At 69.1% G+C, this 55,118-nt stretch carries 60 protein-coding genes (1 of these 60 running past the window's edge); 17 read left to right on the forward strand and 43 right to left on the reverse strand.

The features are described from left to right. The 7 genes from NLX83_RS21745 to NLX83_RS21775 all read right to left on the reverse strand — a co-directional run. Positions 1 to 272, reverse strand: a 272-nt coding sequence (locus NLX83_RS21745) for a sigma-70 factor domain-containing protein (RefSeq protein ID WP_305884190.1), incomplete at its 3' end; no start/stop codon positions are given. Further along, positions 269 to 817: an RNA polymerase sigma factor gene (locus NLX83_RS21750; protein ID WP_254236966.1), complete on the reverse strand. Its 549-nt coding sequence runs from the start codon at positions 815 to 817 to the stop codon at positions 269 to 271. The genes NLX83_RS21745 and NLX83_RS21750, both read right to left, overlap by 4 nt. A 123-nt stretch (positions 818 to 940) precedes the next feature. After that, a complete protein-coding gene (locus NLX83_RS21755; protein WP_254236967.1) occupies positions 941 to 4,042 on the reverse strand; it encodes a type 2 lanthipeptide synthetase LanM family protein in 3,102 nt (1,033 codons plus the stop codon). Positions 4,043 to 4,112: 70 nt separating this feature from the next. Then, positions 4,113 to 4,334 carry a mersacidin/lichenicidin family type 2 lantibiotic gene (locus NLX83_RS21760; RefSeq protein WP_254236968.1) on the reverse strand — a complete coding sequence of 74 codons (222 nt, stop codon included), beginning with the start codon at positions 4,332 to 4,334 and terminating at the stop codon, positions 4,113 to 4,115. A gap of 63 nt (positions 4,335 to 4,397) precedes the next feature. Beyond that, a complete protein-coding gene (locus tag NLX83_RS21765) occupies positions 4,398 to 6,737 on the reverse strand; it encodes a M14 family zinc carboxypeptidase (RefSeq protein WP_254236969.1) in 2,340 nt (779 codons plus the stop codon). A gap of 351 nt (positions 6,738 to 7,088) precedes the next feature. After that, positions 7,089 to 7,544 (reverse strand): RICIN domain-containing protein, encoded by a 456-nt coding sequence (locus NLX83_RS21770; protein WP_254236970.1) that lies wholly within the window; start codon positions 7,542 to 7,544, stop codon positions 7,089 to 7,091. Beyond that, on the reverse strand, positions 7,535 to 7,936 hold the full coding sequence (locus NLX83_RS21775; protein ID WP_254236971.1) for a hypothetical protein: 402 nt from the start codon (positions 7,934 to 7,936) through the stop codon (positions 7,535 to 7,537). The genes NLX83_RS21770 and NLX83_RS21775 overlap by 10 nt, the downstream gene beginning before the upstream one ends. Before the next feature lie 200 nt (positions 7,937 to 8,136). On the opposite strand from NLX83_RS21775, the gene NLX83_RS21780 reads away from it, so the two are divergent. Next, positions 8,137 to 9,180 (forward strand): methyltransferase domain-containing protein, encoded by a 1,044-nt coding sequence (locus tag NLX83_RS21780; RefSeq protein WP_254236972.1) that lies wholly within the window; start codon positions 8,137 to 8,139, stop codon positions 9,178 to 9,180. 40 nt (positions 9,181 to 9,220) lie between these two features. Here NLX83_RS21780 and NLX83_RS21785 read toward each other — a convergent pair whose 3' ends face one another. Continuing rightward, the gene (locus NLX83_RS21785; protein WP_254236973.1) at positions 9,221 to 9,928 is read right to left on the reverse strand and encodes an NUDIX domain-containing protein; all 708 of its coding nucleotides are present in this window, start codon (positions 9,926 to 9,928) and stop codon (positions 9,221 to 9,223) included. A gap of 144 nt (positions 9,929 to 10,072) precedes the next feature. On the opposite strand from NLX83_RS21785, the gene NLX83_RS21790 reads away from it, so the two are divergent. From NLX83_RS21790 to NLX83_RS21800, 3 genes are read left to right on the forward strand one after another with little or no spacing between them, the layout of a single operon-like run. Continuing rightward, entirely contained in the window at positions 10,073 to 11,896 is a 1,824-nt protein-coding gene (locus tag NLX83_RS21790) for a gamma-glutamyltransferase family protein (protein WP_254236974.1), read from the forward strand. Between the two features lie 22 nt (positions 11,897 to 11,918). Then, positions 11,919 to 12,377 (forward strand): VOC family protein, encoded by a 459-nt coding sequence (locus NLX83_RS21795; RefSeq protein ID WP_254236975.1) that lies wholly within the window; start codon positions 11,919 to 11,921, stop codon positions 12,375 to 12,377. Further along, the gene (locus tag NLX83_RS21800; protein WP_254236976.1) at positions 12,374 to 13,282 is read left to right on the forward strand and encodes a hypothetical protein; all 909 of its coding nucleotides are present in this window, start codon (positions 12,374 to 12,376) and stop codon (positions 13,280 to 13,282) included. Before NLX83_RS21795 ends, NLX83_RS21800 begins: the two co-directional genes overlap by 4 nt. Before the next feature lie 18 nt (positions 13,283 to 13,300). Here NLX83_RS21800 and NLX83_RS21805 read toward each other — a convergent pair whose 3' ends face one another. Beyond that, positions 13,301 to 14,806 (reverse strand): amino acid adenylation domain-containing protein, encoded by a 1,506-nt coding sequence (locus tag NLX83_RS21805; protein ID WP_254236977.1) that lies wholly within the window; start codon positions 14,804 to 14,806, stop codon positions 13,301 to 13,303. Here NLX83_RS21805 and NLX83_RS21810 point away from each other — a divergent pair. After that, a complete protein-coding gene (locus tag NLX83_RS21810) occupies positions 14,805 to 15,860 on the forward strand; it encodes a hypothetical protein (protein WP_254236978.1) in 1,056 nt (351 codons plus the stop codon). The two genes, NLX83_RS21805 and NLX83_RS21810, sit on opposite strands and share 2 nt — an antisense overlap. Positions 15,861 to 15,862: 2 nt before the next feature. Here NLX83_RS21810 and NLX83_RS21815 read toward each other — a convergent pair whose 3' ends face one another. From NLX83_RS21815 to NLX83_RS21835, 5 genes are all read right to left on the reverse strand, one after another. After that, positions 15,863 to 16,660 (reverse strand): PIG-L family deacetylase, encoded by a 798-nt coding sequence (locus NLX83_RS21815; protein ID WP_254236979.1) that lies wholly within the window; start codon positions 16,658 to 16,660, stop codon positions 15,863 to 15,865. A gap of 370 nt (positions 16,661 to 17,030) precedes the next feature. Then, complete coding sequence (locus NLX83_RS21820; protein WP_254236980.1) at positions 17,031 to 18,290, reverse strand: pyridoxal phosphate-dependent aminotransferase; 1,260 nt, start codon at positions 18,288 to 18,290, stop codon at positions 17,031 to 17,033. Further along, positions 18,287 to 19,060: a class I SAM-dependent methyltransferase gene (locus NLX83_RS21825; RefSeq protein WP_254236981.1), complete on the reverse strand. Its 774-nt coding sequence runs from the start codon at positions 19,058 to 19,060 to the stop codon at positions 18,287 to 18,289. The genes NLX83_RS21820 and NLX83_RS21825 overlap by 4 nt, the downstream gene beginning before the upstream one ends. Before the next feature lie 8 nt (positions 19,061 to 19,068). Continuing rightward, positions 19,069 to 20,496, reverse strand: coding sequence for a TldD/PmbA family protein (locus NLX83_RS21830; RefSeq protein WP_254236982.1), 1,428 nt, complete (start codon positions 20,494 to 20,496; stop codon positions 19,069 to 19,071). Next, positions 20,489 to 21,244, reverse strand: a complete 756-nt coding sequence (locus tag NLX83_RS21835; protein ID WP_254236983.1) for a class I SAM-dependent DNA methyltransferase — start codon at positions 21,242 to 21,244, stop codon at positions 20,489 to 20,491. Before NLX83_RS21835 ends, NLX83_RS21830 begins: the two co-directional genes overlap by 8 nt. Positions 21,245 to 21,284: 40 nt before the next feature. Between NLX83_RS21835 and NLX83_RS21840 the strand changes: the two genes are divergently transcribed. Next, entirely contained in the window at positions 21,285 to 21,830 is a 546-nt protein-coding gene (locus NLX83_RS21840) for an HAD family hydrolase (RefSeq protein WP_254236984.1), read from the forward strand. A gap of 2 nt (positions 21,831 to 21,832) precedes the next feature. On the opposite strand, the gene NLX83_RS21845 is transcribed toward NLX83_RS21840, so the two are convergent. From NLX83_RS21845 to NLX83_RS21900, 12 genes are read right to left on the reverse strand one after another with little or no spacing between them, the layout of a single operon-like run. Continuing rightward, positions 21,833 to 23,116: a nucleotide sugar dehydrogenase gene (locus NLX83_RS21845; protein WP_254236985.1), complete on the reverse strand. Its 1,284-nt coding sequence runs from the start codon at positions 23,114 to 23,116 to the stop codon at positions 21,833 to 21,835. After that, positions 23,107 to 24,075 (reverse strand): NAD-dependent epimerase/dehydratase family protein, encoded by a 969-nt coding sequence (locus NLX83_RS21850; RefSeq protein ID WP_254236986.1) that lies wholly within the window; start codon positions 24,073 to 24,075, stop codon positions 23,107 to 23,109. Before NLX83_RS21850 ends, NLX83_RS21845 begins: the two co-directional genes overlap by 10 nt. Beyond that, a complete protein-coding gene (locus NLX83_RS21855; RefSeq protein WP_254237450.1) occupies positions 24,072 to 24,662 on the reverse strand; it encodes an SIS domain-containing protein in 591 nt (196 codons plus the stop codon). Before NLX83_RS21855 ends, NLX83_RS21850 begins: the two co-directional genes overlap by 4 nt. An 18-nt stretch (positions 24,663 to 24,680) precedes the next feature. Further along, entirely contained in the window at positions 24,681 to 24,920 is a 240-nt protein-coding gene (locus NLX83_RS21860; protein WP_254236987.1) for a phosphopantetheine-binding protein, read from the reverse strand. Further along, positions 24,917 to 25,918, reverse strand: a complete 1,002-nt coding sequence (locus NLX83_RS21865) for a Gfo/Idh/MocA family protein (RefSeq protein ID WP_254236988.1) — start codon at positions 25,916 to 25,918, stop codon at positions 24,917 to 24,919. Before NLX83_RS21865 ends, NLX83_RS21860 begins: the two co-directional genes overlap by 4 nt. Then, positions 25,918 to 26,901 (reverse strand): GHMP family kinase ATP-binding protein, encoded by a 984-nt coding sequence (locus tag NLX83_RS21870; RefSeq protein ID WP_254236989.1) that lies wholly within the window; start codon positions 26,899 to 26,901, stop codon positions 25,918 to 25,920. The genes NLX83_RS21865 and NLX83_RS21870 overlap by 1 nt, the downstream gene beginning before the upstream one ends. Then, positions 26,898 to 27,584 carry a nucleotidyltransferase family protein gene (locus tag NLX83_RS21875; RefSeq protein WP_254236990.1) on the reverse strand — a complete coding sequence of 229 codons (687 nt, stop codon included), beginning with the start codon at positions 27,582 to 27,584 and terminating at the stop codon, positions 26,898 to 26,900. The genes NLX83_RS21870 and NLX83_RS21875 overlap by 4 nt, the downstream gene beginning before the upstream one ends. Next, entirely contained in the window at positions 27,581 to 28,714 is a 1,134-nt protein-coding gene (locus NLX83_RS21880; protein ID WP_254236991.1) for a DegT/DnrJ/EryC1/StrS family aminotransferase, read from the reverse strand. The genes NLX83_RS21875 and NLX83_RS21880 overlap by 4 nt, the downstream gene beginning before the upstream one ends. Further along, a complete protein-coding gene (locus tag NLX83_RS21885) occupies positions 28,711 to 29,373 on the reverse strand; it encodes a transaldolase family protein (protein WP_254236992.1) in 663 nt (220 codons plus the stop codon). Before NLX83_RS21885 ends, NLX83_RS21880 begins: the two co-directional genes overlap by 4 nt. After that, on the reverse strand, positions 29,370 to 30,413 hold the full coding sequence (locus tag NLX83_RS21890) for a metallopeptidase TldD-related protein (protein ID WP_254236993.1): 1,044 nt from the start codon (positions 30,411 to 30,413) through the stop codon (positions 29,370 to 29,372). Before NLX83_RS21890 ends, NLX83_RS21885 begins: the two co-directional genes overlap by 4 nt. 20 nt (positions 30,414 to 30,433) lie before the next feature. Beyond that, positions 30,434 to 31,732 carry a hypothetical protein gene (locus NLX83_RS21895; protein ID WP_254236994.1) on the reverse strand — a complete coding sequence of 433 codons (1,299 nt, stop codon included), beginning with the start codon at positions 31,730 to 31,732 and terminating at the stop codon, positions 30,434 to 30,436. Beyond that, positions 31,729 to 32,454: a maleylpyruvate isomerase N-terminal domain-containing protein gene (locus tag NLX83_RS21900; RefSeq protein WP_308209366.1), complete on the reverse strand. Its 726-nt coding sequence runs from the start codon at positions 32,452 to 32,454 to the stop codon at positions 31,729 to 31,731. Before NLX83_RS21900 ends, NLX83_RS21895 begins: the two co-directional genes overlap by 4 nt. A 426-nt stretch (positions 32,455 to 32,880) precedes the next feature. Here NLX83_RS21900 and NLX83_RS21905 point away from each other — a divergent pair, with 426 nt between their 5' ends. Further along, the gene (locus NLX83_RS21905; RefSeq protein ID WP_254236995.1) at positions 32,881 to 33,408 is read left to right on the forward strand and encodes an LmbU family transcriptional regulator; all 528 of its coding nucleotides are present in this window, start codon (positions 32,881 to 32,883) and stop codon (positions 33,406 to 33,408) included. Between the two features lie 44 nt (positions 33,409 to 33,452). Here NLX83_RS21905 and NLX83_RS21910 read toward each other — a convergent pair whose 3' ends face one another. The 3 genes from NLX83_RS21910 to NLX83_RS21920 all read right to left on the reverse strand — a co-directional run bounded on the left by NLX83_RS21910 (position 33,453) and on the right by NLX83_RS21920 (position 36,129). Then, the gene (locus NLX83_RS21910) at positions 33,453 to 34,334 is read right to left on the reverse strand and encodes a PhzF family phenazine biosynthesis protein (RefSeq protein ID WP_254236996.1); all 882 of its coding nucleotides are present in this window, start codon (positions 34,332 to 34,334) and stop codon (positions 33,453 to 33,455) included. Continuing rightward, a complete protein-coding gene (locus NLX83_RS21915) occupies positions 34,331 to 35,218 on the reverse strand; it encodes an LLM class flavin-dependent oxidoreductase (RefSeq protein WP_254236997.1) in 888 nt (295 codons plus the stop codon). Before NLX83_RS21915 ends, NLX83_RS21910 begins: the two co-directional genes overlap by 4 nt. A 173-nt stretch (positions 35,219 to 35,391) precedes the next feature. Then, complete coding sequence (locus NLX83_RS21920; RefSeq protein ID WP_254236998.1) at positions 35,392 to 36,129, reverse strand: phosphotransferase; 738 nt, start codon at positions 36,127 to 36,129, stop codon at positions 35,392 to 35,394. A 201-nt stretch (positions 36,130 to 36,330) separates the two neighbouring features. On the opposite strand from NLX83_RS21920, the gene NLX83_RS21925 reads away from it, so the two are divergent. Beyond that, positions 36,331 to 37,206: an alpha/beta fold hydrolase gene (locus tag NLX83_RS21925; protein ID WP_254236999.1), complete on the forward strand. Its 876-nt coding sequence runs from the start codon at positions 36,331 to 36,333 to the stop codon at positions 37,204 to 37,206. A gap of 5 nt (positions 37,207 to 37,211) precedes the next feature. On the opposite strand, the gene NLX83_RS21930 is transcribed toward NLX83_RS21925, so the two are convergent. The 6 genes from NLX83_RS21930 to NLX83_RS21955 form a co-directional block, all read right to left on the reverse strand. Next, the gene (locus NLX83_RS21930; RefSeq protein WP_254237000.1) at positions 37,212 to 37,988 is read right to left on the reverse strand and encodes an RNA ligase family protein; all 777 of its coding nucleotides are present in this window, start codon (positions 37,986 to 37,988) and stop codon (positions 37,212 to 37,214) included. Positions 37,989 to 38,085: 97 nt separating this feature from the next. After that, the gene (locus NLX83_RS21935) at positions 38,086 to 39,489 is read right to left on the reverse strand and encodes an MFS transporter (protein ID WP_254237001.1); all 1,404 of its coding nucleotides are present in this window, start codon (positions 39,487 to 39,489) and stop codon (positions 38,086 to 38,088) included. 30 nt (positions 39,490 to 39,519) lie between these two features. Further along, positions 39,520 to 40,014 carry an SRPBCC family protein gene (locus tag NLX83_RS21940; RefSeq protein ID WP_254237002.1) on the reverse strand — a complete coding sequence of 165 codons (495 nt, stop codon included), beginning with the start codon at positions 40,012 to 40,014 and terminating at the stop codon, positions 39,520 to 39,522. A 104-nt stretch (positions 40,015 to 40,118) separates the two neighbouring features. Further along, entirely contained in the window at positions 40,119 to 41,333 is a 1,215-nt protein-coding gene (locus NLX83_RS21945) for an RNA polymerase sigma factor (protein WP_254237003.1), read from the reverse strand. Further along, positions 41,330 to 41,665 carry a YciI family protein gene (locus tag NLX83_RS21950; RefSeq protein ID WP_254237004.1) on the reverse strand — a complete coding sequence of 112 codons (336 nt, stop codon included), beginning with the start codon at positions 41,663 to 41,665 and terminating at the stop codon, positions 41,330 to 41,332. Before NLX83_RS21950 ends, NLX83_RS21945 begins: the two co-directional genes overlap by 4 nt. A gap of 382 nt (positions 41,666 to 42,047) precedes the next feature. Beyond that, positions 42,048 to 42,599, reverse strand: coding sequence for a TetR/AcrR family transcriptional regulator (locus tag NLX83_RS21955; RefSeq protein WP_254237005.1), 552 nt, complete (start codon positions 42,597 to 42,599; stop codon positions 42,048 to 42,050). A 91-nt stretch (positions 42,600 to 42,690) separates the two neighbouring features. Between NLX83_RS21955 and NLX83_RS21960 the strand changes: the two genes are divergently transcribed. Next, entirely contained in the window at positions 42,691 to 43,134 is a 444-nt protein-coding gene (locus NLX83_RS21960; RefSeq protein WP_254237006.1) for a nuclear transport factor 2 family protein, read from the forward strand. Positions 43,135 to 43,500: 366 nt separating this feature from the next. Here NLX83_RS21960 and NLX83_RS21965 read toward each other — a convergent pair whose 3' ends face one another. Beyond that, a complete protein-coding gene (locus NLX83_RS21965; RefSeq protein WP_254237007.1) occupies positions 43,501 to 44,010 on the reverse strand; it encodes a hypothetical protein in 510 nt (169 codons plus the stop codon). A gap of 363 nt (positions 44,011 to 44,373) precedes the next feature. On the opposite strand from NLX83_RS21965, the gene NLX83_RS21970 reads away from it, so the two are divergent. Genes NLX83_RS21970 through NLX83_RS21980 form a run of 3 tightly spaced genes read left to right on the forward strand, consistent with a single transcriptional unit; the run spans position 44,374 to position 45,299 of the window. Beyond that, entirely contained in the window at positions 44,374 to 44,619 is a 246-nt protein-coding gene (locus tag NLX83_RS21970) for a hypothetical protein (protein ID WP_254237008.1), read from the forward strand. After that, positions 44,620 to 45,102, forward strand: a complete 483-nt coding sequence (locus tag NLX83_RS21975; RefSeq protein WP_254237009.1) for a CAP domain-containing protein — start codon at positions 44,620 to 44,622, stop codon at positions 45,100 to 45,102. Between the two features lie 23 nt (positions 45,103 to 45,125). Continuing rightward, positions 45,126 to 45,299 (forward strand): CsbD family protein, encoded by a 174-nt coding sequence (locus NLX83_RS21980; protein ID WP_254237010.1) that lies wholly within the window; start codon positions 45,126 to 45,128, stop codon positions 45,297 to 45,299. A 116-nt stretch (positions 45,300 to 45,415) separates the two neighbouring features. Here NLX83_RS21980 and NLX83_RS21985 read toward each other — a convergent pair whose 3' ends face one another. Beyond that, positions 45,416 to 46,075 (reverse strand): C39 family peptidase, encoded by a 660-nt coding sequence (locus tag NLX83_RS21985; protein WP_254237011.1) that lies wholly within the window; start codon positions 46,073 to 46,075, stop codon positions 45,416 to 45,418. Between the two features lie 259 nt (positions 46,076 to 46,334). Here NLX83_RS21985 and NLX83_RS21990 point away from each other — a divergent pair, with 259 nt between their 5' ends. Next, positions 46,335 to 47,378 (forward strand): ArsR/SmtB family transcription factor, encoded by a 1,044-nt coding sequence (locus NLX83_RS21990; protein ID WP_254237012.1) that lies wholly within the window; start codon positions 46,335 to 46,337, stop codon positions 47,376 to 47,378. Here NLX83_RS21990 and NLX83_RS21995 read toward each other — a convergent pair. After that, positions 47,363 to 47,752, reverse strand: a complete 390-nt coding sequence (locus NLX83_RS21995) for a hypothetical protein (protein WP_254237013.1) — start codon at positions 47,750 to 47,752, stop codon at positions 47,363 to 47,365. The genes NLX83_RS21990 and NLX83_RS21995 overlap by 16 nt on opposite strands. A gap of 129 nt (positions 47,753 to 47,881) precedes the next feature. Beyond that, a complete protein-coding gene (locus NLX83_RS41105; RefSeq protein ID WP_256564237.1) occupies positions 47,882 to 48,364 on the reverse strand; it encodes a polyprenyl synthetase family protein in 483 nt (160 codons plus the stop codon). Positions 48,365 to 48,436: 72 nt separating this feature from the next. Between NLX83_RS41105 and NLX83_RS22010 the strand changes: the two genes are divergently transcribed. Continuing rightward, positions 48,437 to 49,579 carry an oxygenase MpaB family protein gene (locus NLX83_RS22010; RefSeq protein ID WP_254237014.1) on the forward strand — a complete coding sequence of 381 codons (1,143 nt, stop codon included), beginning with the start codon at positions 48,437 to 48,439 and terminating at the stop codon, positions 49,577 to 49,579. A gap of 370 nt (positions 49,580 to 49,949) precedes the next feature. On the opposite strand, the gene NLX83_RS22015 is transcribed toward NLX83_RS22010, so the two are convergent. The 3 genes from NLX83_RS22015 to NLX83_RS22025 all read right to left on the reverse strand — a co-directional run bounded on the left by NLX83_RS22015 (position 49,950) and on the right by NLX83_RS22025 (position 51,669). Beyond that, on the reverse strand, positions 49,950 to 50,333 hold the full coding sequence (locus NLX83_RS22015; protein ID WP_374118790.1) for a type I-E CRISPR-associated protein Cas6/Cse3/CasE: 384 nt from the start codon (positions 50,331 to 50,333) through the stop codon (positions 49,950 to 49,952). Between the two features lie 134 nt (positions 50,334 to 50,467). Continuing rightward, complete coding sequence (locus tag NLX83_RS22020) at positions 50,468 to 51,211, reverse strand: SDR family NAD(P)-dependent oxidoreductase (RefSeq protein WP_254237016.1); 744 nt, start codon at positions 51,209 to 51,211, stop codon at positions 50,468 to 50,470. Further along, positions 51,211 to 51,669 (reverse strand): DUF6545 domain-containing protein, encoded by a 459-nt coding sequence (locus tag NLX83_RS22025; RefSeq protein ID WP_254237017.1) that lies wholly within the window; start codon positions 51,667 to 51,669, stop codon positions 51,211 to 51,213. The genes NLX83_RS22020 and NLX83_RS22025 overlap by 1 nt, the downstream gene beginning before the upstream one ends. A gap of 718 nt (positions 51,670 to 52,387) precedes the next feature. On the opposite strand from NLX83_RS22025, the gene NLX83_RS22030 reads away from it, so the two are divergent. Beyond that, entirely contained in the window at positions 52,388 to 52,855 is a 468-nt protein-coding gene (locus tag NLX83_RS22030; protein ID WP_254237018.1) for a hypothetical protein, read from the forward strand. Between the two features lie 148 nt (positions 52,856 to 53,003). Here NLX83_RS22030 and NLX83_RS22035 read toward each other — a convergent pair whose 3' ends face one another. Continuing rightward, positions 53,004 to 53,351: an MFS transporter gene (locus NLX83_RS22035; protein WP_254237019.1), complete on the reverse strand. Its 348-nt coding sequence runs from the start codon at positions 53,349 to 53,351 to the stop codon at positions 53,004 to 53,006. A gap of 164 nt (positions 53,352 to 53,515) precedes the next feature. Between NLX83_RS22035 and NLX83_RS22040 the strand changes: the two genes are divergently transcribed. Then, positions 53,516 to 54,412: an SDR family oxidoreductase gene (locus NLX83_RS22040; protein WP_374118791.1), complete on the forward strand. Its 897-nt coding sequence runs from the start codon at positions 53,516 to 53,518 to the stop codon at positions 54,410 to 54,412. A gap of 317 nt (positions 54,413 to 54,729) precedes the next feature. Continuing rightward, positions 54,730 to 55,118, forward strand: partial view of a HAMP domain-containing protein gene (locus NLX83_RS22045; RefSeq protein WP_254237020.1) — the 5' end (the start) only. The gene runs 4,174 nt beyond the window's last position; only the first 389 of its 4,563 coding nucleotides appear in the window; it begins with the start codon at positions 54,730 to 54,732; its stop codon lies beyond the right edge, outside the window.

The raw sequence follows: 55,118 nt of genomic DNA on the forward strand, positions 1-55,118 counted from the left end.
AGGGAGACCACGAGGCGGAGGTTGGCCTCCAGCAGGTGGTTCTTGGCCCGCTCACCGTCGCGCACGATCCACCGCAGATCACGTCGAACCCGGTCGTCGAGTTCGCCGTCGAGCTTCTCGGCCGCGTAGAGACCGGCCTCGATGCGTTTGGCCAGCTCGACCTCCTCCTCGGCGTTGAGGAGGGCGACCTTGCCGATCTGCTTGATGAAGGCACGAACCGAGTCGGTCGACGCGGACCGGTCGAACCCGTCGTTGGCCACAGCCGCCGTCATCGAAACTCCTTGTCCACTTTGGCCTGTGCTCGGAACAGGTGCACCGACACCGTCGCCGTGCCGCAGCCCAGCACCTCGGCGATGGTGTCGCGGTCCATGCCGAAGTAGTGGCGCAGCAGGTACGCGGTGCGCTGCTTCCCGGGCAGCGTGTCGATGAATTCGAAGGCCAGCCGCAGGGCCGGGTAGTCCTCGACGGGCAGCACCCGCAGCGTGTTCCGGCCCGCCTCCAACCCGTCGGCCAGCTGGTCCAGCGACGACGTGGCCGTGCGCTGGTGCTGACGCGCCCGTTGCCGCCACCGGTCGAGCGCCTGCCTGCTCACGATCGACAGGTACCAACTGCGTGCCCTCGCCGAGTCCCGCAACGTGTGAATGCGTTGCGCGGCCTTGACTGTGGCGTCCTGGATGATGTCCTCCACATCGTGTGCGGGGCCGAGGATCGACGCCGCCGCCGCACGAGCAGCGGGTCGATGTGCCGTGTACAGGGGCTCGACCAGCGCCCAGCTCGGTTGCCCACCGGCCAGATCGCTGATTCCGGGATGCAGCATGCGCGACCCCCTCCGTGCGACAGCCTTCCCACCATGAAGGCCCCCGGCGCAACGGCGACACCGCCGCGGCTATTCCCTCCGGCCGACCTTCACCTCTTCAGACGTCGCACCGTCCGGATCGCTTTACAAGAGCGGCGGGCACAGGGTGAGCACGGCGGGCACCTGCTTAGGGGCGCCGAGCCGGAGCAGGCCGAGCCCGATCCCGGCCAGCCCGTTCATCAGCCCCGGTGTCTCCGCCCCGCCGGGCACACCGCAGGCCCACCCGTTGTCGGCGAGGTCGTCGAGCACCCCGCCCGCGATCCGGTACGCGCGCTCCAGCAGCGCGTTGTCACCGAGGACATGAGCAGTGTGCAACAGCAGTTCGAGGTTGCCGAGCGAGCCGTGGCACAGCGAGTGGTTCAGGTCGAGCCCACCGGCGATCGTGGTGGCCACGGCGACGTCCAGCTCCGCGCGGACCTCGGGGGTGCTCAGCACGTCGAGTGCGTGCGCCCTGGCCAGGCCGATCCCGGGTGCTCCGTGGCACCACGCGGTCATGAACGACGCCTCGGCGGCAGCACGCAGATCGGGCCAGTTGGCTTCGCTGGGCGAAAACACGGCCCGCTCGTAGGCGAACGCCTGCTCGGCCGCGTGCAGGTAACGATCGTCACCGGTGGCCCGGAACAGGCGCAGCAGGGCGTGTGCGACGCCGGACGCGCCGTGGGAGAAACCGGCGAGCGGAGCGCGGTCCCGCTCATCGCGCCAGCCGATCCCGACCTCCTGCGGCTCGGCCAGCTCCAGGAGCCGGTCACCGGCGCGGACGGCGGCGTCGAGTAGGCTCGGGCGCACCTCGTGCAAGCCCAGCAGGACGCACAGAAGCCCGGCGAGGCCGTTGATGATGTCGAAGCCCGTTGCCCGCTCGGCGAGGCGCAGCGCCAGCGCCTCGGCCTCGTCGAGAAGGTCGGCGCGCTGCCAGAGCGCGCCGAGGTGGGTCAGCAGGTAGACCGTCCCCGCTTCACCGTCGAACGCGCCGACTCCCGGTGCTCCATGTTCGCGCCGGACAGCGTCGAGAACGGACTCGGCGGTCTTGGTGTGCGACTGCTCTCCGGTGACGTGGCCCAGGTAGGCGAAGAACAACGCCAGCCCGGCCAATCCGTCGTACAGCTCGCCAGTGAGTTCTCGCAAAGACCACCCGCGCTCATCTGCTGTCAGCCCCAGCCAAGTGGTGTCGCCCAGCTTCAGGTCCGAGAGGTGCTCGCCCACCCGCGCCGCCGCGGCCACCAGCTCGGCACGGCTCGCCGGACGGGGACGTTCCCGGGGCGCGCGCCGCGGCCAGTCCTCCTTTCCTTCGCCGAGGGTCATCGCGGCGAAGGAAGCCCTGATGATCCACGTCTGCCGCCGTACCTGGCTGACGTCCAGCGAACGCACCCGGCCGAGCGCCAGGTCCAGAACGGGAGCGGCCAGCAACCCGGCGTGCCGGTGACCGTCCGCGCACCACAGGTCCCGTGATCCCGGCCGGGTCACGAACACCGGGACGTCACCGCGTTCGAGGTCGCGGCGCTCGCAGTGGAAGACGGCGTGCAGCGCCGGGTTGTCGGCGGCCGATGTCCACAGGTTGTCCAGGAAGCGGTCCCTGGCGAGGCCGTCGCGCAGCAGGTCCGGGTGAGTGGTCTCGATCAGCATCGACCCGTAGGTCTGGGTGGCGCGCAGAACGCAGCGCACCTCGTCGCCGCCGAACCTGGCGAGCGGGCCGTCCTCGGCGAGCAGTTCGGCGCGGTGGGCGGTGATCACCTCGCACATCCGCGTGAAGCCGTCCACGACCTGCTCGACGTGGTCGGCCGCGTCGGCCGTGGCGCCGCCGAGTCTCGCCACGTTGTCACCGGCCGGAATCTCCACGCTCCTGTGCACGATGCGCATCTGATCGGTGCCCGCCGCCTCGACAGTGGGCACGGCACCCGTGCTGCGCCTGCCCTCGCCCGAGGAGAGCCCGGAGAAGTCGCCTGTCTCGTCGTGCCGCCGTTGTGGCAGCAGCCCGGTGGCCAGAACCGAGGCCCGCGAGTCACGTGGCTCGGTGGTACCGGACAGGAGTTCGCCGGTGGGGTGGAACAACGCCTCGATGTCGACGAGGACGGGGTGCTCGCCGTCCGCGATGATGTTCTCGTAGTGGAAGTCGGTGGCGCACAAGCAATGCAGGATCGCGAGGAATGCGCCCTGCCGGTGGAAGAAGCGTTCGACCTGGTCGCGCGAGCCGCACGGTCGTGACGGCACGAACTCCACCCAGCCGTAGTTCTTCTTGTCCACCACGGTGAGGACGCGGAACGGGTGGGCCGCACCCCGGTCGTTGCACCACGCGAGAAGCTGCTGGAAGTGCACATCGATGGCCAGCGAACGGGGTTTGTACACGAGCCGCGCGCCGTGCTCGAACCCGAGCATGGCGACTGACCTGCCGCGCCGGTGCACATCGCCCGCGCCCGAGTCCACGATCGTCAGCGGACCGGGGTCGGCTCCGGCGAAGAACGTCGCCACGAGTTCCGCGCGGTCGGCCGCGAACCTGCCGAGCAGTTCGATCGCGGCGTCGGCCCAGTGCCGTGCCGCGGTCATCACATCCCTTGCCAGGACAGGATATTCACGCATCAGCGCGATCGAGCGGTCTCGTTCGCGGAGGCCCTCGGCGAACGCGCGGAACCGCTGCTCCGCGGGCAGCCTGCCCTCGACGCTCGCCACGTGCAGTTCCAGGATCACGGTCCGGGTCAGCCGCGCCATGAGCTGGCCGCACAGCCCGCGGAGCAGGGATTCCTCGACGGCGTCCGGGTCGAGCACGTCGCCGAGCGCGTCGAGCAGGGGTCGCAGCCGAGCGGCGGCGGCCTCGATGACCGGCTCCACCGCGTACAGCATCAGGGAGGCGTCGTCCTGGACGAGCCGGTCGAGCAGCCGCCGGTTCCCGGCGGGGCGGTCGTAGGCGTCGGCGAGATCGGCCAGCCACTCCGGGCACCGGGGGTGCCGGTCCCGCAGCGCGTGCGGCGGCTCGGCGAGCAGCGACCGAATGTCCACTTCGGACAGATCATCCCGGGCGAGCCGCTCGGCGAACCGCCCGTCGTCCCCGCCGAACACCGGTTCGGCCAGCCACCTGCCCACCCGGCGGGTCAAGACCTCGTCCTCCGCCGGGACCCCGGCGGGGGCGGGCAGGCGCTCGCGGAGCGTGCACGCCCGGTACCAGGCCGGATCGCTGCGGTCGAGCACCGCGGACATGGTCATCCCTCCGGGTCGGGGCCGAGCGGCGCCGGCGGGCCGAAACCCACCGGCGCCGTCGCAGGCATTGTCAGCAGAAACCGCCGATGACACCGGGCGTGCGCCGGGTGGTGACCGTGCAGCACCAGATGGTGTCGTTGGTGCGCATGCCCGCGAACCCCTCCGCGCCGAGCAGCGCCGAGTCCGGGACCCGCACGTCGCCCGCGGGGTTCGCCAGCGCCAGACCGGCCTCACCCAGGCTCGCCCGGTAGTCCTCGTCCTTCCAGGCGCGGACCATGTCAACCTGTCCCATACCTGCCTCCTTTGTCCACAATGGAGTTACGTTCCGGTCACCGGACCGGCTTAGGGGTGGGCGTCACCGCGGCAGCACCACGGCGAGCGGGCTCACTCCGGCCTCGCTCAGCCGTTTCGGCAACCTGGACGCCCACGGGTGGCGACAGCGCGTGCTGTCGTTGTCGATGACGAACGTCGTCCGCTCGGCGGGTCCTCGTTCGATCCACCGCGCGCCGAATGCGGACAGCACGGCGCGGGTGGCGGGAGCGCCTGCCGCGGGCACCGTGACCCGGAACCCGGTCCGCGTCTCGGGCAGCCGTCTCGCCGCTCGTTCCGCGGCTGCGGTGTCACTACCGGCCGCGCGCTGATCGGCGGAACTCCGCAGCGCCGCGTTGCGCAGCAGCTTGGCCATGCCGTCGGTGAAGGCGCGGAGGTTCGGTTCCCCGCTGAACAGCGTCACCCGCCCCGAGCCGTGCGGTTCGTCCGTGACCACCGCGGTGCCGCCCAGCTCATCGGCACCGACCGCGTGCCCGGAGACGAACCAGTCCGGAGATCCGTACGGCGGGTAGGACGCGACGGCGTACGAGGGATTTCCCGCTCGCAGCACCAGATCACCGTCGTTCAGGTGCCAGACGGTGCCGGGAAGTCCTTTGCCCAGTGGGTGATCGGTGTCCACACGCACGCGGACCAACGCGCCGGGGACCTCGCCCGCCGGAGTGGACAGGGTGGTGGAGGTGATCCCGAGCAGCCCGGCGAGCTGAGCGGTGCCACCCCAGCCGACGTAGCGGCCACCCGCGCGCACCCACTCCCGCAGAGCGGCCCGGCCACCTTCGCCCAGCAGGTCGTAGGACACCTGGGCGGGCGCGTCGGGAACCAGCAGCACGTCGATCCCGCGCAGGCTCTCCTTTGTGACGCCCTGCCCAGGCACCGTGCGGAACGGCAGCCGCCAGACGCGCTCCAGCCGGTGGTTCAGCCAGCCCACCGATCCGAGCACCGGGTAGTCCGGGGGAAGGAAGCGCAGCACCCCGAGTGCGAGCGACCGCGCGGGAGGCCGTGGTGGCGCCGGTTCCGGCAGCGGTGGGCAGGGGAGCGCGGCGGGTCGCAGCACGGCGCCGGAGAACGCGGCGTCCACCCCCGCCAGGAGCGGAAGGCCCCACGCGGACAGGTCGGAGAAAATCGGTGGTGTGGCGTGGTTCTGCTCGCCCAGCATGGTCTGCACCCAGTGCTTTGCGTGCTGTGCCAACGGAATCCAGTAACTCCCGGCTGGGACCGTCTCCGCTCGGGCGGGCCTGCCGTGGTGGCGCAGGTCGGGCACCCGCAGCGGCGCGGCGAGCTTGTGGATCTCCACCCCGCGCTGCTGCAACCGCCACAGCACCAGGTCGCGTTCGTACGCCGTGGAGTTGTCTCCGGCGAAGAGGAAGTAGTGCCGCACCGGACCGCGCTTGCCCTGCTCGAAAGCGGTCCGGTGCGCGGAGTTCCACGCGCGCAACAGCTCCGCTGAGTGACCGGCCACTGTGGACAGTGCCATCCAGGACGCCAGGTAGTGCTCGCCGACGCGGTCCGGCACCGGGCTGCCGATCCCTTTCTCCAGCGTGATGCCGGCCGCGAGCCCGGCGATGCTGTTGGCCGCGTCCGCCGTGCCGGGGTAGAGCAGGTCGAACTCGCGTCCGGAGAACAGGTCGATGCCCTGTCTGTCGAACTCCGCGGTGACGGCCGGGCCGAGGTGTTTCGCCGTCGACTCCAGCGCGAACGCCGGGACCTCGTGGTGCACCGGAGCGGCGTAGGGCGGGGCGAAGTAGCTGTCGCCCTCCATCTCGTGCAGGTCAAGCGCGGCGACCGGGGGGAGCTTCGCCATCGCGGCGGTCACGGCGCGCGTTTCTGGCTGGGTGAGGGCGAACCAGTCCCGGTTGAGGTCGAAGCCGTAGCCGTTCCAGCGGTCGCCGGTTTCGTAGCCTTCCGGGTTCTGGACGGGCACGATGACGACCACCGTGGTGTCGACGATCGCTCTGGCCGCGCAGTCGTCGCGGTCGGCCAGGTCACGCAGAACCCGCAGTACGGCGTTGGTGCCTGCCGGTTCGCTGCCGTGGACACCGGCGGTCAGCCACACAACGGCGGGCGTCTCCGCGATGATCCGGTCGACGGCGGCAGGCGGCGTGGCGGGATCGCGGAGCAACCGCAACCGTTCACCGATCTCGGCGAGCCCGTGCGGGGTCACCCGGTCCGGCGCACCCACCACCGCATACCGCAGCGGCTTCCCACGGGGCGAGATTCCCAGCGTCCCGGCCCACACGCGTGAGCTGGCCGCTGCGACCGCGTCGAGATAGCGGTCGGCTTCCGCCAAGGTGAACGGACGGTCTTTGAAGTCGACGCCGAGCACGGCAGTTGGCGTGGGCACCTCACCGCGATAACGGGGCGCTGTCATGACCGGATGGCAGGGGGCGCCCGGCTGCGCTCGCGCCCTAGAGGTGCCCAGCGAGATCGTCAGCAGTCCCGCGCCCACGAGCACGGCCCGCCGTCGGACTGTCCGTTCGTGTTCGCCTTTCAGCACCGAGCCCCCCATCGATCTCCGCGACGCTACCGATTCGGCGGCGACCTGGTCAGGGGATTTGGTCAATTCGAACTGACCCCCGGCTTCACACGAACGAATCCGAGCAGTTCTCGCATCGCCAATTGGTTCCACCACCGCAACCGACAGTGGCGGCCGTGGGAATCCCGTTTCGTACTCATAGCGGAGTAAAAGCCCGCTATGAGTACGAAACGGGGAAAGGGGAGGCTACGCGCGCTGCCAGTGCTGGCCGGGGGAGCCGTCGCAGGGCTTCATCCCGACCGTGGCGGAGCTGGTTCGGCTGAGGCAGTGGCCGGTGTCGGCCGCCGTGATCAGCAGGTTGGCGGGCGTGCCGGTCACCTTCCAGCGCTGCGGCACCGCGCCGCCGCAGTCGGACAGTCCGACCTCGGTGCGGACGCGGTGGGCGCAGGTGCCCGTCCCGACGTGGTACAGCGGCGTCTGGAGGCTGGGGCTCGACCAGCGCCACAGCTGCCGATTGCCGGGCCCGCAGGTGGCGAGCCGGACGCCCCCCGGACCGCCGCCGATGCCCGCGTCGAGGCACGCGCTCGTGCCCGCCAGCTTGAACCGGTGGGTCAGCACCGCCGCCGACGCCGGTTGGGCGAGCGCCCCCAGCAGTCCCGCCGCGAGCGCGACGGGCAACACCGCGCGGGCGATCATCCGCACGACACCGTGATGCTGTTGGACGTCTTGATCCACGCCCTGGTCCCGATCCCGCTCTTGATGAGGGCGCGCCACTTCTTCGACTTCGTGCCGTTGCAGGTGTACGTGGTGACCGCGTACTCGTTGGTCCGCCACACCCCCGACCTCACCACGTGATCCTTCCAGGCGAGGGTCTTCCATTCCTGGAGCTTGATCGTGTAGCCGGTGGTCGCCTGGTCGCAGTTGAAGAACCCGCCGAGCCCGTCGATGAAGTTGCCGCGCTTCTGCACGTGGATGCGGACGTGCTTGTCCGGATCGCACGTCGCGGCCGCCTCCTGTGCCGACGCGCTTCCCGGCAAGAGCAGCGCAGTGGCAGCGATCGCGGCGGCCATGGCCGTCGCAAGCGTCTTTCTCATGACTTCCTCCCCTTCTGTGCAAGTGCGGGGCCACCTTGCCGGGGAGGGCGTGCGGGTTTCTTGCAGATTTCTGCATTGCCCAGGTCAGGGCATGTGAGACGAATGAGAGATCAGTGCTTTTCATCGCGATTCACCGACGCGTCGCGGACTAGCATTCGGCGGTAGAGAACATTGTCCTTTATCGCGATGGAGAATTCTTCATGGTACCCGAGGTAGTGGAGTTCCGGACCGGCGAACAGCTTGCCGTCTGGCAGGATTTCCGGCTGTCGACGATGCCGGACATCATCAGCTCGATGCATCTCTGCCACGCCGTGTTCGCACTGGTCGAGAGCGGGATGCTGGGCAACCTGCGCGACGGGAGGCGGCTGCCCGAGGACGGGCTGCTGGCGGGAACGGTCGAACGGATCGGCACGGACTTCCTGAGGTACCTCGTGATGCGCGAGGTCCTGGAGCTGCGCGACACCGGCTACTTCCTCACGCGCAAGGGCGAACTGCTCACCTCGGACGTCTCGCTCGCGCGGCTCGGCGTCTATCTGGAGGCGTACGGGTCGGTGACCAGCCGGATGAGCGACCTGCTGACCGGGAAGGCCACCTACGGCGACGACGTCCGGCGCGACGGCGGCCCGCTCGGCAAGCACAGCGCGACCCTTTTCTCGATCTTCCACACGCCGGTGCTGGTCGAGGCGATGCGCGGGCGCGGAGTGCGGCGGTTGCTCGACATCGGCTGCGGTGGGGGCAGCCTGCTGGTCAACGCCTGCCTGCGCGATCCGGAGCTGACCGGGATCGGCCTGGACGTGGACGCGGACGCGATCGAGGAGGCGAAGCGGCTCGCGGAGCGCGAGGGGATCGCCGACCGGCTGGAGTTCGTCGTCGGTGACGCCTTCGCCCCGCAGGAGTGGCCGGAGGTCTGCCTCGACGCGGACGGGCTGTGCATCGTCAGCGCCCTGCACGAGCTGTTCCGGGACGGCGAGCAGGCCGTGATCGACATGCTCAACGCCTATGCCGCTGTACTGCCGGAGCAGAAGATCCTGCTGGTCGGCGAGCCGGAGCTGCGCTACGACGCGCGGGACAACGACGACGACTTCTTCCTGATCCACGTGCTGACCGACCAGGGACTGCCCAGGGACCGCGCGGCCTGGCTGGAGGTGTTCGGCAAGACCGACCTGGAGTGCAGGCGGATCTACCGCCGCCCCGATGCCGGACCGCGGGTCTGCTTCTACGACCTGGCGCCGCGCAGGCGCTGAACACACGCGATGTGCCTCCGGCCGGGGGCACATCGCGTTCTCACAGGCGCTGGAGCAGATCCGGTAGGTAGTCCACGCAACGGCGCGGGTCATCCGCATTTGGAACGTCCACGAAGGCCAGTGATTCGAATTCTGAGAATTCCTTTTTCGCTGACAGCTCAGCCCGGTGCCTGGTGAACGCTTCTTGGATTTCGGCGGTTGCCAGGCTTGGGACCCGATAAAACAGGCCGACGTCGCCGTAGTCGCCGTCTTCTTTGACCATCCACAGTTCCGCGGTGTCGCGAGATAACGTCACGCCGGTTTCCTCGGCGAGTTCACGCACCGCTTCCTCGGCCACGACTTCGGAGGTCAGCGGTCGGCCGGACGCGGGCGGCTCGACATTGCCTCCCGAGAGCTGGAGCCGACCCGGTTCGCTGGTGCCGGGCGCCGTGACGCCGAGCAACAACTTCCCGTCGAGCGTGGTCAGCACCGCGGATGCGAACAGGATGCGGGCAAACCTGTGCTCGCCCGGAACGTAGCGCCACAAGTAGTGCGCGTAGGTTCCCGGCGACCAGCGGACCAGGCACGTGTCCCGCTGCCAGGTCACTGAGCGCACCACGACGACGGGACCGTCGAAGAGCCGTGGATTCGCGTCGAGCGCAGCCGCCCAGTATGCCGCGATTTCCGATTCCTCATCGGCGGTGTGCCGTTGCGGTTCGATTCGCTCGAACACCACCGCTGATGCTCTGGTCAGCTTGACGGGGGACACCGGGGCGAATCTAGTCGCAGCCGCTGTGCTGTCTCGCCGGCGAGACAGCACAGCAGTCGGAGCGCCAATCGGGGCATTTAGGCGAGCTATGCTGCACGTGAATCCCGCGACCACTTCTAGTAGAACGGTTACGGTGGTAGAAGTATGCTCCCGTCAAGGCCGGAACTCACCGGAACCACAGGTGCCGTTTCCTCCACGCACTGGCTGGCGTCCCAGGCCGGAATGGAAATTCTGAACAATGGCGGCAACGCGTTCGACGCCGCCGTTGCCGCCGGATTCGTCCTTCAGGTGGTGGAGCCGCATTTCAACGGTCCCGGCGGGGACGTCTCCATTGTCGCGCACCGTGCCGAGAACGACGCGGCCGAGGAGATCTGCGGTCAGGGGCCCATGCCGCGCGGCGCCGCGCTCGACACCTTCGCCGACCTCGGGCTGACGCACATTCCCGGTTCCGGGCTGTTGCCCGCCTGTGTGCCCGGCGCCTTCGGCGGTTGGCTGCGGCTGCTGCTGGAATTCGGGACCATGCGCCTGGCCGACGTCCTGGGGCCAGCCATCCGCTACGCCGAGCACGGTTTCCCACTGCTCCCGGAAACCGCGCGCGCCATCGACGTCCTCGCTCCTCTGTTCCGGAGCGAGTGGACCGGTTCGGCGCAGACGTACCTTTCGAACGGAACGGCGCCGAAGGCCGGATCGCGTTTCCGGAATCCCACCCTTGCGAGTACCTACAAACGAATTCTGGCGGAAGCGGAATCCGCCTCCGCCGACCGGGAAGCGCAGATCCAGGCGGCGCACGACGCCTTCTACCGGGGGTTCGTCGCCGAGGAGATTCACGACTTCTTCGCGAAGAGCGAGGTGCTGGACGCGACCGGACGACGGCACAGCGGGCTGCTGACCGGAGACGACCTGGCCGACTGGCAGCCGTCCGTCGAGAAGGCGACGAGCCACTCGTACGGGAGCTACGAGGTGTTCAAGCCCGGCCCGTGGTCCCAGGGCCCCACGTTCCTCCAGCAACTCGCGTTGCTCGACGGGTTCGACCTCGCGGGCATGGGCCTTGGCAGCGCCGACTACCTGCACACGGTGGCCGAGTGCTCGAAGCTCGCCTTCGCCGATCGTGAGGCGTGGTACGGCGATCCGAACTTCACCGACGTGCCGTTGACCGCGCTGCTCAGCGACGGCTACACGCGGCAGCGGCGGCAGCTGGTCGGGCCCGACGCCGCGCCCGCGCTCCGGCCCGGCGCACCGGAAGGCCGCGAGTCCTGGATTCCGGCGCTGAGCTCCCCCGAGCCGCCGGAGCTCACCGAGGAGTGGATGGCGCAGCTCCAAAGCGGGCTCCCGACGATCCAGCCCGCGATCCTCCCAGCGACCCTCCGCGCCACCACGACCAACGGCGACACCTGTTGCCTCACGGTGGTGGACCGGCACGGCAACCTGGTGGCCGCGACGCCGAGCGGCGGCTGGCTCAAGAGCTCTCCCGCGATCGGCGGCCTCGGTTTTCCCCTCGGCACCCGTGGCCAGACGATGTTCCTGGTCGAAGGGCACCCCAACTCGCTCGCTCCGGGCAAACGGCCGCGGACCACGCTGAGCCCGACCGTCGTGCGCAGGCACGGCAGGCCGTTCGCGGCGTTCGGCACCCCGGGCGGTGACCGGCAGGACCAGTGGACGTTGCAGTTCTTCCTCGCCGTCACCGACTTCGGCCTCGATCTCCAGGCGGCGACGGAAACGCTGACCTTCCACACCGACCAGGTGCCCGCCTCGTTCACACCGCACCGCTCGCGCCCCCGTGTCCTGGTGGTCGAGGGGAACTGCGATCCGGAGACCGTGGCCGGGCTCGAACGCCGCGGCCACGAGGTCGAGCTGGTTCCCCCGTACTCGCTGGGCCGGGTCTGCGCGACCGGGTTCGACCCGGCGGAGGAGTTCGTGCTGGCCGCGGCCAGCCCCCGTGGCAGGCACCCCTACGCGGTGTGCGGCTAGACCAACCAGAGAGGAGTCACCGGTGTCCTCGATCGCGATCCACCACGTCGGCGTCCAGACCGCTGACCTGGAGAACTCGATCAACTGGTACCAGGAGTTCTTCGGCTGCACCGTGTCGTGGACCCTCGACCAGTTCTCCGCGCTCACCCACTCGCGCCTGCCCGGCATCGAGCGGCTGGCCGAACTCGTGCACGGCGACGTCCGGGTCCACCTGTTCAGCCTCCGCCCGGGGCAGGAGACCAGGCCGCCCGCGGAGGTCAACCAGTTCCAGCACGTGTGCTTCCAGGTCACCGCCGCGGCGGAGCTGGAGGTCTGGCGGTCGCGGTGGCTGGAGCTGTTCGCCTCCGGCGACTACACCTTCGCCGTGCCCGAGGGGCCGACGGAGATCGACGTCGACAAGGACGGGATCCGGTCCTTCTACCTGCTCGACCCCAACGGGTTGGAGTACGAGTTCACGCACATCCCGGACGGTCCGCGGTGAGCGCACTGGGGACGCGGTACCAGGACTTCACCCTGCCTGACGCGGGCACCTGGGATTTCGGCGGCTATCCCTACGGGCTGGAGCCGCTCACGCTCCCGCTCGGCCACCCGGTTCCCGAGGCGTCCGCCTTCCCGCTGTGGCGGGACCAGGCTCCGGCGGTTGACGGGCTGGAGGCCCCGGCCGACGCCGTGGTGGACCCCGACGACCCGTTCGCGGTCGACCGCCTGTTCTGGTTCCGCTGGATCACCGGCCACCAGGCCACGTTCATCCTCTGGCAGCTGCTGGCCTCGGCGACGTCCGCAGATGCGGGCGATGACGAGCAGGCACGGTGGTACGTGCGGGGGTACTCCCAGATGCTGCTCTACACGAGCTCGTGTCCGCGCACGATCTACGACCGGCTGATCAGGCCCAGCCTTTCCTTGCAGCACAGGCACTTCAGCGGTTCGTGGGCCAGGGACTTCCACCCGGTGCGGGGGCTGCTGCGGCTTCGCCCCGGTGCCGGGGACTCCGCCCTGCACGAGGAATGCCTGCTGAACCAACGCGTCCACGAGGGCGTGGCGACCAAGCTCGTGCCGTCCGGCGCCTCCCTGCTGCAGAAGGTCACCGAGCACCAGGGCCAGCGGCTGCTGCGCCGTGACCAGCTGCTGTCGCTGTACGACTGCGTCTTCCACACCGTTCGAGCGCCGCTGTCCTACGAACAGGTGGTCGCCCAGCTCGTGCGGCGCCTGCACGCGATCAACCTCGACCTGGCCGCGAACGGGCTCTACCCCCGCTACGCGCCCAGTGAGCACGAGGAGTCGGCGGAGTTGCGCGATCCGGTGATCGCCGGGTTCAAGCAAACGTTGTCGGCCGACCTGTCGAAGATCTGCGCCATCGCGATTTCGGGCACCACCGATCGGGGCTGACGCCGGAACGGAGTTCGGTCACCGGTGTTCGGCGAGCAGTTCCCCGACCTTGCGCCGGTCGACCTTCCCGGTGGAGCCGAGCGGTAGCTCGGACACCGCGACGAACTCGTGCGGCACCGCCCAGGCAGGCAGTTTCGTGCGGCAGTGCGCGCGCAGCGCGGACGCGTCGGGCACCGGGCCGACCACCGCCGCGAGCAGGCGGACGTGATCACCGCGGACGTCCACCTTGGCAACGCAGCACTCCCGCACCCCGGGGGCGGTGCGCAGGACGTTCTCCACCTCTTCCAGCTCGAAGCGCTGTCCCCGCAACTTGATCATGTTGTCCACGCGGCCAAGGAAGGCGTAACGGTGGCCGGGAAGAATCCGCACCTGGTCGCCGGTCGCGTAAGCCCGGCCCCCGGGGTAGCGCCGGAACCTCGTCCCGTTCTGCCCGGCGTCACCCCAGTAGCCCGCGGCCACCGTGGGGCCCGCGACGACCAGTTCGCCCACCGCTCCCACCTCGTCGACCCGGCGTCCGTCGTCCTCCACCCAGCACTCGGCGCAGTCGATGGCCCTGCCGATCGGCACCGGCTCGGTCGGCGGGGCGTCGACGACCTCGAAGGTGCAGCCGTTGGTCTCGGTCGGGCCGTAGATGTTGACGAAGCGCGCCCGGGGCGTACGGCGCATCAGCTCACCGAGTTGGAGGTGCGGGAACACGTCGCCCGCGAACACGACCGTTCGCAGCGCCGCGAGCCGTTCCGTTGCCGTGTCCAGGTCGAGGGCCGACAACCGGGAAAGGGGGTACGGCACCGAAATCCACACGGTGGTCGCCTGCCGCGCCATCCACTCGGAGAGCTCGGCGGCGAAGGTCGACAGGCCGCGAGGCACCGGGGCCAACGCCGCGCCCGCCATCGCGGTGCCCAGCACGGCGGCGACGGACACGTCGAAGTGCAGCGGGGCGTCGCAGGCGAAACGGTCGGTCGGCGAGATCCCGAGTTCGCCGACCATCCATTCCAGGAACGCGATCCCGTTGTCCCCGGTGAGCGCGACGCACTTCGGAACCCCGGTGGAGCCGGATGTCGGGAGCAGGTAGGCGACCTCACGCCCGTCGACCGGAACGGGAGCGAGTGCCGCGGCAGGGAGGTCCCCGTCCAGCGCCAGTCGCCGCGGTCGCGGTACGGCTTGGGCGAACCGGTCGAGCAGTGCGGAATCTCCCACTACCGCAACGGGTTCGCAGACTTCGCTCACCGCGGCCCACCGCGCCGGGGGCGACAGCGGATCGAGCGGGACGTACACCGCCCCCGAGGCCAGGATCGCGTGCACCGCGGCCACGGAACTCGAATCGGTCCGTTCCGCCAGCACCACCACCCGATCGCCTTTGCGGACCGCGAGTTCGTTCAGCCCGGCCTGGACCCGGCCCGCCAGCGCCGCGAGCTCCGCGTAGCTGACCCGGCGGTCCGGGTCGTCGATCACCGCGGTCGCCCCGGGTCGCGCCCGGGCGGCCTCGGCCAACAGCGTTGACAGACTTCTGGAGGACGTGGACATGCTGGATTCACCCCAATCGGTCGAGTTGCCTGAACACGCGCCGCACTGCGAGATCGGCTGCGCGGCGAACGTGGCGAAACGGGTCGGGGTCGACCTCGCCCGCCACGTGATCGGCTCCCAGTTGGCCGCGCGCACGTTCGTCCGGGAGCCGGGAGACCTCCCGCAGCCGCTGCTGGACCGCACGCACCTGACGTTCTCCGTGCAGGGCACCGGCTGGCCGTCCGCGCTGGCCGCGGTCACCGGCGGGCAGGTCCTCGACCGCAGGGTGCCGCGCGAGGAGCTGCCCGAGACGCTGCGGCACGATCTGACCCTCGGCGGCTCGCTGTTGTTCTTCGAGGACCGCGGCTGCCCGTGGCTCGGCGCGACGGGGCCCGGGCTCCTCCCGCACACGGTGACTCCGGACAGCGTGGACTCCGACGGCACCTGGCAGGTGATCGAAGGGCACAGCTGGTGGGCCGGTCGGTACCCGATGCCCGAGGCCGCCCTGCTGCGCGCGGCGTACCCGAATCCCGATCCGCACAACATCTCCGGGCGAGTGCTCAGCCTGTACGTCACCCCGGAACCCGGCAGGCACGCCGAGCTGGACGGCCTCGCGCTGGACCGGCTGCGCGAGAGCGTGCGGGAGTACCTGGCGGGCGGCGAGGGCGGGCTCGACACCCCGGCGGGCACGCTGAAGTGGCTCGACGGAGCGGCCGCCGTGGACGAGCTGGTGCGGCGGCTGTGGGGCTGGTCGTACCTCTGCGCGCTCGCGGACGCCGACACCATGAGCACCGAGCAGTCCATCGAGCTCGCGATCGGCAGGTACCTGTTCCTGAACCTCACCGACGAACTCGCGTTCACGACCTACGCGCGAGCGGGAACCGCGCGGTTGACCGAGCACCTCGGCTTTCGGGAGGAGGACCTTCCCGGGGCCGCGTGGCAGCGCGCGTGGCGCAGCGCCCAACGCTTCTACCGGTCTCTGGACGCCGATCACTTCGACACCCTGTGCCGCGATCTGTCCGCCGCCGGGCAGGCCGACGCGCGATACGCACGGATGCTGGCCGACGTTCTCTGAGTTCATGCGATCCCGTCAAAGAGATCGTTGCCCGGCGCCGCCCCTACGCGGATGTATTCCTCGTAGGGAAAGGCTTCCCGCAGTTCCTCCGGAGACAGCGCGAACCACCCTGAATCCGGAGGAACCTGGGTCACGTGGCTGCGCAGGGCGTCGAGCTTGCGCGCGATGGCGTTCTTCTCCACCTCGATGAGCGTGGTTATCGAACTGTCGTCGAAGCCGTGGGCCGCGTGGCCGAGCCCGGCTTCGTACGGGCTGGCCACGCCTCGCTCCACGCAGGCCCGGTGCAGTGCGAGGTGCCTGCGCCGGGAGAACGCCACGTGATAGACGGCGGGGGAGTAGTCGAGCAGTTCGACCGCCCGCGTCAGTACTTTGTTGGCGCGGATGTGGTCGGGGTGCGGATCGCGTTCGTGGTTGGTTCCGTAGCCGACGACGACCTGCGGTCTCTCCTCCGCCATCACGCGCATGAGACGGTCTGCCGCCTCTTCGATCGGAACTCGGCAGAACGCACGGTCCCCGCCCGCCGCGCCATCCATTCCCGAGTCCCGGTAGCCGAGCATGTGCACGGCGGAGTAGCCGAGGTGCCGCGCACTCGCGGACAACTCCGCCGCACGGGTCTCGATGAATTCTTCCGGGGTGAACCGTTGCGTGACCGCCGAGTTGAGAACGGCTCCCGCTCCACCGTCGGTGCAGGTGACCAGAATCGCGCGCACACCCTCAGCGGTGTACCTGGCGACCGTGGCCGCACCGCGCGAAGCCTCGTCATCCGGATGCGCGTGCACGGTGAGCATTCGACGAACCATCGCTCTTTCCCTCGCTAGTCCCGTTTCGTACTCATAACGGGGTTCGACAGCGCTCAAGCCCGCTATGAGTACGAAACGGGCCAAACGAGGCGTCCGGGAGCGGACAGGCATGAAGGACTCGCAGAGCAACAGGGCCTGATCCACGTCCCGCGCGTCCGCCCACGCGCGCGCCCCCACCTGGGCTGAGGTGGCTAGAGAACTTCCGTTTCGTACTCTTAGCGGGTTTTGGGAGCGCTCTCCAGCCCGTTATGAGTACGAAACGGGGTTCTCTAGGTTGCGGCCGCCGGAGGATGGGTGATACGGCGGGTGGGGCGCATGGGCATAGTTTACGTGGTGTGCGCGGGCGCTTGGATGGATTGCGGGACAAGGCTTAGTCGGACCACAACATCGCCACGGAACCGCAGAGGGCGCGGACGGCGGGCTCGAAGACCTGACTGCTGCGGCCGAGCCAGATCTTGAAGAACTCCTGTCCACGCGCGTCGCGGTCCATCCCGAGAAGCACACCGGAGTCCTCGACGATTCGCTTCCGCAGTTCGGCGGCCGAGCCGTGCCGGGGCGGCCGCAGCAACGCGAAGGGCGCTCCGCCGTGGTGGATGAGGGCGAGCCCGACCTCGGACAACGACTGCCGCAGGAGCCACGCGTTCCGGGTCGTGTCCCTCCGGCGCTGCCAGGCGAACTGTGTGGATTCCTGTCCCCCCAGCCACGACGCCATCGCCGCCTGGGCGCGGAAGTTGGCGGTCGGCTCCCGCGTGCACCGCCACCGGCCGGAGTACTCCGACACCAGCTTCGGGCTCCCGGCGACCGCCCCGAGCGCCCATCCGCTACAGGCGAACTGCTTGCTCAGGCTCCGCACGGACACCAGCAGGTCCTGGGCGATCAGCCGATCCATGACGCGAACCGCGCTGGTGGGTTCCACCTCCTGCGCGGTCACGCCGAAGAACGCGTTGTCGACGAGGACGGGGGCTCGTTCGGTCTCGCTGAGATCCGCGACCGCGTCGAGGAATTCCGGCGTCCAGTTCCCGCCCCACGGGTTGTGCTGCGGGTTGACGATGATCCCGGCGACCGCGAGGCCCTCTTGTCGGCAGCGCAGCAGTGCCTCGTGCAGATGAGCGATGTCGGGCCCCTGCGGGGACTCGACGGGAACCTCGTAGCCGACCGGCTGGAAACCGGTGTCGCGCACGGAGAGCTCGTAGCCCCAGCCGGGTCGCGGCAGCAGGATTGCCGACGGTTCTTGCTTGCCCGCCTTGAGCATCCGCAGGATGTCGAAGATCGCCGCTCCCGTTCCGGACCACGACACGCTGACCAGCGGCGCGCTCTCCGGCCGCCACCCCTCGTCGTGGGGGAGCCAGCCCTCCAGCTTCTGCCGGAGCTCCGGCAGCCCGTACTGGGAGAAGATCAGCCCGTCGCACGGGCGCTCGTCGTGCAGGGCTTCGCGCAAACCCGGCGGCATGCTTTCCGAGTGGTCTGCCACGTGCAGCAGGTACAACGGCAGTTCCTGCCGGACCCGGGCCAGCATCCAGTCCGCGGTGGGGTCGTCGAACGGGTGCACGGTGTCCACCGCCGTCCGCCGGATCATCGCGCTGTCATCGGTGATGTCCTCGACCGCGCCGACACTCCACATGGATGTCATCGACCCACCTCGGCCATGGCCCGAACAGATCCGAGCAGTGCGACGTAGCACTCGCGCCAGTCACCGAGCGGATCGAAGTTCGAGGTCTCCGGGACGGGAATCCCCGGTACTTCCCCGATCGCCTCGATGTCCACCTTTCCCGGATCGGCGTGGTAGATGTGCGATCCACAGGTCACCGGGCCGCTGATCTCGAAGCCCGCGTCGAGCATTCGCTGTGGGTCCAGCCAGCTCTTGTGGAGGCTCGATTCGAGCACGGCGTACTCGTCATGACTCATGAAGTCGTTGTCCTGCTTCGCTTCCGCTTCCTCGGCGAGCAGGGCGGGATAGTCGACGATGAACTCCGGCGCGGGTGTCGTGATGACGATCCGTTCGGTGGCGATCCGGGCAAGCTCCCGGAGGGCGGGCAGCACGTCCCGCGGGTACAGGTGCTCGACGGTCTCCATGCACACGGCGGTGGCGACGGCGTCGTCGTCAAGGGTCAACGCGACGGCCGAGCAGATGTCGAGGCGGTCGTAGATCCGGTGCCGCTCGGCAAGGACGGTGGCGTGTCGCGAATTGTCCAGGCCGCACAGCTTTTCCGGTGTCGTGATGCCCTGCTGGAGCCAGCTCTCGGTGTGCCCCCACCCCGCCCGCAACAGGTAGCCGTAGGCACCCGAGCCGCATCCGACGTCGGCCACCGTGGCGCCACGGACCAGCCGCAGGGCGTCCCACGCCAGCGGTGGCGGACTCACCTGCGCGGTCGTGCTGTGCCAAAGGCGATATTCCCGCATCATCTCTCCTAGAAAGATCCGTAACGCACGGCCGAGAACAGCGCGGGTGAGGCGCCGTGGCCGACCCGCGCGATCTGGACCGGATTGCCCTTCATGCAAAAGGTCACGCTGTGCATGGCCCACTCGTCGGCGCCGGCCACCTTTTCGCAGGAGCGCCAGAAATCGAGCGTTCGCCCGTGGTAACGAGGGTTTCGCAGCGGCTCCACCTTCTCTCCGCCGCGCACGCGCCAGGCAAGCTCGCAGGTGAAGTGGAACTCCTCCCTTCGCGCGTCGATCGAGAAGGAACGGTTGCCGCACAACAGGATTCCGTTGCCCATCGACGAGAGCAGGTCCTCCTGCGAACCCGAGCCCGGCAGGAGGTTGACGTTGGTCATCCGCACCAGCGGGAGCGCGGCCCCTTCGGTCCTGGCGCTCGGGGCGGCGAGCGGGGTGCGAGCGGCCGCGGCGACGGATTCGCTGCTCAGCAGGCCGACCAGGACCCCGCGGTCGATCAGCGGCGCGGGCCGGGTCGGCGTTCCCTCGTCGTCCCACGGCATGGCGCCGATCCCGGTGCCGGTCGGATCGGCCACGACCGACACATGCTCGGAGCCGTAGGCGAGGCTGCCGACATCGGCGGCCGAGACGAACGAGTCGCCCGCGTAGTCGATCTCCCAGCCGAGCACCCGGTCCTGTTCGAGCGGATGCCCGATCGACTCGTGGATCTGGAGCGCGAGCTGGCTGGAGTCGATCACGACGGAGCCCTCGCCCTCCGGGCACGGCCGGGCCCGCGACAGGAGCACGGCTTCCCGGGCCGCCCGCTCGGCCCCGGCCGGAAGACCGAGGCCGAGAACGTGCTCCCAGCCCGCAGCCGCGTGCCGCCCAGTTCGCTCGGGATAAGTCCGCACGCCGGGGCCCGACGGACCGTCTGCCGTCGCGCGCACCCACCCTCCGGTTTGGATCGACTCCCTGACCAGATCACCCCCAGCGCTGGACAGCAGGCGTGTCTCCCGCCGGTGCACCGAAATCTCGACCGCCGCGTGGTCGCAGCCCGCAGCGAGGGCCCGCGACACGGTCTCCTGCGCCAGCTCCTCCCGCTCGGCAGGCGACACCGCATCCGGATCGACCAGAACAGGGGTCCTGTACGACCGCACCAACGTCATTGGCGGGGGCTCCGCCTGCTCCGATCGGGGCCGCCGCGCCAGCAGGCATGCCCGCTCCGCCAAGTCCACGACGCCCGCCTGGTCGAACACGACTCCGTAGGCGAGGCCGACCGCGCCGTCCCGGTGCACCCGGACACCGACTTCTCGCTGCTCACGCCGGGTGTGCCGCACGGCGGAGGCTGCTTCGGCGCCGGTGGTCTCCTCCGTGGTGGCGTCCAGGTGCACCACGGTGTGGGCCGCGCCGTTGCGCCGTGCCGCGCTGAACGCCGCGGCGGCAATCCGCTCCGCGCTATCCATCGTTCGCTCGCGCGTAGACCGACACGTGGTATCGACTGTTCGCGGTGAACTGGCCGCCGTCGAAATCCGCGTGCCGTTGTCGCAGTTCGAATCCCGCCATGGTGGCCATCAGGTCCAGCTCGGCCGGATGAGAATAGCGCAGGGTGTACGGAAAGAATCGAATTCCGGCTTCGGTAATCACGATGTGCTGGGCCGTCACGGTCTGGGCGACGGGATTGTGCTTCGAAACGTCCAGGTGCACGGAAACGTCATCGAGCTCCACGGCTCCGACGTGGTTTCCGGTCGGCAGGTGCGCGGGGTTCAGGCATTGCAGGACGAGCAGGCCGCCCGGCTCCAGGTGCTCGGCTACCGACCGCAGGCAGGCGATCTGCTCCTCCTGGGTGACGAGGCAGAAAAGCGTGTTGAAAACGGCGAACACGAGCCCGAAACGGCGCTCGCCGAGGTTGAGATCGCCGAAACTCTGCTGGTGGGTGTGCAGTGGCAGGTCGTGCTCGGCGCACTTGCGGTGCAGCCGGTCCAGCATGCGGGCGGAGCTCTCCACCCCGTGCACCTCCACCCCGAGCGCGGCCAGCGGGAGGCCGACCCGGCCCGTGCCGATGCCCAGCTCCAACGCGGGCCTGCCCGCCGCCAGCCCGGCGAGGAACAGCGCCGCCCGGTCGGCGTCCGGTGGCGGCCCCGCATCGCCCGGCCATTCGTCGTACTCGTCGGCGATCTTCTCGCCGTATGTCGCGGAATCACCCTCGTTCATAGGGGCACTCGATTCGTGGAGATAGTGGATACTGGGCGGCATGTTCGGACCGAATCCCGCGGTGTTCTTCGACCGCGATGGAGTCCTGATCGAATCCTCCGTCCGGGACGGGAAGCCGTATCCGCCGCGGACCGAGGATGAGATCCGGCTCGACGAGCACGGCAGGGACGCCATAAGAAGACTGCGCGCCGCGGGATTCTCCCTCGCCGTGATAACCAATCAGCCCGACGTGGCCCGGAAAACCGTGACGGCGGAATCCGTGAACCGCATCAACGCCGCGACGGCCCAGCTGCTGGGCCTGTCCCCGGACTCCTTCTTCACCTGCTTCCACGACGACGCCGACGGATGTTCGTGCCGAAAACCGGGGCCGTCCCTGGTCTACCAAGCGGCCCGGCACTGCGCCGCCGATCTCTCGCGCAGCTTCGTCGTCGGCGACCGCTGGCGGGACATCGGCGCCGCGCACCGCGGCGGTTGCCGGGCGATCTGGATCGACAGGGGCTATCGCGAGCGCCCGCCGGATCGCCCGTACCACCGCGTTGTCACCCTCGGCGAGGCGGTGGACTGGATCATCAACGCTGAGCCGTGACATCACGTGCCCGCATGCATGCCGACGCACCGCCATCCGGTGCCTGCGAACTCCGCGGGGTCGAGCGCCCCGCAGCCGTCCACCACCAGCTTCGACGCGGGCTCCAGTCCCGCCCAGTCCGTCCGCCGCAGCTCCGGCAACGCGGAGGCCACCAACAGGGCGTCCGCGTCCCGCACTGCGTCGGCGAGCGTCGAGCACCGTCGTACGGCCAGGTCCGCCGGGAGGGGTTCGGCGATCGGGTCGTAGACCGAGACCTGTGCGCCGTCCTTCAGCAGGGCCCGAACGAGCTGGAGCGGCAGTGAATCCCGCAGCGTCGCCGTGCTCGGCTTGTACGTCAGCCCAGCCACCGCGATTTGCCGCTCGCCCAACTCGCCCAGCTCCGCCGCGAGCAAGGTGAGTGCGAAACCCGCGTGCCGGTCGTTCAGCTCGCTGACCATGTCGAAGAACTCGGGGCGACCGCAGTCGGCCCCGAGGCGGCTCAGCGCCACGAGGTCCCGGCGCAGCGTGGCACCGGAGAACGCGGCCCCCGGCAACAGGGGAGCCCTGTCGGAGACCCTGGGGTCGGCCTTCACCAGCCGCATCACCACCCGCGGGTCGGCCTCGTTGCGCGCGGCGATCCACCCCACCTCGTTGGCGAAGGACACGCACATCCCGAGGTAGGCGTTGGTCGCGTGCTTGACCAGCTCGGCCTCGGTGAGCCCGACGTACTCCGGCGAGGCGTGCGGGAACAGCCCGGCGGCCAGCTCGGCCGCCTCCCGGTCGTCGGCGCCCACCACCAGGCGGGGAGGCGCCACGAAGTCCTCGATGGCCTTGCCAAGGCGCAGGTTCTCCGGCACGTGGACGAGGCGGAGGTCCGCCCGCCGCGCCAGCAACGTCTTGCGCCACTGTTCATGGGTGCGGGCGAGGACCTGGCTCATCACGACCAGCACCGCGTTCGGTGGCGCGTGCTCGGCGAACGCCGCGACCGCTTCGGGCAGCCTCTCGTCGTCGACTCCGCCCGCCTCGTCGACGGCGCTGTCGTAGGCGAGCAGGCCCACCTCGCAGCGGGCCCACTCCGCCAGGGTGTCGACGACCGTCAACCGACCGTCGCGGAACCCGTCCAGCAGCGCCGGGCCGACGCCTGGCTCTCCGGTCGGCGCGATCCCCGCCCGTGCTCCGTCCCGCAACGTCGACTGCGGGTCATAGGCCACGATGCTCCGGCCGTGGCTCAGCAGGCCCGCAACCGCGGTCGACCCGAGATGCCACAGCCCGCACACCGCGACCTTCGCGGCGGGGCTCACCGCCACCCGCGCTGCGCGAGGATGCGCTGGGTGCTGATCCGGATCGCTTGCCTGCAATCGGTTTTCGCGCTCCAACCCAGCTCGTGCAGCTTGCTCAGGTCGTACTCCACGACCGGCACGTCGCCCGGCCACCCGCGCGTGCCGCCGCCGTGCTCCAGCGGGACGTCGGACAGGCCCATCTCGTCGATGACGATCGCGGCGATCTCGTCGACCGACACTGTTCCCACGTTGCCCAGGTTCAGCACGTGGTACCCCTCGCCGAGCTTGGCGCTGGCGGCGAGGATGCCGTCGACGCACTCCTCGACGAGGAAGTAGTTCTTGCGCTGGTGGCCGTCGCCGAGGACGTGGAGCCGATCAGACGAGGCAGCGAGCTTCTCGATGAAGTCGTAGATGACGCCGTGGTTCATCCGCCCGCCGACGACATTGCCGAACCGGAACGAGTGTGCCGTGAAGCCGTCCAGGTGGCAGAAGGCGCTCAGCAACGCCTCCGCGGCGAGTTTGCCCGCGCCGTACATGGAAATCGGGGCGTAGGGGCCGACGTTTTCGGGCGTCGGCAACACCACCGGATCGCCGTACACCGTGGAGCTCGAAGAGAACAGAACCGTGCGGGGACCAGCCGCGCGCATGGCGTTGAGCACGGACAGGGTTCCGTCCGCGCACTGCCGCAGATCGAGGCCGCGGTCCACGAATCCCTTGCGCATGTCCACGCTGGAGGCCAAGTGGATGACGACGTCGTCAGCCGACCAGCCGTCCATTTCCCGGGTCATCCGGTCGGTGTCCAGGATGTCCGCGTGCACAAAACGCAGCCGGGAGTCGGAGAGAAGTGGCTCGATCCACTCCGTGGTGGTGTTGCTCAGGTTGTCGTAGGCGACGACCTCTGTCGTCTCGGCTTCGCTGAGAAGCCGTTCGACGAAGTGGCTCCCGATGAAGCCCGCGCCGCCGGTGACGAAGTAACGCCCGCTCATGCTGACTTCTCCTCGATAAGTGATCGGACACCGACGCACAGCGCGTGGTGCACAAGGACGTGCAGCGACTCGACCAGCGGAGTCGCCACGGGTTCACTGGCGTGGGGAATGTTGATGTGCACATCGGCGATGTCCCCGGTGGCACCGCCGTCGAAGCCGGTCACCGCGATCACCGAGGCGCCGTGCTCCTGGGCAAGGCGGGCCACGGCGGGCAGGTTCGCCGAGACCGCCTGGTCACGCGAACCGCCGTGCACCGAGAACGCGATCAGGGTGGCGTTCTCGTCCAGCCACGGCCGCGCCTGCTCCTCGTAGACGGTGTGGAAACCCTCGTCGTTCGTCCACGCCGAGAAGGCCGACGCGTTGTCGTTGAGGCACAGCGTCCGGATGCGCTTGTGACCCGGGATGATGGTGAGCTTGGCGAGATCGGCCGCGAAATGCGATGCCGTCGACGCGGAACCACCGTTGCCGCAGGACAGCACGACGCCACCGGACTGCCAACTCCGGAACAGCAGTTCCGTCGCCCGCTCGATCTGGTCCAGCGGGAGTTCGTCGGTCAGGCGCGCGGCCTCGGAAACAAGTCTTTTCATCGTGCTCAAGTCGATCTCCTAGGCGGTGATTCGGGCCACCATCGCGGCGATGGCGAGCGGGCTGTCGAAGTTGGCTCTGGTCAGCTCTCCCGGTGGAATCGGCGCCCACCGTTCCTCGATGGCGGCGTGGATCTCCTCAAGGGCCATGCTGTCGAGGAGCCCGGAACTGAACAGCGTCGTGTTCTCGGTGAACTCGACGGCCTCGTCATCGCGGACCACCTCGCGGAGGAGGGCGAGGATCTCGTCCACCGGTCTCATGGTTTCTCCCAGCGCAGCTCGTCGGCGGCCGAATAGATGGCCTCGACAACGCGGATCGCGGCGGCCCCGTCCCGTGCCGAAGCGAGCCCGGATTCCGGTTCCGCCAGCATTTCGCCGAAGGCGGCCCATTCCCGGGCCCACGACCGATCCCCTGACCGGAATTCCTTTCTGGTCGCCGAGAAGGGCCCGGTCGTCCGCTGCCACACCGTCAGCGTCTGGACGCCGTACGAACCGGCGAGCCCGCTGACCTCCGCCACCGCGGAGTCTCCGCCCACCTCGAACCGGAACGCGTTCACCCATTGCGTGAGCGAGGAGTGGACGGTGGCCATCACGCCGCTCTGGTGGCGCACGAGCGCCATGGCGTCCTCCTCCAGCGGCGCGATGGGCAGCACCGAGGTCGCCCGGACCCCGGTGACCGCGTCGATCTCGCCGAAGAAGCTCCTGAGCAGGTCGATGACGTGGATTCCCTGCTCCATCAGCTGCCCGCCGGAGACCTTCCGGGGATCGGCGCGCCATTCCCGCTCGTAGCCCTCGCGGCCGCCGATGCCGTAGGCCACCCGCGCCCACAGCGAGCGGCCGAGCGCGCCGCTGTCGATCAGCTCGCGCAGCTCGACGAGCGCGGGGTGGTGCCGGTGGTTGAAGCCGCAGGCGAGGACCCGGCCGGTCTCCTCGGCGGCGCGGCACATGTCCTCCGCCTCGGCAGCGCTGCGCGCCAACGGTTTCTCGCACAGCACGTGCTTTCCCGCCCGCAGTGCCGCGATGGTCATCTCCGCGTGCAGGTGCGGCGGCACGCAGACCATGACGACGTCGAGATCGTCATCGTCCACAATGGACTGCCAGTCGGGCGCCGCGCGGATGTCGTAGTTCGCGGCGAACGCCTCCGCCGCCTTCGCGGTGGCTCCGGCGACCGAGACCAGACGCGCGTCGTCAGCCTCCACAATGGACTGTGCACGACGGACGGCCTGGAGGCCGGTACCGATGATGCCGATCCGATGCATCACACGAACTCCTGACTGTGGCTCACCGTTACCCCGTTGTCGCTCGTGCCGATCGGCACCCTGACGAGTCCTTCCGGCGCCAGTCCGGCCACGATCCGGTCGGCACCGCCCGCCTCTGTGGCGACCAGCAGATGGCCGCCTCCGCCCGCGCCGACGAGCTTCGCCCCGTACGCGCCGTGCTCGCGGACCAGCTCGTACCAGCGGTCGATCTCCGCGGTGCTCATCGAGCTGCTGATCGCGCGTTTGGCCGTCCAGTGCTCGTGCAGCAGCGCGCCGATCCGCGCGATGTCCGTGGCGAGGAAGGCGGCACGGAACTTGTCGAGGAGACCTTGGATCTGCCGCATGCCGGATGAGCCCCGCAGCGCCTTTGCCTGCGCCGCAAGCGGAACGGCGGCGGACCGGGTGATCGGCGTGCGCAGCAGCAGCAACTCCCGGTCGAGCATCGAGGCGATCGCCCGGCCCAGTTCGGGAACCTGGCGGGCGACCGCCGTGCCGTCCTTGGCGATGCTCAGCTCGATGGCTCCACCGCACGCCGCGGCCCAGTGATCCTGTTGCCCCACAGGCCGTCCGCAGCGCTCGCGTTCGATGTGGAACGCGATCCGCGCCGCGGTCGGCGGTTCGAGCGACCGCCCGGTGAAGGCGGAGACCGCCGTGGTGAGCGCGACCAGGAACGCGCCGGAGCCGCCGAGCCCGCTGCCCGGCTTCACGCCGGAGTCGACGGCGATGTCGATGCCGCGCGTGACACCGAAGTGCTCCAGGGTGGCGCGGACCAGGGGATCGGACAGCTCGCGCGCGCTGTCGGCGCTCGTCACCGCGCCCAGTGCGCGCAGCGTCACCCTCGAAGGAACAGCGGCGACCCGCACCGTCACCCGCTCGGTGAGCGCGACGGCGAGCAGACGACAGCCGTGCCGCTCGTAGTGCTCCGGCAGATCCGAACCACCGCCCGCCAGGGACAGCCGCATGGGCGCCGAGACCTCGATCATTTCGCCCCGATCCGCAGATAGCGCTCGTAGCGATCCGCTGTCCCGATGTCCATGCCCGCTTCCTGAATCCTGACGGCGCCAAGCTCGCCATTGGCCGCCAGCGAGCCGTAGAAAGCCTCCTCGTCCCTCCCAGGATGCCGGTCGAGCAATTCTCTGCTCAGCACGAGCAGCCCTCGGTCGCAGTACACCGCGCCCTCCGGCGGCGGATTCTTGGAGTAGGCGCTCACGCGTTTCTCTCGCAACAGCACATTGGTTTCGGCAGCTGTGGGTGCTTTCCCGACCGCCATTACTGCGGGATAGCCGCATTCGCGGGCAGCCTCGACGAACGGCGACAGAGCAATCGTGAGAACCACATCGCAGTAGGTCAGAAGAAAGGTGTCCGGAAGCAGCGACCGCGCGTGCCGGAGCGCGCCGACGGGCCCGAGTGGTTCGGGCTCCACGCTGTGCGCGATGCGGAGCCCCAGCTCAGCCCCATCGCCCAGCACGTCCTGGACCTGCTGCGCGCGGTGCCCGGTGCAGAGGATGACATCGGTGATCCCCTGGCTGCGGTAGCTCCGGAGCACGGAGACCAGAAAGGGCTCACCCGCCACGGGAACGAGCGCCTTCGCGGTCCCGTTCGTGTACTCGCCCATCCTTTTCCCGAGGCCGCCCGCCAGCACGACCAGTGTCGACGGCGCAATCACGGGGCACTCACCGCGGAAACGACCCGCGAGACCGCCTTGTCGTCCATTCCCGGGAAGATCGGCAAGGAGATCAGGGTGGGATAGACGGAATCGGCCACGGGGAAGGTCTGGCCCGCTCGCACGACGTTCTCCCGGTACCAGCTGAAATGGTGCAGAGGCTGGAAGTGCACACTCGTTCCGACGTCCAGTGTGTGCAGTCGCTGCCGGAACTCATCTCGGTCCAACTCCACACGCAGCCTTACCGGGAAGAGGTACCAGGAACTGCGGTTGGTCTCGGTGTCCGGCGGGGGCAGCTCCAGGTGGTCCGACCCCGCCAGCTCGCGCAGGTAGGTCTCGGCGATGGCGGTCCGGCGAGTGTGCAGCCGGTCCGCCTTGGCCAGCTGGGCGCGGCCCAGGGCGGCCTGGAGATCGGACATGTTGTACTTGAACCCCGGCCGGTCCACGTCGTACTGCGCTCGTTTCCCCGGGCGGTAGCGATCTTCCGCGCCGCGGCTGAGTCCGTGCAGCCCCCACCGCCGTGCCTGGTCGGCGATGGCCGACGAGTTGGTGCACAGCATCCCGCCCTCGGCCGTCGTGATCGGCTTCGTCGCGAAGAACGAGAAGGCCGAGGCGTGACCGATCCGACCGGCGACAGCGTCGCCGTCGCGGGCCGGGAGCGTGTGCGCGGCGTCCTCGATGAGCGTCAGGCCGTGTTCCCCGCAGAGCTCCATCAGGGTGCCGAGATCGGCCATGCGGCCCCCGAAGTGCACCGGGATGACCGCCTTGGTCCGCGGCGTGATCAGGCTCCTGACCTGCTCGGGATCGAGGGTGAGGTGCACCGGCTCGACGTCGGCGAGCACCGGTGTCGCCCCCGTGTGCGCCACCGCGGCGGCCGTCGCGGTGAACGTCATGGTCGGCACGATGACCTCGTCACCGGGGCCGATGCCGTAGGCCATCAACGCGACGTGCAGCGCCGCGGTGCACGAGTTGAGCGCTACGGCGTGCTCGCACCCGATGTAGGCGGCGAACTCCTCCTCGAACGCCCGTGCCTCGGCGCCCGTCGAGACCCAGCCGCTCCGGACGACGCGCAGGACCGCCTCTTCCTCCGTCTCGTCGAAGCACGGTTCGGCAAAAGGGATGTAGGTGCTCACGCGTCCTTCACCCCCGCGTCGATCTGGAACTCGCGGACCGTCGCGCGGGAGTACTGGTGGTCGAGCCAACGCCGCAGCAACGGGGGCGGCACGGTGACCGCGTCGGCGCCCGCGGTCAACGCCCTGGTGATGTCGGCGGGGGAGCGCATGCTCCCGATGAGCAGCTGGGTGGCGAAGTGGTGCCTGCGCAGGAGATCGGTGATGTCGGCGACCAGGGTCTCCGGGGAGCCGCCCTCGTCACCCACCCGACCCCAGAGCAGGCTGGCGTAGCGGGCGCCGGTCTTGGCGGCGGCGAGCACCTGCGCGGTGTTCAGGCAGGCGGTGGCGTTCACCGGGATGCCGAGGCCGTGCAGCGTCGTCATCACGTCGAGGTTGGGCTCACCGTCAGGCGAGATGACCGGGACCTTGATGACGATGTTGTCGCCGATCTCGGTGTAGCGCCGCGCCTGTTCGACCATCTCGTCATGACTGGTTCCGCTGACCTGGACGGACAGGTCGCGGGGCGCGATTCGCCGCGCCAGAGCGGAGACCGCGCCCATCACGTCTTCGATCCCCGACTTCCTGAGCAGGGTCGGGTTGGTCGTGACCCCGTCGACGATGCCCTGCGGCAACCACTGCTCCACAATGGACAGATCCGGGGTGTCGAGGAAGATCTTCATGGGTGCACTCCGTTGGGCGAGTGGGGGATCGAGACGGTCAGGGGCAGGTCCGCCACTGAGACCGCGGGTGTCCGGACGACACATCCGCCCCAGCTGACAGGGACGGTTCGGGCGGGGCCGACACCGCCGAGGACGTTGCGGAGCAGGCGGGGGACGTCGACGGTGAACCGGATCGACGGCACGGCGGCGACCGCCCTGCCGTCCGTCACGACCGTGGTGAAGTCCCGGGTGGCAGCGGTGAGCGTGCCCGTGGCCGGGTCGACGACGCTGACGTAGTGGACGCGCTCGACGCGCAGGTGCGGGTCACCGCGAGGCGGGGCCGACGGCAGGTCGATCACCAGGTTGGCCGGGTACGCGCAGAGGCCGAGCACGTCGCGGGACGCGCGCCCCGATGGCGGGATTCCCATCGCAGCAGCGGTTTCCCGGTCCTGGACGCTCCCCGTGACGACCCCGTCGTCGACGAGCACCAGTGGAGGGCTCGCCGTGCCCTCGATGTCGACCGCCCAGCCGCCCAGCGCCGCCGGGTCGTCGGTGACGGTGAAGCCGGGGCCCGCGATCCTGGCGCCCTCCCAGTACCTCCGGAACCGGTCGACGTCCTCCCGGCCGTTCACCGTCAGCGCGACCGCGGCGAACTCCGCGATGAGTTCGGCGAACGCCATCGGTTCGAACACCACGTGTGCGGGCAGGGGGCCGGAATGCCGAGGCAGGTGCTCGGCTTCCACCGCGAGGCTCGCCGGTTCGACCGCCTCCGCGCTGGACACGACCGCGGCCCGGGTGCGGGACGTCCCACCGCTGATCGAGGTCACCAGCACCGCGCGTCTCGACACCGAACTGGCCGGACCGTCACCAGTGGTGGTTCCGTGCAGGTCTTCGATGCGTCCATAGAGTTCGTGCCCGTCGTGGGCCGCGGCCACAAGGGATTCGAACAGCTGCATCCGGGCCGCCGCGTGATCGGGTTCGGGCGCCGGGAGAGCCGTCTCGACGAGGTCGCGCTCGACGTGGCTGGTCACCCGCGAGCCCGCGAAACGCAGGCTTCCCACGCGGGCCCGTCGACCGGCGCTCATGCGACGCCGACCCACCGGTCGACCGCGGCGTCGACCAGCTCGGTGATGTTGGTGGCGAAGTCGAAGTGCTCGGCCACCCTGGCGGCGCCGGACTTACGCATCCGCCGCCGGGCGTCGGCGGTCAGGCTCCGCGCTCGGCGCAGCGCGTCGGCGACCCCCGCCGTCGTCCGCTCCGCGACGATCCCCGCCGTTCCCGCGCCGACGACTTCGGGGAGGTTGCCGGTGTTCGCGACGATCGCCACGGCACCGGACTCGCGCGCGACCCACATCGCCTCCATCGGCGACACCGCACCGGGTTCCGCCTCGCCGAGGAAGGCCGCGGCCAGCGTCCGCGGGGACTGGACGATCGCGGAGATCGTCGAGAACGGCTGGTCCGCGAGCAGCGCGACGGGCACGTCCAGCCGATCGGCCAGCTCCCGCAGGCCCGGGTCCGGCTGCCGGGTCGCGATCACCGGGACCACGCCGGGCACCTCGCGCGCGGCCTCGACGAGGAGGTCGTAGCCCTTGTCGAGGCCGGGCGCGCTGTTGCGGCCCCACATGAACACGAGATCGCCCCGGTCGGGCAGGCCGAGGCCGGTGAGCCTCCGGTCGATCTCCGCCTCGGTCAGCACCGCGAACCGGCTCGCGTGGCGCGGAATCGCGCTTCGGTTGGGCAGCAACGCATTCGGCGGGATCGCGTACACCTTCGAATAGAGCTCCGCCGTGTAGTCGGAGATGTAGCCGACGGTCACCCGCTCGCTGTGCCGCGCCCAGAAGGCCACGTCGGCGTCCGCGGCGATCTCGGCGGGCGAGGGAACCCGGGCGGTGTCGTGCGTGGCCAGCCCGAAAGTATGCACATGCAATACCTTTTCGGCGAGCCCCTCGGCTTGGCGCTGCACCATTCCCGGCACTCGGGCGAACGCACTCGTACCAGAAATCGCGATCACCGCCTCGTATCGCTCAGCGGTATCCAGCACGAGTTGTGCGCCAGCCGCGGAAAGCGCGTTGCAGAACCGGTCCTCGCCCCATCCCACAAGGCCATCGCTGTCGCTGACCAGTCGAACCGCCGTACCGCCACGGGATGCCAGGTGTTCGCGCACCGCCTGCCAGCGCTGTTCGTCGTAGCCCGCCGCGGCACTCTGGTAATACGGCTCACCAAGAATGAAGTCGGCCTTCCAGCCGCGCGCCGCGAGGTGGTTCCGAATGGCGTCCTGCTCGTCGAGCAGGTTCCGCACGTAGCGGGCGACTCCGCCGATGGCGACCTGGGCGCCTTCGAGCATCAACCAGACGAAGGCGAGGGTTCGAGAGGGCTTCACGGGCCCACCAGCACTGTCATCCTCCGGAGCACGTCGTGCCCGAGCGGATCGGCGGTAACGGAGTCGTAGGGCAGCCGGGCGCTGACCGCGGCGACGAACTGCTCGCGGCTCAGCACGAGCTCCACCGGGCCGTCGCACACCAGGACCTGGTCGTCCCCGAGGACCTCCACGTCGATGTCGACCTCGCACTCCCGGAGCGCGTGGCACGAGAAGGAGAACCGCCAGTCGAGCCGGGCGGCGACCTCGGACTCGGGGACTTCGACACCCATGTCGTCGGAGTGCGTCGCGTACTCCGAGGCGATGTGCCACGCCTGCATCCCGACCGCGTACGGGCCCCAGCTCGTCACGAGGGGCTTCGCCTGGTCCATGCCGCGCCAGGTGCCGTGGACGTCGGCGTGCCGGTCCAGCCACTCTGCGAAGACCTCGGCGTGGGTCATCGACCTGCGCAGTTCCACCTGGCCGACGTTGTAGGCCTCATCGTCGGCCCAGTCCCCGAGCGAGGCGATGTCATCGCGCAGGCACGCCTGGTTGTAGAGCTCGCCGCTGGCCAGGTGCGCGAGGACGTCGTGGACGTTCCACTCCGCGCACCGCGTGGACCGCCGCCACGTCCGGTCGTCGGCCGCCGCCAGCCACTCGCGCAGCCGCGCGGTCTCCGTATCGAGCGCCGGAATTCCGGACCCGAGCTCCGCCAGGCCCGTTCGCTGTGTCTCGATGGCGTAGATAGCCTACCCCCAGGTGTGGCGAGAAAAAATCTTGATTCTTCTATTTGAAAACAAAATGATTCGTCGGTTGCGTGCACGCTTCTGGTATGGGCATATATGTGTCCGAAAGAGATGGGTCGTCACCGGGAAACCTGCAGCGTGAGGTGCCTGTGAACTGGTCGGCACCGGGGCGACGCTCAAACTTTTTATCTGTACAACCGTGCAGCTGCCTTGCACGACGTGGGCCGATAGCTTGATACTCGCAAACAGCACAGCCGGCCCAGCAATTGAGCGCAGTTTCCGGGCTGGACTAGTGAAGTCCACTCCGCACGTCCTGCGGAACGAGTCGTACCCGGAGTCGACATGGCAACAGCACTGGGTCTATCCCAGAATTCCGAATCGCAGCCACTGCACGCGCTTCCTTCGCTTTCCTCGCAACACAATATCGTGACGCTCCGCACCAGTCTCACGTTGCCGGAGAAAACTTCGCTCCAGGCGTGGATGCAGATCGGCAACCAGCTCAGTTCCGTGCACGAGTCCTCGGCCTGGTGGGTGGGCGACTGGCTTGTTTTCGGCCAGGACAGATATCCGGACAGGTACAAGAAAGCCATCGCCGAGACCACCCTCGACTACCAGACGCTGCGGAACTACGCCTGGGTCGCGCGCCGGTTCCCGGCGTCTCGCCGGCGGGACAGGCTCAGCTTCCAGCACCACGTCGTGGTGGCCGCGCTCCCCGCCGAGGAGCAGGACCACTGGCTCGAACTCGCCGAGGGGCACAAGTGGTCCCGCAACGAGTTGCGGCGGCAGGTGAACGCGAGCACCGAGAGACCCGACGGCCCGGAACGGCGAGGCGGGTTCAACATGAGCTTCTCCGCGGGCGACCTCACGCGCTGGCGCGCGGCGGCGGAGAAGCGGAATCTCGCGATCGACCTGTGGATCAAGACCACGCTGGACCGCGCCGCACATGAATCCTGACCGAGCTCACCCGCGCCGTGGCCCGGTTCGACTGTTCGCCCCGTTCAGTCGACCGCGCCCGGAGCAGCGAAGATCTCGCCTCGGGCGACCGGGACCACGCGCCCGGTGACCGACGCCTCCGACACGCCGCCGGACTCCCTCGTCACTGTCACCGAGCAGGAGACCGTGCCGACCCGCGCCGATCCGACGCCCTGCCGGATGAGGTAGTCGTAGGTGCCGTCCGCCCCGGGAAGCCAGCCCGCGGCAACCAGCCAGGCGCCGAGGCCCAGCGCGTTCGACGCGCATGCCGGGTCCTCCGGCATGCCGTACCCGGGCGCGAAAACCCTGGCGGTGACCACCCTCGTCGCCTCGTCCCACGAGAACACCATGACGTCGGGCAGCTCGCGCGCCCCCATCAGCTCGATGTCACCGGCCGCGCGCTCCACCGCGCCGGGGCGGACGGGGAGATAGTGGAAGGCGGGCCCGAACCCCGCGGTCCGCGCGGGCGCGTCGAGCACGTCAGCCGCGTCCAGCCCGGCCGCCGCGGTCAGCAGGGCCAGGTCGACCTCCTGCGCCGCGACCGGCTGCCTGGCGGTGACGGTTCCCTCGTCCGGACTGACAGAGATCGACAGCAGCCGCGGCCCGCACTCCTGCACGACGGGACCCTTGTCGATCAGCCCCAACCGGGCCAGGGTCACCGAGGTGCCCAGTGACGAATGACCGCCGAACGGGGTCTCGCCCGCCGGGGTGAACACGCGCACCCGGTAGGTGGCCTCCGCGGAGGACGGCGGCAGCACGAACGCAGTCTCCGGCGTGCCGAATTCCTTTGCCACAGCGCACATGTAGGCCGTCGACAGGCCGTCCGCCTCCGGCACGACCGTGAGCGCGCTCCCGGAGAACGGCCGGTCGGCGAACATGTTGACCATCTCGTACCGGATCACGGTCACCCTCTCCTGGAAGCGTTCGGCAGCGAGCCCGCGATGTCCGCCAGGACCTCGGGGTCGCCCTGGTAGGGAAACTCCGGGCGGGGCCAGTGCACGACGAAGTCCGTGATCCCCGCCTCCTCGAACAGTCCGGCCGCGTCCTGGAAGGCGCCGACCGAATCGAGCACACCGCTGATGGAGGGGCCCGCGACCAGCAGGCGGTCGATCGTTGACGGGTCCCGGCCCACCTCGTGGCACGCCCGCTCCAGTGCGGAGACCTGCTCCTCGACCAGCGGCACGGAGTCGGCGTAGGGCGCGGCGTCGAAGAGGTTCGGCGCCCCCATCGTGATCCACGTGTCGGCGAACCGCGCCGCCAGCCGCATTCCGCGTGGCCCCGCTGCGGCGACACCGAGCGGAACGCGGGGGCGCTGCACGCATCCCGGTTGCAGGACGAGGTCGTGGCAGCGGTAGTACGAGCCCTCGAAGGCCGTCGGCCGCTGGCTCAGCAGCGAGTCGGTCAGCTCGACGAACTCGGCGTACCTGTTCGCCCACTGCGCCCGCGTCAACTCGTCGTGCAGCAGGACGTCCCGGTCGGGCCCGCCGGAACCGACGCCGCAGATCATCCGGCCACCGGAGATGTCGTCGACCGTCATGATCTCCTTGGCGAACATGACCGGGTCCCGGAGCCGGATGTTGGCCACCAGCGTGCCCAGCCTGATCCGCGAGGTGACCGTGGCGGCCGCCGTCAGCGTGGGAATGGTGCCGAACCAGGGTTTGTCGCTGAGCCACCGCCATCGGAGGTGGTCGTAGGTCCAGGCGTGGTCGAAACCGAGATCCTCGGCCCGCTGCCACAGTTCCCGAGCCTGAGGCCAGTGGTGCTCAGGCAGGATGACGACTCCGAAGCGCATAGTTCCACCGCTCCCGTTCACCTGGGTCCGCGACCGCCGAGGTGACTTTCTCCCACACGGAGTCGCCGACATCCGCTTCGCCGTCGTGACGTGGAGCACAAGGTCTTCTCACCACCCGGCAGCCGGATTTCGGCTGAGGAAGGCCAAGACGTGGTCTCCTGTGCGGTTCAGCGTCAGGCCAACGCCGTTTCCAACTCGGCACGGTGCGTGGCAACCCATTCATGGGCGGAACGCACGGCCCGGGCGGCACCCGAGTCCCTCAGGCGCGCCATCGCCGCGTCGCCGGCCGCCGCGCGGGCCTCGATCCCGTGCTGGCACCGGTCCTGCCACCACAGGATCGTCTCCACGACTCGACTGCGATCAACCGGGCCGTAGGCGTCACACATCACGCGCAACCGATGGGACGTCGTGGCGAGATCGTCCACCGCCGAGCCGAGATCCAGGTACTGCCAGCACATGTGTGCCACGTCGTGGATACGAGCGCCCGGCGCGGCGAGGTCCCAGTCGAGGAAGGCGATCGGCAGCAGCAGATCCCTGTCGTCGTCGCGATACACGGTGTTCTTGGGCGACAAGTCGTTGTGGCAGACCACTTCCTGGTCGCCCGCCAGCGGTGTGCCTGCCGTCAGGTCATGGAACTCGCGAACGAGTCGCGCGACCCGCGCCAGGCTCTCGTCCGAACTCACTCGATCTGTCGGGGACTGCCAGGCGACATGGCCGTCCACGAACGTCAGGACCTCGCGCCCCTGCTCATCCACCCCGAGCAGCCTCGGAGCGCCCGCCCACCCGTGCTGGTCGAAGTGACGAAGCAGCCGATGGACGAACTCGGCCCGATCCCCAAGGCTCCGCCGCACCGTATCCCCGACCTTGACGACACGGTTGACGAAGCCACCCGGCAACGGAATCTCCACCACTCGCCCAGTCTGGCTCAACGACCTGTCCCTTCGAGGCCGCCACAGTCAGTCCACTGTGGACAAAGCCCGCCGTTGGTAGGGGCAGCCCGAGCAGCACAACGGGGGCGGTCCCCATGGTCCTCGTCCTGGTCAACCGACAAGCTGGCCCGCATGTCGATTTCTCACTCTCGCCGCGGCTTCATCAAACTGACTGCCGCCGGTATGGCGTCTCTCGGTATCGCGGGCACGGCACATGCGGCCGAGTCGCCGCGGATCACGCCGCTGCGGATCTCCACTCCCGCAGGCACCTTCGACGCTGTTGCCGCCGGACCGCGACATGGCCGGAAAGGGTTGTTGTTGCACGGCTTTCCCGAGCTCGGCATCGAGTGGGACCACCAGTTGCGCGCACTCGCCGCTGCCGGATACCGGGCGGTGGCGCCGGACCAGCGGGGTTACTCGCCGGGCGTACGGCCCACCGGGATCGAGAACTACCGGTTGGACCGTGCCGTTGGGGACGTTCGAGCAATGGCCGACGCCCTCGGCTGGCGCAGGTTCGACCTGGTCGGACACGACTGGGGTGCCGCGGTTGCCTGGATCGCCGCAGCGAAGTACGCACACCGGGTGCGTTCGCTGACCGCTGTTTCCGTGCCGCACCTCGGCGCCTTCGCGGAGGCGCTGCGGACCGATCCCGTGCAGCAGGAGGCATCCAAGTACATGGATTTCTTCCGGCAGCCCGCTCCGATCCCCGAGGACAAGATTCTCGCGTCGGGACCGCCCAAGCTGCCGGGCGTTCCGGCGGAGAAGTGCGCGGAGTACTTCCGGCGCCTTTCCCAACCGGGTGCCCTGACCGCCGCGCTGAACTGGTACAGGGCCAACGACTTCAAAGGCTACGAGCAGCGGGTCGCGGTGCCGACGCTCTTCATCGCGAGCACGAAGGACCCCATGGTCGCGCCCTCGGGCGTGCACGCGACGAAGAACTGGGTCACCGGGCCATATCGGCTGGAGAACCTTGAGGGGATCGGGCACAACATCCCCGAGGAAGCCGCCGAGACCACGACCGCTTTGCTCCTCGCGCACCTCGCTTCGGTGTGTTCCTAGCACTGTTACTTGCGTCGGCGCAGTGTGCGGTCGTAGTCCTGGAAGCGAGCCTTCGCGATCGTCGAACGGTCGGCGCTGCGCAGCACGATGCCCTCGGGCTGCCCGCCCGCCTGGTCATCCAGCGCCACCAACGTCTTCGGCAGACGTTCGCCGAGGAACTGCCGCATCTTGTCGATCTCGCGCGGCAGTTCGGCCGGATCCAGCGTGAACAGCCGTGGCGCGAGGTCCAGCCCGTCGCGCTCGGCGATCGCGACGAGCTCCTCCTCCGGCACGAACGGTTGGCCGCCCGACTCGCGCCACGCCGAGATCTCCGCCCGCGGCTTCGCCAGCATCGCCTCGTAGTCGGCCAGCACCACGCAGTCGAACAGGCGGTGCCCGACCGTCGTCCGGTCGCCGGTGTACTGCTTGCTCGCCCCCGTCACCTTGCCGCCGTAGACCTCGACGTAGTGCACGCGGATCACGTCGTCGGCGACCGGCGCGAGCCCGTCGGCGAACGCGCGCAGCGCGGCCACGATGCCCTGCGCCGGGTCGCCGATGAGATCACCCTTGGCGTACAACAGCTCCTCCCGTGACCCGAGCAGGAAATCACCGCCGGGCAACGAGATGACGCGCGCGTTCGTGCCGTCGACCTTCTCCGTGCCGATCACCGGGCCCGCGAACGCCACGCAGGTCTCCAGCAAGCCGCCGTTGCCGGAGTCGAGCGTGTGGTAGGTCGGGATGGACGGGTACTTGGTCAGCGAGTTGAGCGCGCTCAGGTCGACTGCGCGTACGTCGAGGGACATGGCCCGCATCCTGGCACGGACCCGGCCGCCGAAGCTCGCGCATTTCAGCGGCGGGTCAGGCAGGGTGCGGGCACCATGTCACTCCCGCTCGCCCCGGTCAGGCTCCGCGCCGGAACCCGATCGTCGCGGTGACAGCTCCGAGACCGGCGAGGACACCGATGGCGGCGAACGCGGTGTGGAAGCCCCCGAGCCCGGTCCCCGCCACGAGGACCGTCGAGACCGCCGCGACGCCTGCCGCGCCACCGATCTCGCGCATCGTCTCGATCAGGGCCGAAGCGAGTCCCGCGTCCTGTTCTCCGATGCCGGACAGCGCGCCGATCTGCAACGACGGCACGCAGAACCCGAAGCCGAGCCCGGCGAGCAGGAACGCGGGGAACAGGTCGACGAGGTAGTCGGCGTCGGCGGGGACCCGGGTGAGCCACACCATCGCGATCACCAACAACGTCAGGCCGGTGACCAGCAGGCGCCGAACGCTCGCGGTGGCAGCCAGGCGCCCGGCGGCCGAGGACGCCGCGAAGACGGTCGTCGTCGTGGCCAACCACGCCAGACCGGTCTGAGTCGGTGAGTAGCCGAGTTCCTGTTGTGCCAGCAGCGATCCGAGGAAGATGAACGAGAAGAACGCGCTGTAGGCGAGGAACGCGGTGAGGTTCGCCGCGACGAGCGTGCGGTTCTTCAGCGCTCTCGGCGGCACGAGCGGCGCCGGCGAGCGCTTCTCGATCCGCACGAACGCGGCTGTCAGCGCGCAGGCCGTGGCGAACCACGCCAGCGTCCCGGCGGAGGTCCACCCGTGGGTCGAGGCGTGGTGCAGTGCGTAGACGAAGGTCAGCAGCCCGCCGGTGACCGTGCTCGCCGCCGCGAGGTCGAGGCGCCCGGAACGGCCACGGACATCGTCGGCGGCGAGGCAGGTGGCGGCGACCGCGATGAGCACGATGCCCGCGGGAACGTTGATGAAGAACGCCCATCGCCAGCCCGGACCGGCGGCGATCAGACCGCTCGCGACGACGCCGACGGTTCCGGCCGCCGCACCGACGGCTCCGAAGACGCCGAGGGCCCGGTTGCGTTCTCGCCCTTCGTCGAACGTGACCGCCAGCAGCGACAGGGCCGCGGGCGCGATGAGCGCGCCGCCCAGCCCCTGGAGCCCACGGGCGGTGATCAGCAGGCCCGCGTGCTGGGCCACGCCCGCCAGCAGGGACGCGACGGTGAACACGCCGAGGCCGGTGAGCAGGACACGACGGCGTCCCAGCAGGTCGGCCATGCGACCGCCGACGAGCAGGAATCCGCCGAGCAGCAGACCGTAGGCGACGACGATCCACTGCAGGGCGCTCTGGCTGACGCCGAGGTCTCGCTGGATCGAGGGCAGGGCCACGTTCACGATGGCGATGTCGAGGCCGACCATCGCCTGGGCGGCGCACACCAGCCCCAGTACGAGCCCGCGGTGCCGCTGGCGCGCGGATGTCGGTTCAGCGACGACGGTTCTCATGGTGTTCTCGGTGGTAGACATGGGTTCTCTGTCCTTTTCAGCTCCCGTCGGTCAGTGGTCGTAGCGGGGAATGGGCTGGCCGGTGCCGGTGCTGAGCAGCTGCGGCAGGCTCGTGGTGATGTAGAAGGTCCAGCCGCGCGAGCAGTCCTCGAAGCAGGCGGACTCCGCCGCGGTGAGGCCTTCGTGCGTGAGGCGCAGGGTCGTGCCCGTGGCGTCGGCGGTGATGTCGAAGACGACGTCGGTGCCGGTCCACTCGTCGCGGTCGTCGATGAAGGTGAGGTAGGAGTCCACGACGTGCCAGACCACTCGTCGGCCGGGCTCGACCTCGGTGAGCTGGAACCGCGCGTAGCGAATGCCCTGCTTGGCGTGGACGGTCTCACCGGCGTACGCGGAGTCGTCGGTGAACACGAACTCGTCGCCGTGGGCGGTGGTGTCACCGATGACGTTCTCGCTCCACCAACCGCGGACGTCGGTGATGGCCGCGAAGACCTCCTCCGGCGTCCGGTCGACGGTCGTGGTGGCGGTGAGGTACTGGGTGTTGGACATCGTTCTCGCCTCTCTCCTCTGGTGGGTGTGCCCCACCGACGAAGGAGGCCCTCCGGTATCGACATCGACCGGGTGACACATCTCGACTTTCTTCTTCGTGCAGGTCAGAGCTCTGACAAGCGGGTTGTCAGGTAGCGGCGTTCGGCCTCGGTCGGTGCCAGGGCGAGCGCCTGCTCGTAGGCGGTGGCCGCCTCGGCGCGGCGACCGTCGCGCCGGAGGAGGTCGGCCCGGGTCGCGGGCAGCAGGTAGTAGCCGTCGAGCGTGCCGGACTCGGTGAGCCGGTCGACGAGGGCGAGCCCGGCGGGGATGCCCTCGGCCATCGCGACCGCCACGGCGCGGTTGAGCTCCACCACGGGTGAGGGCGCCAGCCGCGCGAGCTCCTCGTACAGGACGGCGATCTGCGCCCAGTCGGTCGACGTGGCGTCGGGCGCGGTGGCGTGGCACGCCGCGATCGCGGCCTGCACCTGGTACGGCCCCGAGCGCCGCATGGCCAGCGCTTCGTCGAGCGCCGCGACACCTTCGGCGATCAGCGCGCGGTCCCAGCGGGATCGGTCCTGCCGCTCCAGGGTGACCAGCACGCCGTCGTCGGTGCGGCTCGCGCGGCGGGCCTCGAGCAGCGACATCAGTGCCAGCAGGCCGCGCGCCTCGGGCTCCTGGGGCAACAGCCGGACGAGCACCCGGGCGAGGTGGAGCCCCTCGGCCGCCAGCGCCCTGCGTCCGTCGACCTCGTCGTAGCCCTGGTTGAAGATCAGGTACAGCACCGCGAGGACGGCGCCGAGGCGCCGGGGCAGCTGCTCCGGCGGGGGAACCCGGTACGGGATTCCGGCCTCGACGATCTTGCGCTTGGCCCGCACCAGGCGTTGCGCCATCGTCGGCTCGGCGGTGAGGAAGGCCTTGGCGACCTCCCCGGTGCTCAGTCCGGCCAGGGTGCGCAAGGTCAGGGCGACCCTGGCGGGGAAGGGCAGTGCGGGATGGCAGCACGTGAAGATCAGCCGCAACCGTTCGTCCGGGATGTCCTCCGCCGATGGCTCGACCGGGTCGCGCTCCAGCACGGCGAACTGTCGCAGTTTCGCAGCCCCGGCCCTGTCCCGGCGCAGCCGGTCGATCGCCCGGTTGCGCGCCGTCGTGGTGAGCCACGCGCCCGGACGATCCGGGACGCCGTCGCGCTCCCACGTCGTCAGCGCGGCGGCGAACGCGTCCTGTGCGCAGTCCTCCGCCAGGTCCCAGTCGCCGGTCTGGCCGATCAGCGTGGCGACCACCTGGCCCCATTCGTCGCGGTATGCCGCGTCGACCGCGGCGCGCACGGCCGTCGCGGTCATTCCCACACCGGGCGGACCTCGATGCAACCGTGGCGCGCGTAGGGGTGCAGCGCGGCGAGCTCGATCGCTTCGTCGAGGTCGGCGCACTCGATGATGTCGATGCCGCCGATGAAGTCCTTCGTCTCGGAGAAGGGACCGTCGGCCACCAGCGTCTCGCCGTCGCGGACGCGGACGGTCGTGGCGGAGGCCACCGGCCGCAACCGCGCGCCGCCGAGCCTGGCTCCCCGCCGGTCCACCTCCGCCGCGAACGCCTGGTGCGCGGGGTCCGCCTCGATCTCCTCCATGCTCGGCGAGACCTTCTCATCGTCACAGATCAGCAGCACGTACTTCATGGCCTCACTATGCCCCAGCCCTCCGACAGCCGCGTTCGGATCGCCCACGTGGAAGACGGATTGCGTTTGGCCGTTGGCGAGTATCTTCCAGGTTTTCAGGTGCGCGATCGCGCATTCGACTGCCGCACGGCTCGTTCGGCTCAATACCTCATCGCGATATCTTGTCCCGGGTCAATGAAGCCGATGGCCGCCCGCTGATCCCGTCCGTCGCATGGCCCGCGAACGCCGTCGCGAGCATAAAGAACCCCGCGTGCTCGATTGCGCACCTGAAAAATAGTGCTCGCTGTGAAAGTCGCATTATGTCCGCGAGTTTCTCCAGTTGGCGGTCAGGTCCACGAGCGCAGCCTCGGCGGAAGTTGTTGTCGTGATCGTCAGGGCTCGTTCAGGCGCGCAGGCCGTCAAGGAGGCGGGCGACGGTGCGGCGGCGGAGATCGGGCGTCCATCCGGCGGCCAGTGTGCCTTGGCAGGCGGCGGTGAGCAGTGCGATGACTTCGTCGAGTCGCACTTCGCTGTGGACGGTGCGGGCTTTCCGGGCTCGCGTCAGCAGGGCGTCGAGCGTTTCGCCGAGTGCGGCGAGCTGGCGGTCGACGTCCACGTTGGTTCCGGCGGCGGCGAGGAGGTGGATCACGGTGCGGGTGCTGGCCGCGTGTTCGACGATGTCGGCGAAGAAGGTGAACAGGGCGGTCGCCTCGTCCTTCGCCGCGAGTGCCTCGGCCTCCGCGGTGAGCCGGCTCTGCAGATCTTTCATGATCGCGGCGAGCAGGTCGTTCTTCGTGGGGAAGTGCCGGAAGACGGTGCCGACGGCGACGCCCGCCCGGCGCGCGACCTCCTCGGTCGACGCGGAGGTGCCGTGCTCGTCGAAGACCTCGGCCGCGGCGGCCAGGATGCGTGCGCGGTTGCGGCGAGCGTCGGCGCGCAGGGGCGGCTCGGACACGGTCGGCTCCAGACGTTGACAACATGAGTGGCTACTCATCATCCTAGTCCGCGACAGGATGATGAGTGGTGACTCATGTTAGGGGCGAGTGATGGCGGGTAACGGCGTTGGGTTGTTGGCGGGGCCGCGGGAGGCGTTCGAGCGATTCCGGGACATGATGCTGGCGGGCGGTTCCGACGGGCTGGAGTCCCTGCTCGCTGACGACGGTGTGGTCGAGGCCCCGTTCGCCCCGCCCGGTGCGCCGCGCCGGTTCGAGGGGCGGGACACGTTCGTCGCGTTGGTCGCGTCGCGGCGGGAAGGGCTTGCCGGACGCGTCCGGTTCACGGCTGTGCGCGAGGTGGTCGTCCACGACACGGCCGACCCGGAGGTCGCCGTCATCGAGTTCGAGGTGGAGGCTGTCCGCCTGGCCGACGGTTTGAGTGCCGCGGCGCCGTTCGCGGTGGTGGTGCGGGTCCAGGACGGGCGCGTCGTGCTGTGGCGTGAGTATCAGGACCCCGCGGTGATGGCCCTGGTCGTGGCGGAGCCCCAGACGTAGGGCTGGCCGAGTCGTTGTCCGGGCTGTGGTGGCGGCCCGATCAAGATTGAGGGAATCGGTTGGCACCACAACGCAAAACGGGCGCACGCTGAGCTGATCAGCGTGCACCCGTTGACAATCGTGGCACTACCGGGAGGCGTCTTCAGGCGACGTGAACCACGCGATCTCGCCGATGTCGAGTTCGTAGGTGCGCCCCGCAAGAGCAAGTCGGTCGGGTCCGCGTCCTCGTCGGCCTCCTCGTGGAAGTACGCGACGATGTCGAGCAGCGTCATCCAGTCGTACTCGAAGGACGCGGCGACGTACGCCTTCAGCTCGTCATATTTCACGGGGTCCCGTCCTGTTCCTCGTGGCTCACAGCCCCGGGGGTCAGCTCCTGTTGCGCAGCCAGTACGCGTCGCGGTGGTCGAACTCTGGCGAGGTGACGACGACGCGTTCGACGAAATCCACAGCCGGCCGTCCGCGCAGTTCGGAGATCGTGGCGTCGACGAGGTCGAACGCGTCCAGATCGGCGGCCATGAGCGCGTAGTGCACCGGATCGACGTAGAACACCACTCCGTCACCATCGCAGTCCAGTACCGGTGGCCGGGTGGTGCGAACGGTGCGACCTGCCAACTCGGCGTTCGGTGTCACCACGTAGTCAGCGAGCACCGCGGTCACCATGCGGGCCTGCTTTTCTGTGGTGAGCGCGTCGAGGTTGCCCGGGATCTGGGCTTGGTAGTCCACCGGCTGACCGAGGTCGGCCACGAACGCCACTGTGACCATCGTGTTCAGCGTGACTTCCCAGACACCCTCGTAGAGATGGGCTACGCAGGGCGCCACCTCCCAGCGCTGAGGGCGCACGTCCACCGAGTAGTCCGCTCTCGGGATCGGTTTCACACCTCGATGATCCCCCACGCGCTCCGACGGCTCCACAGTGGACGGGCCTGGAAGGACCCCCTTCACCGCTGGGCATGACGGTCCGCTTCGGCTGGCCAAGCCCGGCACTAGCGCGGGAATGGCGTCGATGTGCCGCACCTCGGCCATGCGATCACCTGTCTTCCCCGGCCTCTGGATCAACCCGGCCATGGCGACCATCAGTCTTGTCGAGTGGCTGGATCGCAGGGTGCCGGAACTCGACGGTCGGTCCTCCGCGGGCGCGGCAGGGCAGCAAGCACGGGCGAGTTGGGGCAGGACGGGTGACTCCGCGGAGAGCGGCAGTGAACATGTTGGCGCTCAACGAGATCACGGAGAGGAAATCGCATGTCGATTCTGTCCCGCGTCGTCGCCGGAATGGCCGTCGCCGTTGTGACCGCCTCTCTGACCGCGATCCCCGCGGCCGCGGCCACAGGGGGTGGATGCAGTTCCGGTCCGCATGGTGCCGAGGGAGGTCGACGTGCTCCGGCTGATGGCCGAGAGCTGGGACACCGCGGACATCACGCGGAAACTGTCGGCAGGCTCGTCGCCGAGGGGATCGCGGCCCGCACGATCGTGGTCAAGGGAGACTGAGTGGCGCGGAAGAAGCGCGCGGCGGCTCGTCATCGCATCGCAGGACCTGGTGCGGGGCAAGGAGTTCCGCGACACCAGGACGAAGAGATCCGGCGGTTCCTCGCCAGGGTGGTCGGCAGCGACGCCTGGCGGGCCGAGGTGGAGGACCGAGTCGTGCGGCTCACCAACGCCGAGCGCGCCAAGCACCGCATGCCGCCGCTGAGGATCGACGAACGGCCGCGCACCGCTGCCCGTCGGCACGGCGCGGACATGGCTCGCCGTGGTTTCTTCGCGCACCAGTGCCCTTCCGGCCTGGAGCCTGCCGATCGCATGCGCGCCCACGGCCATCCACGCCCCGGAGGCGAGAACATCGCACGGGCCAGCAGAAGCCGCACGCGGTGGTGCTGGCGGTACGGACGTTTCGCTCGCAGTCCCTGTGGGCACGTCTGCGGGGCGCCCATTCCATCGCCGCCGAACCGCGTGCGGCGGCGCGGACGTGGGTGACCAGCACAGAAGGGACATCACCTGTGAGCACCAGCGACAAGTTCGAGGCCAAGGGCGACGAGCTCAAGGGCAAGGCCAAGGAAACCGTGGGCAAGGCCACCGACAACCCCGATCTGGAAGCCGAAGGCACCGCCGAGAAGATCAAGGGCAACCTGAAGCAGGCTGTGGAGAAGGTCAAGGACGCCTTCAAGAAGTAACCCCACCACCTGTTGAGGGGCCGCGCGAGAGCAGACTCGCGCGGCCCTTCCTCCCGTTGGCGCGGAACTCATAGGTCCCTCCACAGTGGACGAGTCCACTGTGGAGGGACGAGGGATCAGGCCGTGTAACCCGAGCTGCCACCGATCCAGGTGCCCAGGTTGTGCGTGCTGACCCAGTAGGTGCGCGGCACGTTCCACCAGCCGCCGCCACCGTGGCCCGCGCCTGCGGGGTCGGCGATCAGGGCCTCGGCCCCGCCGGAGCGGTAGCCGACAACGGCGACGTAGTGGTAGATGGCGCCGCCGGGGTAGCCGGGCGGGCGCCAGCCGCTGATCACGTTGGCGACCATCGGGAAGTTGTTGTTCACGTTGAGGACCAGGTCGCGCACGAGCAGGTTGCGCTGGGCCTGCGTCGGCGGGTCGTACATGCGCTTGAGCTCGAACCAGCTGGTCCCGATGTAGTAGTTCAGCGCGCGCTGGATCCGGTTGATGTGGTCGGTTCCGCCGGTGTGGGTGCCCATGAAGTTCGCCAGGGTCTGCTGGCTGGGCGGCGTGCGCCTGGTGCCGATGGCGATCTGGGCCGAGCCGGGACCGCACCAGTAGCCGGTCTGCTGGCCGTACCAGGTGTGGTTGAGGACCTTGCTGGACAGGGCGTTGACCGAGCCGATGGAGGCCTCGGCCTTGCTCGCGGGGATCACGGGGGCGGCGGAGACGACGCCGCCGAAGAGGGCCATGGTCGACGCTGCGACGACCAGCAGGGTGGCCAATCGTTTGATCATGTTGCTCTCCGTGGGGCAGTTGGGGTGGTCCGAACACGGCGTGTGAGCGGTCTCACACGTGAATCAGGTTCGCGGTAACCCTCGCCCCCGGCGTCCCCATTTGGACGACCCTCGAAGGGTGTGCAGGTCATGCGCCCCTTTTGCTCCTTTCGGCCCAGGTGTGAGGCAGGGCTTTGAGATCTCTGCATGTCCGTTGACATGACCGGATTGGGCGTGACGCTTTTCACATGTCATGTCGTTGGGGAGAACGGGAGCCGCCATGCTGCGCATCTACTTCACCGCGGAGGATCTGGGCCGGACGCGTGTGGCCGCCGCGCCGGACCCGCTGTGGGAGACGGTGCTCAGCGTGCATCGCCTGCTTGCGCGGGAAGGCGATGTGGTGTTCGACGGCTGGCGGCACCACGTGCGCTCCGCGTGTGCTCAGCCGAGCCTGCTCGACCAGTTGCGGTTGCTGCTGCCGTTGTTGCCGCCGCGCGGTTACTTCCCGGACTTCCTCACGCCGACCACCGGGTCGCAGGGGTTGCGCGCGGGCATCGAGGCGATTCTCAGCACGCCGAAGCAGCGTCTGCGGGCCGAGCTGGAGTTGCTGGACAACCGCTACCAGCTGCCGTTCTGGGTGAGCGCGCTGGCGGAGGGGGACCGTGCGGTCCTGCGCAGGCTCACCTCGGCGATCGTCACCTACCACGAGGTCGCGCTCGCGCCGTACCAGTCGATGATGCAGGCGTGTGTCGACGCCGAGCGGACCGTTCGCGCCCGCACCCTGCTGGACGCGGGAGCCGAGGGGCTGCTGTCCGGGTTGAGGCCGGTGATGCGCTGGTCGTACCCGGTTCTCGAAGTCGAGTTCCCGGTGGACCAGGAGTTGCACCTGGAAGGCCGGGGGTTGCTCCTGCTGCCGTCGTTCTTCTGCTACCAGTACCCGGTTTCGCTGTTGGACCCGACGCTGATGCCGGTGCTGGTCTACCCCGTGGAACGTGGTGCCCAGTGGATCGTCGACACGTTCCGGAAGGCCGACAACGACAGCGAGCGCGCGCTGGCGGCCCTGCTCGGCAACACCCGCGCGAGAGTGCTCGAAGCGATCGCCACCGCCGGGCACACCACCAGCGAACTCGCGCAACGGGTGAAAATCTCGCCCGCGTCGGCGAGTCAGCACGCGACCGTGTTGCGCAACGCCGGTCTGGTGACGAGTCGCCGCTGGGGTGGAGCGGTGCTGCACACGCTCACGCCGCTGGGTGCTTCGCTGCTGCGCAATCCTCCGGGGCACAAAGCGGTGGCAAAGCCCGCCCGTGCTTATGGCTCCCGGTAGCGAAGCTGTCGGCACCACGGCCGCACCGACTCGCTGGCCCGGTTCACCATCCCGGTGGGAACAGCCATGACAGGGCGGTGAGGCACTTGTCGACGTAGGCGTCCTGACCGGTTTCCAGTCCGTGGGCCAGGTCCTGGATGAGGCTGCACCTGGCGTAGAAGACCGCCCGGCGCGATCGCCACGCCGTGGACCGTCCATTGTGGACGAGAAAGCTGCGACAGCGGCTGGCCCGGCGGCGTGAAGTACGCCAGACATCCTTGTTCGGCAACGATGGTGAGCAGCCGGGCCTCGCGTTCGACCTGACCGGGATCGACTTCCTTGGCAAAGCGCACGACCAGCTCACCGCTGACTTCGTGGGCGTCGTTGTAGTCCATTCTGGACATGCTGCCAACACAAAGCACTTACCGGTCAACGGTCAAGCGCGCAGAAGAACACCATGACGAGCTTCGTCCGCAAAGGACAGTCCGAAGTGGACGGAAACGTTGAGTGCTGTCTCGCGGTCCTCACCGATTCCCTGGGGATACCCGGGATCGGCAGTGGGCGCGGTCGACGGCGATGTCGGCCAGTTCGGCCAGCCGGTCCCGACTGGCCGAGGGCGGCAGTCCGGATAGGTGGGTGCGGGCCAGGGTGGGTTGCCGGTTGGCGACGTCGCTGAGCGCGGCGGTCGTGGTGGTGTAGGGCAGCAGGTCGTCGCGGATCTGAAAGGCCATGCCCAACTGCTCGCCGTAGGAACGCAACGCCTCCACCTGCTCGGGGGCGGCGTCGGCGAGTATCGCCCCGGCCTGGCAGGTTGTCCCCGGCCAGCAGGGCCTCGCAGGTACCGAAGTGCTCCACTGTGGAGGCCCTGAGCAGGGCGGAAGGAAGCGACGTTCACGGCGTGGCCCGCGGCCCGCGCGTTCTGCGCTTTCCAGCGACCGCCCCGACGATAGGCCGTTCGGACGACACGAACGGGCATTCGGGGCATCGGCGCGGATCGATCTAGCCATGCGCCACGAGGCAGCGCTTAGCTCGCCTGACGCGACAAGGCGTACCGCGCAGCGAACGAGGGTGAGAGCGACATGCTCGACAAGGCCGCAGTGGAGGCACTGAAGTTCCAGGGCGACCCGCTCGCCGACAGCGTGATCGCCGACATCGTCGCCACCGGCCAGGTGAACTCCGTGAACGAGGTCCTCGCACAGTTCCGCGCCAACGACCAGCCCATCCCCGAGAACCTGCCGGAGTCGGTGCGCGCCTACCTCATCGCCACCGACAATCCGCCCGGCTGGGCCGACCTCGCCCGGGTGGCCAGCGCGTACGAGTTCTTCGTCGACGACGGCGTGCACGTCGCCTCCGTGCTCTCGTTCGGCGCGATGGTCAACTGCTACGCCCAGCCGCGTCCGTCACGGGTGCTCGCGCTGACGCACCGGTTGAACCAGCCGCATCGGCGGCTGTCGGAGACCTCCCAGTTCGTGCTCAACATGATGGGGCACGAGCCGTTCGGTTCCGGCGGAGCGTTCGTGCCCACCGTGCAGAAGACCCGGCTGATCCACGCGGCCGTGCGGTACTTCATCACTCGCTCGGGCAAGTGGGACATCGAAGCCGACGGTGTTCCCGTGTGCCAGCAGGACATGCTCGGCGCACTGCTCATCTTCTCGGTGCAGGTCATCGACGGGATGCGCCGCATCGGCATCGCGGTGACCGAGGAGGAGGCCGAGGGCTACTACTACGTGTGGCGGGTGACCGGCGCCATGCTCGGCATCCCCGCCCTGGCCATGCCGGAGACCCTGGACGAGGCGCGGCAGCTCAACGCCTCCCTCGTCGAGGCCGCGTACGCGCCATCGCCCGAAGGCGTGGCGCTCACCCGCAACCTGCTCGACCTGTACGAGAAGATGGTGCCCGGCAAGGTGTTCGACGGCGTCGTCGCCGCCATGGTCCGGCAAACGATCGACCCACAGGTCGCTGACTGGATGAACGTGCCGCACTCACCGGGCTGGACCCGCGCCGTCCGCACCGGCACCCGGCTGATGCGCGTCCTGGAACGATCCGAGGACACCAGCAAGATCGCCACTACCGTCTTGGACAAGGCAGGCACCCTCCTGCTCGGCGGCAGTGTCCGCACCCTCACCGACGGGCAGTCCACCGCGCTCAACATCCCAGCCGACCTGAAGGAGAAATGGCTCGCCGCGGGCACCTGCCCGGCAAGCCCGACCGCGACGGCCTGATTCCCCAGACGCGCTCCCCGTCGACCCCGTCCAACAGGAACGGCTGCGCAGGCTCGGCTGCGGTTCGATCGGATCGGGTCACCCCGTAGGCGGCGGCTTCGACCGCGCTGGTCGAGTCGCATGACAGGGCCCGGGTGCGGTTCCCGGTCAGCTCTGCCACGGGTGACCCGTTGCTGACCGATCTCGTTCAGGCCCGGGACGGGCGCGTCGTGCTGTGGCGTGAGTGGTCGGTTTCGTTGTCCGGCAACAGGGCCGTCACCGCCCCAGACGTAGGGCTGGCCGAGTTGGTTGTAGGCGAAGATCGCGCGCTGGAGGTCTCCGGTGCCTGCGCCGTTGTGCGCCGAGAGTTGTTGGGAGCCGTCGCATGGCTCTAGGCCGCGGCGATCGGCACGAGGGAGAGCAGGCCGAGGCCGTGGGCGCGTCCCTTGCCGATTCCGGTTGCGACGGCGTCGCGCACGGCATCGGCGTCGGTGATCTCGGCGAGGCCGTCGAACTGGATGTAGTTGTGCCGAATTCTGGTGTCCTTCGTGGTGTCGCGGTCTTTGCGCTTCCGGCGTGGTTGAGTGCCGTCGCGGTGAGGCCGCGCGGAGGCGGTGTGCAGTCGTAGGCCGTGTCGTTCGGCGCGGGTGATCCACCATTGGTCGGCGTCATCGCCCCAGAGGTGTACGCGCTTGCCACGCATGGGATTCCGTTGCGGCCACAGGCCTTGTGGGGGTTCGCGGCGATGCGGTAGTGCACCGTCATTCCGTCGCACAGGTGGTCGAGGAATCCGGTGAGCGATCTCATCTGTCCATTGAGGACATTGTTGATCCTCGAAGCCGCGCTGCGCGCACCGGTTGCTCGGCGACGTCCATTGACCGGCTTCGAGCGCGGGTTCGGCGTTGAGGTCTACCGGAGGTAGGAGGCGCCGTTGAGGTCGAGGACGGTGCCGCTGGCGAACTCCGCCTCCGGCGAGGCGAGGTAGAGCACGGCGGACGCGACCTCCTCGGCGGTGGCCACTCGGTAGAACGGGCTCTGCCCGCGTATCGCCTCGCCGACCTCACCTTGGAGGAACGGCGTTCCCATGCCGGTGTCGACCACCCCCGGGGCGACGGTGGTGACCGCGATCCCGTCGCCCCCGACGGCCACTGCGAGGGACTGGGCAAAAGCATGCAGCGCCGCCTTGCTCGCCGCATACGCCGGAGCGGCGGGCATCCCGCGATACGCGGCACGGGAACCGACGTTGACGATCCGCCCACGGCGCTCCCGCAGGTGCGGGATCGCGCAGTGGCTGACGTAAGCCGCGCCCAGCAAGTTGACCGCGACGATGCGTTGCCACGCCAACTGCCACTGCTCGAACGAGCAGTCGATCGCGTGCTCCGGCGCCGCGGTCCCCGCGTTGTTGACCACGACGTCCAACCCGCCCAAGTTGGCCGCAGTCGTCTCGACCAACCGTCTCGCCTGCTCGGGTTCTGCGAGGTCGGCGCCGAACATCACGTGCCCGACCCCCGGCAGATCGTCCACGACCTCCTGAGCACGTTCCGCGCTACTTGCGTAGTGGACCATCACCGCGTCCCCGGCCCGCGCGAACACCCGCGCGATCGCGGCTCCGATACCGCCGGACGCTCCAGTGACCAGCACAGCCCTGCCCATCAAACCCTCCCCGTCACCATGTTCATCGCTGGCCGACCCGGCCGCCAGGCGCGCGCCACGCGAGTGAAGAACGTCAGCTCCGAGCCCGGCGTCTCACTGAGCTCCAGCGACATGCGGTCACAGGTCGCTCGGTGGTCCTCAGCAGTGACGTACGGACGCAACACGAGCATGACGTCACGGATCTCCACCACCGCCCGGCACACCCTCTCCGACACATCACGAACGAACACCACATCAAGCAACCGCGCCCGCGGCTCCCGCAACGCGAGCTCCGGGGCCTCAGCAAGAACATCTCGCCACAACCGCCACAACACCCACCACGAGTACCGAAGCCTCAACCACCACCCGGCCGACGGCACCCACACTCCCGACGCCAACAACAGTGCCTCCACGCCAGTTACCGGGGACAGTCCCTCGGTGAGCACGTCGAGCGTGTCGAGGTCGATCTTGCCCCGCACACCAAGCACCACCGCCTGGCCCTCGACGAGGCGCTTCAGCACCGTCCGCAGAAGCTCTGGATCTCCATACGAACCACAGCGATGTTGTTCTCCCACAACGACAACCGTGCGAGAAACCGCCGTCGTCGTCTCACCTGGTCGCCATGCCCACACTGAAGCCGGAACCTGAGTCAGCGCTGGGGGAGCGGGTCACTGTCCGAGTCGGAACAGGGCAACTCGCAGTGTCCAACGCAGACAACAGTTTTACGTCAAGAGCATCCCCTGCGGGACGCCGAGCTGGTTGTCCAGCGTGCGACTGCCGCACCGCAGCTCACGGACTGAGGGGGCTTCACGCTTCGCAGGCCAACCCGAAAGCTACCCGGAAGGCGGTGGGCGTCGGCCTTCCGACGGCCGCGTTCGCGGCGAACCCAGTTCCGTGGTCGGCGGCAAGGAAAAACGCCACCGACCAGAGGTCAGGGGGACGGCGACCAGTCAACCGCCGATGCGGTCTCCTCCAGCGGTGTCGAGCCAGGCCAGGATCGGTTTCCTGCCTGGCCTTTACTTTCGGTACCAGCTTTCGGGCCACGGTGAGCTTGGGGGCTGGCCAAGCCCAAGGGCGTGCTCTGAGATCGCCTGAGCAGCAGGAACGGTGTCCGCTTGTGTCGATGTTCCCGCGCTGAGCAACACTGTTCCCCACGGTTTTACGGCCACCGGCGGTGGCTTGGGCTTGAATAGCCTGGTGACGCAGATCAAGGTGTGGCACCGGTGGAGACACCGGTCCGTCGGGGGCCCCTGGGACATCCGCAAGGCTGATGCTCGGTTACTGGGCCAACTCATGGACGAGGCCAAGGAGCACCACCTCAGCGCGGTGGGACGACCGGGGTGGTTTCGGGACCACGAATCCGAGATCGTCGATGTGGCGGTGAAGTTCTGGGGTCCCGACTACTCCCCGGTGCTCTCGTTGCGCTGCCACATGGCGGTGCTGCTGAGGTCAGACACTGTCCGCTGGTTCGGTGTCGACATCTTGCCGAGCCGTTACTTCACTCTGAAGCGCATGAGTCAGGCGGAGGTTCGGCGGTGGATGGGCATGCTGCTCTACTGCGCACCGCATCAGCCCCTGGACCCAGAACAGGGACCAGCCGTGCTCGGCGCGCACGACGACCCCTGTGCTAAGACCATGGCTCAGCACAGGGCGAAAGTCCATTAAGGACAGAATCGGCGGTCTCTTGGGCTGATGCCCGGCGTGGTCGAGCAGCGGCACACGGCGTGCGCGCTGTGGGCCGGGCCCGGCGGGGCGAGGCAACCGGTGCGCCAGACTGGCTGTGTGGCTTGGTAGCGGGGATACGTAGAGCGGCCTACGGGTGTTCTGGGACCGCTCGGAGGACGGCGTCGGCGGCAAGCCGCCGCGAGATGTGGTCCTGCAGCTGATCCGCCGGGACGATCTCAGGGACTACGGCACGGCTGGCCGGGCCGAACAGTGGGACGGTCAAACCGGCACAGGCGGCCAGGATCGTCAGCACGGGAATGCTGGGGGAGCCGGAGAGCAGTTCCACCGCGAGGGCGGCGGAGGTGAGCGCGCCGAGGACCTCTGCGGTGATCATGAGGCGGGCGCGTGGGTAGCGGTCGGCCCACAGGTCACCGAAGGGCAGCATCAGCAGTTGCGGGACCGCCATCCAGTACGGGCACGGGCTCACGCCATTCACGCCGAAATTGCGGCTCAGCGAGGGCATCGGCGGGCGGCATACACAGCGCTAGAGCGACCCCAGGAGATGCACGGTTTGATTCGCTGAGACGGGGGAATTGTCCGCGCTGGAAGGTGCACCGTCGCCGAGTGTGTTGTTTGTTGCCGCGAGAGTGGGAGTTCATCGTGGTTGCTGACCAGTTCACGCCGCAGGATCCGCAGCAGCAGTACCCCGGTCCGCAGGAGCAGGGGGAGCAGTCGCAGCGACCGCCCGGGCGGGAGCGGGAGATGGGACCGGACCCCGACCACGGGGAGGACACCTATCGCGGAACCGGGCGGCTGAGCGGCCGGAAAGCTGTGATCACCGGTGGTGACTCCGGGATCGGGCGCGCGGTGGCGATCGCTTTCGCCCGCGAAGGCGCCGACGTGCTGATCGCGCACCTGGACGAAGAACAGGACGACGCCGACCGGACCGTGGAACTGATCGAACAAGCGGGCCGCAGCGGTGTCGCGGTGCCGGGAGATCTCCGCCAGGAGCGGGACTGCCAGGTGCTGGTCGAGCGGGCGGTGCGGGACCTGGGCGGCATCGACATCCTGGTCAACAACGCCGCCTACCAGATGGCGCAGGACAGCATCCTCGACATCACCACCGAGCAGTTCGACCGGGTGTTCAAGACCAACATCTACGCGATGTTCTGGCTGTGCAAGGCCGCCGTCCCGCACATGAGGCCTGGGGCCGCCATCATCAACAGCTCCTCCATCCAATCGCGGCAGCCGTCCCCGGAACTGCTGGACTACGCCGCGACCAAGGCCGCGATCGTCAACTTCACCCAGGGGCTGTCCGCGCAGCTGATCGGCAAGGGCATCCGGGTCAACGCCGTGGCGCCCGGCCCGGTGTGGACCCCGCTGATCCCCGCCACCATGCCGGAGGAGAAGGTCAGCGGTTTCGGCGAGCAGACCCCGATCGGCCGCGCCGCCCAGCCCGCCGAACTCGCGCCCGCCTACGTGTTCCTGGCCTCCCAGGAATCCAGCTACGTCACCGGTGAGGTTCTGGCCGTCACCGGAGGTCAGTTCCTCACCTGACTTGTGGATCGCACGCCAAGACCTGCTCCGAAACGGGTGAGGCCAGTGCGCGGAGGAGCTTGCCCTCCACAGTGGAGGGTGCGCGGGCGCCGGTCGGCACCTCAGCGAGACCACCACCGTCGGGCCGCTTCCGCACCACAATCACTTCCCGTGTGCCCCGCTGAGCGCAACGCCGTGGCCTGCAACACCCGGCGGGGCGGAATGGTTGACGCTCCGGCGTGTTCGTCCTTAGTTGCCGTAGGACAAACACGTATAGCGTGTACTCCAACACCGCCGCTGGTCGTGCGGGTGGCAGGCTTATGAGGAGCGAAGCGGATATGGCCGAGAAGTCGGGCGTGCGCTCGAACACCGCGGCCGCGGCGGCGTCGGGTGACCAGCTGGACCTGCGACAGCTGCTAGCGGGGTTGACCGCGGTGCGCGACGGTGACTTCGGTACGCGATTGCCTGATGACGCCGACGGTCTGCTGGGAGAGATCGCCACGGTCTTCAACGGCATGGTCGACCAGCTGTCGTTGTTCACCTCCGAGGTCACTCGTGTCGCCCGCGAGGTCGGTACCGAGGGACGACTGGGCGGCCAAGCGCAGGTGCCGGGTGTCTCGGGTACCTGGGAGGACCTGACCGACTCGGTCAACGCGATGGCCGGGAACCTGACCACGCAGGTCCGGGACATCGCCCAGGTCGCCACAGCGGTGGCGCGGGGTGACCT

This window comes from Allokutzneria sp. A3M-2-11 16, assembly GCF_024213555.1.
Taxonomy (GTDB): Bacteria; Actinomycetota; Actinomycetes; order Mycobacteriales; family Pseudonocardiaceae; genus Allokutzneria.

Bases quoted from the DNA above. Each gene is read 5' to 3' on its own strand.
- NLX83_RS21750 (WP_254236966.1), bottom strand. From the start codon at position 817: ATGCTGCATCCCGGAATCAGCGATCTGGCCGGTGGGCAACCGAGCTGG.
- NLX83_RS21755 (WP_254236967.1), bottom strand. From the start codon at position 4,042: ATGTCCGCGGTGCTCGACCGCAGCGATCCGGCCTGGTACCGGGCGTGC.
- NLX83_RS21760 (WP_254236968.1), bottom strand. From the start codon at position 4,334: ATGGGACAGGTTGACATGGTCCGCGCCTGGAAGGACGAGGACTACCGG.
- NLX83_RS21765 (WP_254236969.1), bottom strand. From the start codon at position 6,737: ATGACAGCGCCCCGTTATCGCGGTGAGGTGCCCACGCCAACTGCCGTG.
- NLX83_RS21775 (WP_254236971.1), bottom strand. From the start codon at position 7,936: ATGAGAAAGACGCTTGCGACGGCCATGGCCGCCGCGATCGCTGCCACT.
- NLX83_RS21780 (WP_254236972.1), top strand. From the start codon at position 8,137: ATGGTACCCGAGGTAGTGGAGTTCCGGACCGGCGAACAGCTTGCCGTC.
- NLX83_RS21790 (WP_254236974.1), top strand. From the start codon at position 10,073: ATGCTCCCGTCAAGGCCGGAACTCACCGGAACCACAGGTGCCGTTTCC.
- NLX83_RS21810 (WP_254236978.1), top strand. From the start codon at position 14,805: ATGCTGGATTCACCCCAATCGGTCGAGTTGCCTGAACACGCGCCGCAC.
- NLX83_RS21805 (WP_254236977.1), bottom strand. From the start codon at position 14,806: ATGTCCACGTCCTCCAGAAGTCTGTCAACGCTGTTGGCCGAGGCCGCC.
- NLX83_RS21815 (WP_254236979.1), bottom strand. From the start codon at position 16,660: ATGGTTCGTCGAATGCTCACCGTGCACGCGCATCCGGATGACGAGGCT.
- NLX83_RS21820 (WP_254236980.1), bottom strand. From the start codon at position 18,290: ATGACATCCATGTGGAGTGTCGGCGCGGTCGAGGACATCACCGATGAC.
- NLX83_RS21825 (WP_254236981.1), bottom strand. From the start codon at position 19,060: ATGCGGGAATATCGCCTTTGGCACAGCACGACCGCGCAGGTGAGTCCG.
- NLX83_RS21830 (WP_254236982.1), bottom strand. From the start codon at position 20,496: ATGGATAGCGCGGAGCGGATTGCCGCCGCGGCGTTCAGCGCGGCACGG.
- NLX83_RS21835 (WP_254236983.1), bottom strand. From the start codon at position 21,244: ATGAACGAGGGTGATTCCGCGACATACGGCGAGAAGATCGCCGACGAG.
- NLX83_RS21840 (WP_254236984.1), top strand. From the start codon at position 21,285: ATGTTCGGACCGAATCCCGCGGTGTTCTTCGACCGCGATGGAGTCCTG.
- NLX83_RS21850 (WP_254236986.1), bottom strand. From the start codon at position 24,075: ATGAGCGGGCGTTACTTCGTCACCGGCGGCGCGGGCTTCATCGGGAGC.
- NLX83_RS21855 (WP_254237450.1), bottom strand. From the start codon at position 24,662: ATGAAAAGACTTGTTTCCGAGGCCGCGCGCCTGACCGACGAACTCCCG.
- NLX83_RS21860 (WP_254236987.1), bottom strand. From the start codon at position 24,920: ATGAGACCGGTGGACGAGATCCTCGCCCTCCTCCGCGAGGTGGTCCGC.
- NLX83_RS21865 (WP_254236988.1), bottom strand. From the start codon at position 25,918: ATGCATCGGATCGGCATCATCGGTACCGGCCTCCAGGCCGTCCGTCGT.
- NLX83_RS21870 (WP_254236989.1), bottom strand. From the start codon at position 26,901: ATGATCGAGGTCTCGGCGCCCATGCGGCTGTCCCTGGCGGGCGGTGGT.
- NLX83_RS21885 (WP_254236992.1), bottom strand. From the start codon at position 29,373: ATGAAGATCTTCCTCGACACCCCGGATCTGTCCATTGTGGAGCAGTGG.
- NLX83_RS21915 (WP_254236997.1), bottom strand. From the start codon at position 35,218: ATGCGCTTCGGAGTCGTCATCCTGCCTGAGCACCACTGGCCTCAGGCT.
- NLX83_RS21925 (WP_254236999.1), top strand. From the start codon at position 36,331: ATGGCGTCTCTCGGTATCGCGGGCACGGCACATGCGGCCGAGTCGCCG.
- NLX83_RS21930 (WP_254237000.1), bottom strand. From the start codon at position 37,988: ATGTCCCTCGACGTACGCGCAGTCGACCTGAGCGCGCTCAACTCGCTG.
- NLX83_RS21935 (WP_254237001.1), bottom strand. From the start codon at position 39,489: ATGTCTACCACCGAGAACACCATGAGAACCGTCGTCGCTGAACCGACA.
- NLX83_RS21940 (WP_254237002.1), bottom strand. From the start codon at position 40,014: ATGTCCAACACCCAGTACCTCACCGCCACCACGACCGTCGACCGGACG.
- NLX83_RS21945 (WP_254237003.1), bottom strand. From the start codon at position 41,333: ATGACCGCGACGGCCGTGCGCGCCGCGGTCGACGCGGCATACCGCGAC.
- NLX83_RS21950 (WP_254237004.1), bottom strand. From the start codon at position 41,665: ATGAAGTACGTGCTGCTGATCTGTGACGATGAGAAGGTCTCGCCGAGC.
- NLX83_RS21960 (WP_254237006.1), top strand. From the start codon at position 42,691: ATGGCGGGTAACGGCGTTGGGTTGTTGGCGGGGCCGCGGGAGGCGTTC.
- NLX83_RS21970 (WP_254237008.1), top strand. From the start codon at position 44,374: ATGTCGATTCTGTCCCGCGTCGTCGCCGGAATGGCCGTCGCCGTTGTG.
- NLX83_RS21985 (WP_254237011.1), bottom strand. From the start codon at position 46,075: ATGATCAAACGATTGGCCACCCTGCTGGTCGTCGCAGCGTCGACCATG.
- NLX83_RS21990 (WP_254237012.1), top strand. From the start codon at position 46,335: ATGCTGCGCATCTACTTCACCGCGGAGGATCTGGGCCGGACGCGTGTG.
- NLX83_RS21995 (WP_254237013.1), bottom strand. From the start codon at position 47,752: ATGGACTACAACGACGCCCACGAAGTCAGCGGTGAGCTGGTCGTGCGC.
- NLX83_RS41105 (WP_256564237.1), bottom strand. From the start codon at position 48,364: ATGGCTAGATCGATCCGCGCCGATGCCCCGAATGCCCGTTCGTGTCGT.
- NLX83_RS22010 (WP_254237014.1), top strand. From the start codon at position 48,437: ATGCTCGACAAGGCCGCAGTGGAGGCACTGAAGTTCCAGGGCGACCCG.
- NLX83_RS22020 (WP_254237016.1), bottom strand. From the start codon at position 51,211: ATGGGCAGGGCTGTGCTGGTCACTGGAGCGTCCGGCGGTATCGGAGCC.